The organism is Sphingopyxis selenitireducens (assembly GCF_051550705.1).
In the GTDB taxonomy this organism is placed as follows: Bacteria; Pseudomonadota; Alphaproteobacteria; order Sphingomonadales; family Sphingomonadaceae; genus Sphingopyxis.
Genome location: NZ_JBPULG010000007.1, coordinates 1 through 57,671 on the forward strand (window position 1 = coordinate 1; position 57,671 = coordinate 57,671).

At 62.8% G+C, this 57,671-nt stretch carries 36 protein-coding genes and 1 tRNA gene (1 of these 37 running past the window's edge); 21 read left to right on the forward strand and 16 right to left on the reverse strand.

Annotation, left to right across the window (positions count from 1 at the left end; translation table 11 throughout):
* Window positions 1-49 precede the first annotated feature (49 nt).
* The 6 genes from ACSYDV_RS21005 to ACSYDV_RS21030 all read left to right on the forward strand — a co-directional run bounded on the left by ACSYDV_RS21005 (window position 50) and on the right by ACSYDV_RS21030 (window position 13,275).
* The gene (locus ACSYDV_RS21005) at window positions 50-6,553 is read left to right on the forward strand and encodes a DUF5801 repeats-in-toxin domain-containing protein (protein ID WP_438326015.1); all 6,504 of its coding nucleotides are present in this window, start codon (window positions 50-52) and stop codon (window positions 6,551-6,553) included.
* A gap of 50 nt (window positions 6,554-6,603) precedes the next feature.
* Window positions 6,604-7,332: an OmpA family protein gene (locus ACSYDV_RS21010; RefSeq protein ID WP_438326016.1), complete on the forward strand. Its 729-nt coding sequence runs from the start codon at window positions 6,604-6,606 to the stop codon at window positions 7,330-7,332.
* Entirely contained in the window at window positions 7,332-8,726 is a 1,395-nt protein-coding gene (locus tag ACSYDV_RS21015) for a TolC family protein (protein WP_438326017.1), read from the forward strand. Before ACSYDV_RS21010 ends, ACSYDV_RS21015 begins: the two co-directional genes overlap by 1 nt.
* A gap of 83 nt (window positions 8,727-8,809) precedes the next feature.
* The gene (locus tag ACSYDV_RS21020; RefSeq protein ID WP_438326019.1) at window positions 8,810-10,915 is read left to right on the forward strand and encodes a type I secretion system permease/ATPase; all 2,106 of its coding nucleotides are present in this window, start codon (window positions 8,810-8,812) and stop codon (window positions 10,913-10,915) included.
* Window positions 10,912-12,009: a cell wall hydrolase gene (locus ACSYDV_RS21025; protein WP_438326020.1), complete on the forward strand. Its 1,098-nt coding sequence runs from the start codon at window positions 10,912-10,914 to the stop codon at window positions 12,007-12,009. The genes ACSYDV_RS21020 and ACSYDV_RS21025 overlap by 4 nt, the downstream gene beginning before the upstream one ends.
* Window positions 12,010-12,021: 12 nt before the next feature.
* The gene (locus tag ACSYDV_RS21030; RefSeq protein WP_438326021.1) at window positions 12,022-13,275 is read left to right on the forward strand and encodes an HlyD family type I secretion periplasmic adaptor subunit; all 1,254 of its coding nucleotides are present in this window, start codon (window positions 12,022-12,024) and stop codon (window positions 13,273-13,275) included.
* Window positions 13,276-13,285: 10 nt separating this feature from the next.
* Here ACSYDV_RS21030 and ACSYDV_RS21035 read toward each other — a convergent pair whose 3' ends face one another.
* Window positions 13,286-14,152 (reverse strand): transglutaminase-like cysteine peptidase, encoded by an 867-nt coding sequence (locus ACSYDV_RS21035; protein WP_438326022.1) that lies wholly within the window; start codon window positions 14,150-14,152, stop codon window positions 13,286-13,288.
* Between the two features lie 490 nt (window positions 14,153-14,642).
* Between ACSYDV_RS21035 and ACSYDV_RS21040 the strand changes: the two genes are divergently transcribed.
* A complete protein-coding gene (locus ACSYDV_RS21040; protein WP_438326023.1) occupies window positions 14,643-15,881 on the forward strand; it encodes an MFS transporter in 1,239 nt (412 codons plus the stop codon).
* 537 nt (window positions 15,882-16,418) lie between these two features.
* Window positions 16,419-16,724 carry a hypothetical protein gene (locus ACSYDV_RS21045; RefSeq protein WP_438326025.1) on the forward strand — a complete coding sequence of 102 codons (306 nt, stop codon included), beginning with the start codon at window positions 16,419-16,421 and terminating at the stop codon, window positions 16,722-16,724.
* Between the two features lie 325 nt (window positions 16,725-17,049).
* On the opposite strand, the gene ACSYDV_RS21050 is transcribed toward ACSYDV_RS21045, so the two are convergent.
* The 3 genes from ACSYDV_RS21050 to ACSYDV_RS21060 all read right to left on the reverse strand — a co-directional run bounded on the left by ACSYDV_RS21050 (window position 17,050) and on the right by ACSYDV_RS21060 (window position 21,959).
* Window positions 17,050-18,858: a flavin-containing monooxygenase gene (locus tag ACSYDV_RS21050; protein ID WP_438326027.1), complete on the reverse strand. Its 1,809-nt coding sequence runs from the start codon at window positions 18,856-18,858 to the stop codon at window positions 17,050-17,052.
* Between the two features lie 87 nt (window positions 18,859-18,945).
* Window positions 18,946-20,214: an MFS transporter gene (locus ACSYDV_RS21055; RefSeq protein ID WP_438326028.1), complete on the reverse strand. Its 1,269-nt coding sequence runs from the start codon at window positions 20,212-20,214 to the stop codon at window positions 18,946-18,948.
* On the reverse strand, window positions 20,211-21,959 hold the full coding sequence (locus ACSYDV_RS21060; protein ID WP_438326029.1) for a class I adenylate-forming enzyme family protein: 1,749 nt from the start codon (window positions 21,957-21,959) through the stop codon (window positions 20,211-20,213). The genes ACSYDV_RS21055 and ACSYDV_RS21060 overlap by 4 nt, the downstream gene beginning before the upstream one ends.
* A 105-nt stretch (window positions 21,960-22,064) precedes the next feature.
* Between ACSYDV_RS21060 and ACSYDV_RS21065 the strand changes: the two genes are divergently transcribed.
* Window positions 22,065-23,258, forward strand: a complete 1,194-nt coding sequence (locus ACSYDV_RS21065) for a serine hydrolase domain-containing protein (protein ID WP_438326031.1) — start codon at window positions 22,065-22,067, stop codon at window positions 23,256-23,258.
* 81 nt (window positions 23,259-23,339) lie between these two features.
* On the opposite strand, the gene ACSYDV_RS21070 is transcribed toward ACSYDV_RS21065, so the two are convergent.
* Window positions 23,340-24,164 (reverse strand): SDR family NAD(P)-dependent oxidoreductase, encoded by an 825-nt coding sequence (locus ACSYDV_RS21070; RefSeq protein ID WP_438326032.1) that lies wholly within the window; start codon window positions 24,162-24,164, stop codon window positions 23,340-23,342.
* 122 nt (window positions 24,165-24,286) lie between these two features.
* On the opposite strand from ACSYDV_RS21070, the gene ACSYDV_RS21075 reads away from it, so the two are divergent.
* Complete coding sequence (locus ACSYDV_RS21075) at window positions 24,287-25,528, forward strand: TetR/AcrR family transcriptional regulator (protein ID WP_438326033.1); 1,242 nt, start codon at window positions 24,287-24,289, stop codon at window positions 25,526-25,528.
* Between the two features lie 9 nt (window positions 25,529-25,537).
* Here the strand turns inward: ACSYDV_RS21075 and ACSYDV_RS21080 are convergent, their stop codons facing one another.
* Entirely contained in the window at window positions 25,538-28,480 is a 2,943-nt protein-coding gene (locus tag ACSYDV_RS21080; protein WP_438326035.1) for a TonB-dependent receptor plug domain-containing protein, read from the reverse strand.
* A gap of 81 nt (window positions 28,481-28,561) precedes the next feature.
* Window positions 28,562-30,067 (reverse strand): MFS transporter, encoded by a 1,506-nt coding sequence (locus ACSYDV_RS21085; RefSeq protein WP_438326037.1) that lies wholly within the window; start codon window positions 30,065-30,067, stop codon window positions 28,562-28,564.
* 644 nt (window positions 30,068-30,711) lie between these two features.
* Here ACSYDV_RS21085 and ACSYDV_RS21090 point away from each other — a divergent pair.
* From ACSYDV_RS21090 to ACSYDV_RS21105, 4 genes are all read left to right on the forward strand, one after another.
* Window positions 30,712-31,212: an RNA polymerase sigma factor gene (locus ACSYDV_RS21090; RefSeq protein WP_438326038.1), complete on the forward strand. Its 501-nt coding sequence runs from the start codon at window positions 30,712-30,714 to the stop codon at window positions 31,210-31,212.
* Window positions 31,209-32,156 carry a FecR family protein gene (locus ACSYDV_RS21095; RefSeq protein WP_438326039.1) on the forward strand — a complete coding sequence of 316 codons (948 nt, stop codon included), beginning with the start codon at window positions 31,209-31,211 and terminating at the stop codon, window positions 32,154-32,156. Before ACSYDV_RS21090 ends, ACSYDV_RS21095 begins: the two co-directional genes overlap by 4 nt.
* A gap of 152 nt (window positions 32,157-32,308) precedes the next feature.
* A complete protein-coding gene (locus tag ACSYDV_RS21100; protein WP_438326041.1) occupies window positions 32,309-35,416 on the forward strand; it encodes a TonB-dependent receptor in 3,108 nt (1,035 codons plus the stop codon).
* Between the two features lie 77 nt (window positions 35,417-35,493).
* The gene (locus ACSYDV_RS21105; protein ID WP_438326042.1) at window positions 35,494-38,358 is read left to right on the forward strand and encodes a M16 family metallopeptidase; all 2,865 of its coding nucleotides are present in this window, start codon (window positions 35,494-35,496) and stop codon (window positions 38,356-38,358) included.
* A 189-nt stretch (window positions 38,359-38,547) separates the two neighbouring features.
* Here the strand turns inward: ACSYDV_RS21105 and ACSYDV_RS21110 are convergent, their stop codons facing one another.
* From ACSYDV_RS21110 to ACSYDV_RS21140, 7 genes are all read right to left on the reverse strand, one after another.
* Window positions 38,548-39,675: a PepSY-associated TM helix domain-containing protein gene (locus ACSYDV_RS21110; RefSeq protein WP_438326043.1), complete on the reverse strand. Its 1,128-nt coding sequence runs from the start codon at window positions 39,673-39,675 to the stop codon at window positions 38,548-38,550.
* Window positions 39,675-41,735, reverse strand: coding sequence for a TonB-dependent receptor domain-containing protein (locus tag ACSYDV_RS21115; RefSeq protein WP_438326044.1), 2,061 nt, complete (start codon window positions 41,733-41,735; stop codon window positions 39,675-39,677). Before ACSYDV_RS21115 ends, ACSYDV_RS21110 begins: the two co-directional genes overlap by 1 nt.
* Window positions 41,736-42,067: 332 nt before the next feature.
* Window positions 42,068-42,739: a TonB family protein gene (locus tag ACSYDV_RS21120; RefSeq protein ID WP_438326045.1), complete on the reverse strand. Its 672-nt coding sequence runs from the start codon at window positions 42,737-42,739 to the stop codon at window positions 42,068-42,070.
* Window positions 42,740-42,850: 111 nt separating this feature from the next.
* On the reverse strand, window positions 42,851-43,456 hold the full coding sequence (locus tag ACSYDV_RS21125) for a biliverdin-producing heme oxygenase (RefSeq protein ID WP_438326046.1): 606 nt from the start codon (window positions 43,454-43,456) through the stop codon (window positions 42,851-42,853).
* 34 nt (window positions 43,457-43,490) lie between these two features.
* Entirely contained in the window at window positions 43,491-47,081 is a 3,591-nt protein-coding gene (locus tag ACSYDV_RS21130) for a TonB-dependent receptor domain-containing protein (RefSeq protein ID WP_438326048.1), read from the reverse strand.
* Between the two features lie 116 nt (window positions 47,082-47,197).
* Complete coding sequence (locus tag ACSYDV_RS21135; protein WP_438326050.1) at window positions 47,198-48,205, reverse strand: FecR domain-containing protein; 1,008 nt, start codon at window positions 48,203-48,205, stop codon at window positions 47,198-47,200.
* A 103-nt stretch (window positions 48,206-48,308) separates the two neighbouring features.
* On the reverse strand, window positions 48,309-48,824 hold the full coding sequence (locus ACSYDV_RS21140) for an RNA polymerase sigma factor (protein WP_438326052.1): 516 nt from the start codon (window positions 48,822-48,824) through the stop codon (window positions 48,309-48,311).
* 317 nt (window positions 48,825-49,141) lie between these two features.
* Between ACSYDV_RS21140 and ACSYDV_RS21145 the strand changes: the two genes are divergently transcribed.
* The 5 genes from ACSYDV_RS21145 (at window position 49,142) to ACSYDV_RS21165 (ending at window position 53,074) form a co-directional block, all read left to right on the forward strand.
* A complete protein-coding gene (locus tag ACSYDV_RS21145) occupies window positions 49,142-50,377 on the forward strand; it encodes a glycosyltransferase family 4 protein (protein WP_438326054.1) in 1,236 nt (411 codons plus the stop codon).
* Window positions 50,374-50,916 (forward strand): sigma-70 family RNA polymerase sigma factor, encoded by a 543-nt coding sequence (locus tag ACSYDV_RS21150; protein ID WP_438326056.1) that lies wholly within the window; start codon window positions 50,374-50,376, stop codon window positions 50,914-50,916. Before ACSYDV_RS21145 ends, ACSYDV_RS21150 begins: the two co-directional genes overlap by 4 nt.
* Window positions 50,897-51,616, forward strand: a complete 720-nt coding sequence (locus ACSYDV_RS21155) for an anti-sigma factor family protein (RefSeq protein WP_438326058.1) — start codon at window positions 50,897-50,899, stop codon at window positions 51,614-51,616. The genes ACSYDV_RS21150 and ACSYDV_RS21155 overlap by 20 nt, the downstream gene beginning before the upstream one ends.
* A gap of 61 nt (window positions 51,617-51,677) precedes the next feature.
* Entirely contained in the window at window positions 51,678-52,175 is a 498-nt protein-coding gene (gene pal, locus ACSYDV_RS21160) for a peptidoglycan-associated lipoprotein Pal (protein WP_438326203.1), read from the forward strand.
* Window positions 52,176-52,279: 104 nt separating this feature from the next.
* Window positions 52,280-53,074, forward strand: a complete 795-nt coding sequence (locus tag ACSYDV_RS21165; RefSeq protein WP_438326204.1) for a sulfite exporter TauE/SafE family protein — start codon at window positions 52,280-52,282, stop codon at window positions 53,072-53,074.
* 193 nt (window positions 53,075-53,267) lie between these two features.
* Here ACSYDV_RS21165 and ACSYDV_RS21170 read toward each other — a convergent pair whose 3' ends face one another.
* Entirely contained in the window at window positions 53,268-54,155 is an 888-nt protein-coding gene (locus ACSYDV_RS21170; protein WP_438326059.1) for a LysR family transcriptional regulator, read from the reverse strand.
* Between the two features lie 150 nt (window positions 54,156-54,305).
* Here ACSYDV_RS21170 and ACSYDV_RS21175 point away from each other — a divergent pair, with 150 nt between their 5' ends.
* Window positions 54,306-55,505 carry an MFS transporter gene (locus tag ACSYDV_RS21175; RefSeq protein ID WP_438326060.1) on the forward strand — a complete coding sequence of 400 codons (1,200 nt, stop codon included), beginning with the start codon at window positions 54,306-54,308 and terminating at the stop codon, window positions 55,503-55,505.
* A gap of 235 nt (window positions 55,506-55,740) precedes the next feature.
* On the opposite strand, the gene ACSYDV_RS21180 is transcribed toward ACSYDV_RS21175, so the two are convergent.
* Window positions 55,741-55,827 (reverse strand) — tRNA-Leu (locus ACSYDV_RS21180).
* Between the two features lie 307 nt (window positions 55,828-56,134).
* Here ACSYDV_RS21180 and ACSYDV_RS21185 point away from each other — a divergent pair.
* Window positions 56,135-57,671: the 5' portion of a beta-helix domain-containing protein gene (locus ACSYDV_RS21185; RefSeq protein ID WP_438326061.1), read on the forward strand. The gene runs 26 nt beyond the window's last position; only the first 1,537 of its 1,563 coding nucleotides appear in the window; the start codon lies at window positions 56,135-56,137; its stop codon lies off the right edge, out of view.

The following is a 57,671-nucleotide window of genomic DNA, read 5'->3' on the forward strand; positions in this document are numbered from 1 at the left end:
GGACACCGATACGGTCAGCGGCGGCGGCGGATCAACGGCGACAGGCAACGTGATCACCGACGCGGCGCCCGGCGATCTCGGCGATGGCGACAATGGCGCCGATACGCCCGGGGCTGACGGGGCGGCGGTTTCGGCGATTGCCAGCGTCAACCTGCCCGCCAACACGGATAGCGATGCCGACGGAACCGGGAATTTCCAGGTCAATGGCCAATATGGCGTGCTGACCATCAACACGGATGGCAGTTACACCTATGTCCGCAATGCCGGTACGCCGGGAGGCGTCACCGATACATTCCGTTACACGCTGACCGATGGTGACGGCGACACTGCGACGACGACGCTGGCGATCAGCATCGGCAATTCGACGCCTGTCGTGGCGGCGAACGCCACCGTTCTGCTCGACGACGACGCGCTGGCCGGGGGTAACCCCAATGGTGTCGGCGATGATGTGAATTCGGCGAACACCCCGGGTACGCTCAGCGGTTCGGGCGGCGACGGTGTGCTGACCTTTGCGCTTCTGGCCACGGGGACCCCTCCGACGGGCTTTACCTATGAGCTGTCGGGCGGCAATCTTCTCGTGAAGCAGGGCGCCACCACCGTGCTGACCGTAACGCTGACCAACCCCGCGACGGGTGACTATACCGTCACGCAAAATGCACCGATTGTGCATGCAGCGGGCAACGACGAAAATAACCAGCTGTTCACGCTGAACTATACGGTCACCGACGTCGATGGGGATGGTGCGAACGGAACGCTCAGCATCAACGTTGATGACGATACGCCGACCGTGGTCGCTAACGCGATCCAGCCGATGCTGACCGTCGATGAATCCGATTTCGCGGGTAATGCCAGCACGAGCTTCGGTTCGGTGTTCACCACGTCGTTCGGCGCCGATGGTGCGGCGACAGCCAATGCGACCACCTATGCGCTGGGCATCAATCCTGGTTCGACGGGCCTTGTCGATACGGCGACCGGTCAGGCGGTCGTCCTCAGCCTCAACGGGGGCATCGTCGAAGGACGCACCGCGGGCTCCAACGCGCTGGTCTTTACGGTCAGCGTCGCGGCGAACGGCACCGTCACGCTCGATCAGAGCCGCGCAGTGGTGCACACTCCGAACGCCGGTCCCAATGATACCACGTCGCTTTCGGCCGACAATCTGGTCACGCTGACCGCGACGGTCACCGACCGCGATGGCGACAGTGCGACCGCAACGGCCAATATCGGCCAGAATCTCGTGTTCACCGACGATGCACCGACGGTGACGGCCACGGCCGCCGGTGCGGCCATTGCGCTGAACGACGAAACCGCGACGACCAGCCAGACGTCGACCATCGACACCGGCGCGATCGCCAAGGGCGACGACCTGAATGTCGGTGGTACAGGCGCGATCAGCGTGGCGTCGTCGGGATCGGCGGTCGTGACGGCTGCCCCCGTTTATGGTGCGGACGGTGCAGCTACCGTCAATCCGCTGACCTATGCGCTGACCGTGACGAACGCGGCCTCAGGCCTGACGGTGACCGATGGTTCGGCGATCAACCTCGTCCTTGTGGGCAATGTGATTGTCGGCCAGGTGAGCGGCGGCGCCTTCAATAATCAGGCCGCATTCGCGATCGAAATCAATCCCCTGACGGGTGTCGTCCGGGTCGAACAATATCTGTCGCTGAACCATCCGGTCACGACGAACCCCGATGATACGGTTTCGCTTCTGGCCGGCCGCCTTGGCGTCATCGTTACGGCAACCGACCGCGACGGCGATACCGCGACTTCGGGCACCGTCGATATCTCGGCGCAGATCCGTTTCGACGATGATGGCCCGTCGGTTAATCTTGTCGCAACCGACACGGACAACGTCCTGCTGACCACCCGCGACGCTGCAACGATCGGCGCGGCTTCCGATACAGCAACTTCGACCGTGAATTTCGGCGGTGTGTTCACTCACACGTCTGCACCGGGATCGGACGGCGCGGGCGCCGTGACCCTCAACTATGCGCTCAGCCTGATCGCAGCGCCCGGGACCGACTCCGGCCTCGACAGCAACGGCCTCTCGATATTCCTGTACACCGGGGCCGGCGGCACGATCGTCGGTTCGACCTCCGCCACATCGGCGGGCGTGAGCGCCGCGAACACGATTTTCTCGCTTGGCGTCAACGCCGGGACGGGCGCTGTCACGCTGACCCAGCATGCTGAAATCGATCACGCGCCGAATGCCGATATCGCTCCTCCCTATGACGACCAGTTTGCGCTTCTCGCGAACAATCTGGTCCGTCTGACCGGGACGGCGACGATTGTCGACGCGGATGGCGACAGCCAGAGTTCCACGGCCTCCATCGATCTCGGCAACAATATCCGTTTCGCCGATGACGGCCCGTCGATCACGGTCGGCGCCCCGCTGCCTACCTTGACGGTCGATGAATCGGACCTTGGAACCAATGCGGTCAGCGCGGCGGTATTCACGCCCAATTTTGGCGCCGATGGCCCGGGAACCGTGACCTATGCGCTGGGCATCAACACCGGTTCGACCGGCCTTGTCGACAGCGCGACCGGTCAGGCCGTGGTGCTCAGCATCTCGGGCGGCCAGGTGGTCGGCCGCGCCGGCACTGGCGCTGGCGACCCCATCGTCTTCACAATCTCGGTCGATGCGGGCGGTACGATCACGCTCGACCAGCAGCGTGCGATCATGCACGCGAATGGCGGCGCAGCGCACGATGACGCCAAGTCGCTGGCGGCGGCCAATCTGGTCACGCTGACCGCGACGGTCACCGACGGTGACGGCGACAGCGCCAAGGCGACGATCAACCTCGGCGACCGGCTGAGCTTCGAGGATGATGGTCCGACGGTGACGGCGGATTCGGGCACGACGACCGAAACGACGCTCGATTTCAACGCGGCTTTCGTGCTCGACTTCTCGGGCAGCCTCAACACCACCGAGTTGAACGCGATGCTCAACGCCGTGCGCGACGCCGGGCTGGCGCTGTTCGGCAGTTCGAGCGGCGACGTGTCGATCCGGCTGGTGGGCTTCGCATCGTCTGCCATAAGCTGGGGACCTTTCACCGACCCCGTCAGCTTCATTCAGCAACTTGACGCGCTCAACCCGTCGCAGGGTGGGAGCCGTCCCCTTGATTCCAATACGAATTTCTCTGTTGCTATCAATGAGTTGCTCAGTGTCTACACAGCCAATCCAACCGCCAACAATCAGGTGTTTTTCCTGAGCGACGGGAATCCGAACGAAGGAACAGGTTCGAACAACGCGCTGAATTCGGCCACGGCGACCGCCTGGAATAATTTTGTGAACAACAATGGTGTCAATGTTACGGCGATCGGCGTCGGCGACGGCATCAGCAACGGTCCGCTGCAGAATATCGATGTCGACGGCCAGGGCACAGTCCTTCGTGCCGATGATTTCGACGCTCTTGTGCAGACGTTGCTCGACGCCGTTGTGGCATTGCCGGTCAGCGGCGACCTGGATGCCAACGACAATTTCGGCGCCGACGGTGGCCGGATCCTGTCGATCACCATCAGCGGGACGACCTATACTTGGGATGGTAACAACACGATCACCCGGTCGGGCGCGCTTACGGGCAATGTGACGGGCAGCAGCATCTCGGCGACCACGCCGCAAGGTGCCATGCTGACGCTGAACTTCGTGACGGGAATCTGGTCCTATGCTCCCGACTCCACCCCCACTGCCGCAACCGAGGTCTTCAATTACTCGGTGATCGACCGCGACGGCGACACGGCAGGTTCGACGCTGTCGGTGACGGTGGTCGAAGGTGGCGGCCCCGGAAGCGGCAATATCGCGGCCGCAGACATCGTCATCACCAACGCCAGCGGCTCGGGTGCGGCGATTCAGATCGCGGAGGCAGCCCTGCTTGCCAATGATCAGGCTGGGACGACGATCACCGGGGGAGCGACCAGCGTTACCGACGCGACCGGCGTGACGCGCGGGGGCGGCAATTTCACCTTCACCGACAATGACACGGATGGCGGCGGCTTCTTCTATTCGACCACGCCGACGGATACGGCGCGGGTTACGGTCAACCGTGCGCAGGCGGGCAACGGCACGCTCAACGGCACCAGCGCGAACGACATTCTCGTCGGCCGAGACGGGGCCGACGATACGCTCGTCGGCAAGAACGGCAGTGACTATATGTATGGTCTGGGCGGCAACGACACGTTCAACCTCGCCAACGGTAATTTCGGCGCGGGCGAATACATCGACGGCGGCGCCGGTACCGATGCGATCGTTCTGACCAACCAGACCACGGTCAACTTCACAACCGGCACGATCGTCAGTGTCGAAACACTGACCGGTAGCAGCAGCAGCGACACGGTGACGATGTCGGCGCAGCAGTGGGCGGGGTTCAACACGATCAACCTCGCCGGCGGTAACAACGACGTGCTGACGGTCAACGTCAGTGGATCGGTCAATATCTCGGGCTTCGCGATCACGACGGTCAGCAACACCGAAACGGGCAGTCTGTCCGGTAGCAGCGGCGCAGATGCTCTCACCCTCACGGGTGCCCAGCTGAATGCTATCCTGATCGGCTCGGGCACGATCAATCTGGGCGGAGGCACCGACACGATCGTCCTTACCTCTACATCGACCGATCTGAACGGGCTGAACGATGCCAGCTTGTCCGATGTCGAAGTGATTTCGGCGGCGGGCGCAACGTCCGGCGTGACGATCAGCTTGGGCAATCAGGCCGAAGCGATCACGATCATTGGTTCGGCGAACGACGATGCGATCACTGCGAGTAACGGAAACGGTAGCATCGTCAATGCTGGCGCGGGAGCTGATCGGGTTACCATCAACGTTGGCAATCTCTCTTCGCGCAATTGGACGGTCGATCTCGGCAGCGACACCGCGGCTGACAAGATTATCTTCAACCACAACGATGTTCTTCCCGGCGACAACACGGTTGCGATCGTCAACAACTTCAATGTGGCTCAGGACAAGATTGCGATCGCAGTCGATGGGACAAGCGAGACCGACGGGACGTTCCTGACCGTGACCGGAACTCAGACCAACATCGGGAGCGGGATCGAAGTCATCGAACTGGTCAACAATGCGTGGGTTACTGCTTCGCTCGGCGACGACGGAAACGGATCGACGATCGAAGGCTTTATCCAGGCCGCGACCAATACTATTCCCACCGGAACATATACTTTCATCGTCTATTCCGACACATCGGGCACGGCCAATGCCGGTATCTATTCGGTGACGATCAGTAGCTCGAATAATCCTGGCAACAGTGGCATGGTCGTCGAGCATATCATGACGATCAATGACGTCGGCTATGGCAGCCTCTCGGCCGCCAACTTTGTCGGCGCCGGCGATCCGATCATCCTCGATCTCAATGGCGACGGCTATTCCTTCGGTCCGACGGCGGCGTTCGATCTCAATGCTGACGGTGCAGCCGACAATGTGACGTGGAATTCGTCCAACGACGGTATCCTTGCAGTCGATCTTGACGGGAATGGCATGATCGACAACGGAACCGAGATCTTCACCCCGGACTTCGCGGGCGGCAAGTTCGCCAACGGCGTCGCGGCGCTGGCTTCGCTCGACGACAATGGCGATGGTGTGATTGACGCAAATGATGCGGCTTTCGCTAAGTTGCTGGTGTGGCAGGATGCCAATGCCAACGGCGTGAGCGAGGAGGGCGAGCTTTCGAGCCTCACCGATCAGGGCATTGCGTCGATCGCGACGGGTGCGACCTCGACCGACGAGACGATCGACGGCCAGGCGGTGACCGCTCACGGCAGCTTTACCCGCAACGACGGCAGCACGGGCGGCTATATCGAGGTTCAGCTCGACACCCAGCTGGGCGCGCGTGGTGCCGATCGTGAGGCCGAGCATGCTCAGCGCGCTTCGGGCAACCAGGCGCTGACGGCATCGCTGGTTGCCGCATCGCTGGTCGCCATAGCGCAAGGCGCGCAGGCCCAGACCGATACGGAAGAGAAGCCCGTCGTTCAGGATGCTCCGACGCCGGTTCCGGCCGATGATGCCGCGGCGCAAGGCGCTTCGGTTGCACCGGTCGAAACGACGCCGATTGGCGGCGCCGAAGACCTGTCGGCTACGCAGGAAGCGGCTCCGGCCAGCACCAGCACCCTGTCGCATTCCGATGATGAGAGCGCTTCGTCGGCTTCGATCGACGACGCGCAGAGCAATGTCTCCAGTGACGACCAGGGTTCGGCCGATACGGACACATCGGACGCCTTGTTCGACATGGTGTCGGTGCATGCGGACTCGCCGATGGACGGGCTGCTCACGCTGGGTCTTGCCGCGGCGGAACAAGCCGCGGCGGCGGTCGCCGACGCGGCCGCCAAGGGGCCCGCGGCGGAAGCAGTGCTCGCCGAGGTTCTCAAGGACGGCGGACTCGACCATCTCCTCGACGCGGTCGTGGGCAACGAAAGCCAGCACGCCGCGAACGACGATGCGCCGGCGATCGACCTGGCGCAGTTCCTGAGCTCGAGCGTGCCGGGCGATATGGGGGCGCTTGTTCACCAGTCGGTCGAACAGGACCTGCACCAGATCGCAACGCAGGTGTGATCGCAGCGAAATCAATAACCAGTGGATCAATAAAAGTAGGGGGCTAGAACATGGCACATCATAAGGCAAAATGGATGGCGGGGGCGGTAGCCGCGCTGGCGTTTGCCCAGCCTGGCAGCGCTTTTGCCCAGGCACTCGCGGACCTTCCGGTTCGCGAACTGCGCGGCGAAGTGCAAAAACGCTATGACGCGGGCGTGGCGGCGTCGACCGACCCGGCGATCGTGTCGGCGAACACCAACGCCTACACCTGGGCGTCCGAGACGAAGGTTCAGTGCGGCATCGCAAAGGGCTTTCTGAAAGAAAGCATCAAGGACGGCGAAAGCCTGCGGCGTTGCGATTTCGCCTATGGCATGCTGACCCGCGGTCCGCAGCCGACGACGGATGTGCCGATTGCACCGCCGCCGCCACTGCCGCCCACCGAAAATTGCCCGCCGGAGGTGGCATCGACCTTCTTCTTCGATTGGGATTCGATCGTCGCGCCGGCCGACGCCGGCCAGTCGGTCGCGTTCATGGCCGATAATCGCGCTCGCTGCGGCTGGACTGCCTTCACCGTCGTCGGACACACCGACCGGTCGGGGTCCGATGCCTATAATGACAAGCTGTCGGTCGCGCGTGCCCGCGTGATCGCCGACATGATGGGCGCGGCGGGTATCCCCGCCGGGACGATCGCCGTGTCGGGGCGCGGTGAAAAGGACCTTCGGGTCGAGACGCTGGACGGTGAACGGACGCCGGCAAACCGGCGCGTCGAAGTCCGAGTGAATGGAATGGGGGAACGTTGATGAAACCGCAGCTCAAATGGACCGGCCTTGCTTCGGCGATCGCAATGTCCCTTTTCGCCGGTTCGGCTTTTGCCGAGCCCATCTCCATGCAGAATGTCATGGCGGTCGCGATTGATTCCAATCCGCAGATCAACCAGGCCGAAATGAACAAGCAGGCGATCGAGTTCGAACTCGAACAGGCCAAGGGCCTGTATCTGCCGCGCGTCACGCTCGAAATGTCGGCGGGTATTCGCCGGCTTGAAAATGCGACCCGCCGCAATCTGGGTATCGCCGATGACGAGCTGTATCCGGTCGAAATGTCGATGCGCGCCGAACAGACGCTGATCGATTTCGGTCGCCGGCGCGGCGAGAAATTGCGTCAGGCTGCGCGCGTCGATGGCGCCGCCCTGCGCGTTGTGGAACGGTCGGAATTTATCGCGCTGCAAACCGCGCGGCAATATCTCGACGTCCTGTTGCAACAGCGCGTCGTCGCGGCTGCCGAAGACAATATGACCTTCCACAACAGCCTGGTTTCGGACCTGTCGAGCGGCGTCACCGCCGGGTCGATCAGCGTCGCCGACCTTCAGCAGGCACAGGAGCGCGCCAAGGCGGCGAGCGTGCGCGTCGCTGAAGCGAAGGAAGCGCTGACCAATGCAAAGATCGAACTGCTCGCGCTGAGCGGCCTCGAAGTCAATGAAGTGCAGATGCCGTCGGCGATGACCGAAAAGCTTCCGACCAGCCTCAGCGAAGCCGTAGGCCTGACCCGGACGAAGCATCCGAAGGTGCTGGAGGCGCAGGCCGATGTCGACGCGTCCAACGCGGAGGCCAAGAAGGCGAAGGGCGATTTTTTCCCGACCATCGGCCTCGAACTGTCGGGCCGCGTCGGTGACGATATCGACGCTTTCCGCGGCGAGACCAACGATCTGCTCGGGCGCGTCGTGATGCGCTGGGACCTGTTCGATGGCGGGATCAATCGCGCCAAATATCAGGAGATGGTCCGCCGCGCGAGCGAGAGCCGGTTCCGCCTGCATGAAACCGAACGCAATGCGGAAGCCGACACCCGCCGTGCGTGGAACAGCCGCGAGACCCAGACTGCGGTGTTCCGCGATCTGGTCGATCAGAGCAAATCGACCGACGAACTGCTGGTCTCCTATCGGGAGCAATTCTCGGTCGGTCGCCGTTCGTTGCTCGACGTTCTCGATGCGCAGAACACGCGCTTCAACGTCCAGGTACGGGCTGAAACCGCGCGTTTCTCCGAGATATTTGCGGCCTATCAGGTGCTGGCTTCGACCAACAGCTTCCTCGAGGCATTCAACCTGACCGCACCGGAATCGCGCCGCGTTTATGCACGCGAAAAGGTGAATTATGGGCCGCCGGCACCCGCTGAGACCCAGCGCCGCCGTTATCCTCAATAATTTATTCACAGGTTTGATTCTAAAAAGAAATTATCAAGATGACCGGGAATCAATCCTCTGTGGCATATATAGGCAAAGGGAATATGGACGATCCGCTGATCGCCTGTATTCTCTTTGTCGCACAACATTTTGGTCAGAATTTCCAGCGCGGGGCGCTGTCGGCACTTGCGCGTGACGAGAGGGGCTTTCTGCCCTTTCATCAGGCCGAAGCGGCACTGGACCTGTGCTTCATCAACAATGAACGGCTGCGGGCGCGCAAGATAAGGAATCTGGCGCGCGACCTGCCGGTGATCATCCGCCAGCAGGACAGGCGCTGTGCGGTTCTGCTCGAAACGCAGGGCGATCAATATCTTGTCTGGGAACCGGGCTCCGATGCGCCGGTCTGGACCGACGAGGCTGCGCTCGAGGAAAAATATGCGGGGCAGGCGATAGCCGTCACCGCCGATCCCACCGCTATTCGCGCCGAAGAGCGCCCGTGGGATGAAGCGTCGAAGCGCCACTGGTTCTGGAGCGAAATCCGGCGGATGCGCCGTTCCTTCTATCCGGTGCTCGGCGCGGCGCTAATGATCAACCTGCTGGGCTTTGCCCTGCCGTTGTTCACGATGAATGTTTATGATCGCGTGATCCCCAACAAGGCGGTTTCCAGCCTTTGGGTTCTCGCCGTGGGGGCGTTGCTCGCCTTTGGCGTCGAATTTGCGCTGCGCCTCGCGCGGGCCACATTGCTCGATGATCTTGGCCGCGAGCTCGACGTCAAATTGTCGGAGAAAATCTTCTCGAAGGTGCTGAACATGCCGCTGGCGGATCGTCGCGGCAGTACCGGGATGCTCGCGCGGCGCGTGTCCGAATTCGAATCCGTTCGCGATTTCTTCGCCTCGACGACGATCGTCCTTCTGGTCGATGTCGTCTTCCTGTTCCTGTTCCTGATCATGATTGCCGTCCTTGCGGGATGGCTGTCGCTTGTCCCCCTGTCGATCATATTGGTGATGGGGGTCGCCGGCTATTTCCTGCAGCGGCAGATGGTGCAGGCCTCGCTCGACAATCAGGCCGATTCCAGCATCCAGCATGCGATGCTGGTCGAATCGATCGGCGGCACCGAAACGATCAAGAGCTGCGCGGCCGAAGGTCAGATTCTGGGCCAGTGGCGCCGGATGGTCGATACGAGCGCGCGGACGCAGGCCAGCCTGCGCCGGACCGGCGCCGCCGCGATCAACCTCGCGACGCTGGCGCAGCAGTTTTCCAGCCTCGCCCTCGTTGTCGGTGGTTTTTATCTCTTTGATTCGGGCAAGATTTCGATGGGCGCGATCATTGCCATCGTCATGCTGGCCGGCCGATCGATGGCCCCCATCGGGCAACTCGCCTTCCTGATGACGCGCGGGCGTCAGGCGTGGACGACGATGGCCAGCATCCAGCAGATGATCGAGGCCGAAGACGAACGCCGTATGGGTAGCAGCGCGCTGAACCTGACGATCGACAAGGGACATACTGTGGTCGAAGGCGTGTCCTTCACCTATCCCGGCGCGTCGGCGCCGTCCTTGTCGGATATCAACCTGAATATCGATGCCGGAGAGAGGATCGCGATCGTCGGCCGGGTCGCGTCGGGCAAGTCGACGCTGGGGCGCCTGCTGTGCGGACTCTATGCTCCCGAAGCCGGAAATATCTTCATCGACGGCCTCGACAGCCGCCAATATTCGCCCATCTATCTGCGCTCGCAATTTCGTTTCGTCGGGCAGGACGCGGTGCTGTTCAGCGGCTCGATCAAACAGAATATGCAATATTGCGCTCCGTCGGCGTCCGACGCCGACCTGATGGCGACGCTGCAGTCGATCGGTGCCGACCGGTTCATGGGCCGCGACGAGACAGGGCTCGACCGCGGAACCGGTGAGCGCGGAAGCCAGCTGTCGGGCGGCCAACGCGGTTTCCTCACCATCGCTCGCGCGCTGGCTTCGCCCTCGCGCTTGTTGTTTCTCGACGAGCCGACGGGCGCGATGGACACGCAAAGCGAGCGGTTGTTCATCGCCGCGCTCAAGGATGCTGTCTCGCCGTCGCAGACCGTGGTGATCGCGACCCATCGCGAGGCGATCTTGCAGATGTGCGATCGCATCATCGTTATCGATGGCGGACGCATCGTTGCCGACGGTCCGCGCGCAGAAATTCTTGCGCGATCGACGGTCAAGGAACCGGTCACATGATCGCGGAGCTCAACATAGCGGATGACCGCGCCGCCGCGACCGAAGCGCCCTGGTCGGATCCCGACGCACTGCCGCCGCGGTCGTCGAAGAAGCTGGTGCTGGTTTTGCTGGCTCTCGCGCTTGCTGCCGCGATGCTCATTTTCGCCTCGACCAATGACCGGTTGGGGCGCGTGTTCGAAAATCTGGTCGCCAGCTGGACCGCAGATCCTGCCGTGAAGGCCAAGGCCGCCAAGCAAAAGGCGATTGCGAAACTGATCACCGAAACCGAGACGGATTCGGTCGTCCCGACCGCCGAGGGGGCCGACGCCGTTGCCGGCAATGCCTTGCTTCCGATTTCGACCCTGCCGGTCGAAGCCGCCCGGCCCTTCATGATGCCGACAATCTCGCTGACCCAGGCGACAAATGCCCAGCGCTGCCTGACTCAGGCGATCTATTATGAAGCCGCCACGGAATCCGACGCCGGAAAGGCTGCGGTCGCGCAGGTCATCCTCAACCGGATGCGGCACCCCGCCTATCCCAACACCGTTTGCGGCGTCATCTATCAGGGCAGCTCGCGCCCCGGCTGCCAGTTCAGCTTTGCATGCGACGGCGCGATGAAACGCCCGCCGGTTCCGGCGCTGTGGCGCCGCGCGGCAGAAATCGCGCGCGCCGCGCTGAGCGGTCATGTCGAAACGAGCGTCGGCATGGCAACGCATTATCACGCCAATTATGTCCTGCCGCGCTGGGCACCCAAATTGACCAAGATCGAGCAGATCGGCGCGCATATCTTCTATCGCTGGCCGGGATCGTGGGGGAAACCCCGGGCATTTTCGGATGCTTATGCCGGCGCAGAATGGATTCCGGCGTTCAGCCAGCTTTATCAGGGCGGCGCGGCAACCGCAGACCTGCCGGGCGAAGTCGTCGCGCTCGATGCCATTGCCCCGGTTCGCGATCCGACCGATCGCCGCACCGATACCGACGTCGGCGGCCGTGTCGATGTGACCAAGGGCTGGGTTCCCAATATTCCCGATCCGACGCAGAGCAAATCGCGGTTCGACAGCTTGACGACCCAGCAGGGTGCGCCGACGGTATCCGAACCCCCAAGTGACAAATAAAGGCGCGTGTCCATGTTGAAATTCTGGCAGCGTTTGCGCGGCAGCGAACAGATTATGGTGGCGGCCGCCGCCGGCTTTGTTCTGTTTCTTTTGTGGGCGAGCATCGCTCGCGTCGATGAAGTCACGCGCGGGCAGGGCCGCGTGATCCCGTCGTCGAAGGTCCAGATCATCCAGTCGGCCGAACCGTCGACGATCCGTGAAATACTGGTTCGTTCGGGGCAGACGGTGAAGAAGGGGCAGTTGCTCGTCCGGCTCGACAATACCTCGTCGCAGTCCGAGCTTGGCCAGCTCGAAACCGAAAATGAACGACTGGGCCAGCGCGCCGCGCGTCTCGCCAGCGAAGGCGGTGGCGGAGCCGGGTGTACGGGCGAAAGCTGCGGCGATGAAATGCGGCTGGCTCAGGTGCGCCGCTCGTCGCTGCAAAGCCAGCTCGCCGCGCTGTCTGCGGGGGTCGAGCAGCGCCGCCGCGACATGGGCGAAGCGCAGGCCACCGCTTCCTCGCTCGAGAGCAGCCTTCGCCTCGCGCGCCAACAGGTGACGATGCTCGAGCCGCTCGCGGCAAAGGGCGTCGTGCCGCAGACCGAGCTTCTTACCGCGCAGCGCGAAGTTGTCGATATCCAGGGCCGCCTCGCTGCCGCGCGTCAGGCGATTTCACGTTCGCAGGCGGCTGTTCAGGAGGCGGGCGCGGAAGTGGCGCGCGCGCGGTTCGATTTCCAGCAGGAAGCATTGAACGAGCGCAGCCAGCTGACGACCAAGATGGCGGTCAATCAGGAAACGATCCGCGGTGCCGAAGGGCGGCTCGCCCGCTCCGAAATCCGTTCGCCGACGCGCGGCGTCGTGAACGACCTGCTGGTCAACACGGTCGGCGGATATGTGAATGCCGGCGAACAGATCATGCAGGTCGTGCCACTGGGCGACAAATTGCTGATCGAAACGCGCGTCACGCCGCGCGACATCGCTTTCATCAAGGTTGGCGATCCCGCGAACGTCAAGGTCACCGCCTATGACTTCTCCATCTATGGCGGGTTGAAGGGCCGGGTTGTTCGGGTCTCGGCCGACAGCATTTATGACGAGGTCGAACGGCAGGCCTATTTCACCGTCGTCGTCGAGACGAGCAATAGCTATCTGACGTCCAACGGCCGGCGCCTTCCGATCACGCCCGGCATGCTCTGCGACGTCGAAATCGTGACAGGGAAGAAGTCCGTGCTCAGCTATCTGCTGAAGCCCGTTCTGAAGGTCAGCGGTTCGGCATTGACCGAACGCTAGGGTAAGGACCCTAGTCGTTCAGTGCCAGCGCGACGGGTTTCGGCGATGCTGGCAGCGAAACCATGTTCGGCGACGGCTGCGATCCGCGATAGGCATGCACCCAGCGCCGATTTTCGCTGAACGACAGGACCGGCCGCACCGAATTGGGATGGCTGCCATCATAGACGCGGTCGGTCATATTATCGAGAACGACCTTCCCGTCCGCCGTCTGGACGAGCAGGAAAGCATGGTCGCTGTTGGCGGCAAGGTCGCGTAGCAGGACGAGCTTCATCCGGTCGGCATCGACGCCCGCGGCGCGCAGCAAATGCATTTTCAGGATCGCATAGTCCTCGCAGTCGCCGCTACCGCGCGCAATCGTCTGTTCGGCGGTCGCCCAGAAATCGCTCTGACGGTAATTGCGGTCGTCGTTGACATAGGCGATCTGCTGATTGACCCACTGATTGACGCGCGCGAGCAGATCCCGCTCGCTCAAACCTTCTGAGACATTGGCGCGGCGCAACTGCGCCTGCATCAGCCCTGCGGGCGCGGCGCGGCGGACCCGGTCCCAGCGGTCGTCAAAACGGGTCCGCTTGACCGGAATCGCCCGGGTGCCCAGCTCGGCATCGGGGTCATAGGCATCGCCGCTGCCCGGAGCATTGTCGAAGATCGACGGCTGATCGCGGTCTTCGGGGGGGCAGTTTGCGAAGGCCGGCGGCGTGAACGAGATCGGCGCGCGGCTCGCGGGCTCCAGCGTCATGCGGGCCGGGAAATCGCCCAGACCGGCGGTCACAAGCACAGGCATCCGGCGCGGAGCTGCTTCGCTAGCCGGGGCCTCCTGCTGCGTCTCGCGGATGCGATCCAGCGCGCTGGGCGCGCCGCCCAGAATGACGCGTGACACATCCGGCCGGGTCCAAGCCGCGCTGCTGGATACGGCGGTGCATGGGGCTCCGGATTCAGTGATAAACCCGGTTGGCGATGCCTGAGCGGTCGACGGCACGAGCAGTACGGCGACAAGCGCGATCGAGACGGGAAACCATCGCGATTCGCCAGCGACAAGATGGGCGGTCTTTCTCATGCTGCCGAATCTGCCGCGGCGGGATGAGGATTCGTTTCATGACGATAGTAAACACCGTCTTCAGTATGTTAAGATATTGGAAACAGGAGAGTGAATATCGGCGCATGGCGATGGGCCGATCGGAAATTGTTGATGCCCCGGCCGATTTTATGGCTTTTGAAGCGTTTCGACTTCCGTCGCGGATGAGTTCCCAACAGAATGACAGGCGCGTCGATCGACCGCGCTTCGCGCGCCGGCAAGATTTCGGTATCGCGCGGCATGAGGGCCATGCTTGCCCTTGCCGTTACTCAACGTCTCTACTAGCCCATATGGCGTGAGCACAGCCCCGCCTTCTTCTTCGTCACCGCTGTCTCCTTTCCAGTTTCCGGCGTTTCGTGCGATCTGGATCGCGAACCTTGCGTCGAACATGGGCTCGATGGTCCAGTCGGTTGCCGCGGCCTGGCTGATGACTGAACTCACAAGCTCGCACAGCCTGATCGCGCTCGTTCAGGCAAGCGCGACGATCCCGATCATGCTGCTCGGTGTCTTTGCCGGGGCGATCGCCGACAATTTCGATCGGCGGCGCGTCATGCTCGCGGCGCAGAGCGGGATGCTCCTCGTCTCCGCGGCGTTGACGATCACTACCTGGATGGGCGCGATCAGTCCCGCTCTTCTGTTGTTCTTCACGCTGGCAGTGGGCTGCGGCACCGCGCTCAACGGGCCGGCTTGGCAGGCATCGGTTCGTCTGCAAGTGGGGCCACGGCATTTGCCGCAGGCGATCGCGCTCAACACCGTCGCCTTCAATCTGGCGCGCAGCGTCGGTCCGGCGCTGGGCGGCCTGCTGATTTCGCTGACCGGCCCCACGCCCGCCTTCGCCCTGAACGCGTTCAGCTACATCCTCCTCATCGCGGTTCTGCTGCGCTGGCGCCCCCAGATCACGCCGCCGACGCGGGCGCCGATGCTCGCGGCAATCGCCGCTGGCATTCGCTTCTGCGCCAACTCCAGCCCCTTGCGGCGCGTGCTGACGCGCGGTTTTGTCTTTGGCCTGGGTGCCGCGGGGTTTCAGGCGCTCCTGCCGTCGCTGGTGCGCGATCGGCTGCATGGGACCGAGACCATCTATGGTCTTTGCCTTGGCGCATTCGGCGCGGGGTCGATCTTCGCCGCGCTGTGGATTTCTTCGGTCCGGCGAAAATTGGGCAGCGACCGGGTGATCAGCGGGGCCGGTTTGGTCTTTGCCGCCGCGCTGCTTCCCATCGCATTGACGACAAATCTTGCGCTGTTCCTGGGGGCGGCCTTTGTGAGCGGTGCAGCGTGGGTGTCGACGCTCACCACATTGAATGTCGCAATGCAGCTCCGGTCGCCCGAAGCGATTTTGGGTCGCTGCCTGTCGCTGTATCAGGCAGTGACTTTCGGTGCGATGGCGCTCGGCGCCTATGCGCTCGGCTCCGTCGCCGATCTGTGGACCTTGCCGGGCGCGATCCTCCTCGCGGCCGGCTGGCTGGCGCTATCTGCGGTCATTTTGCCTATCGTCGCGCCGATGCCGCGGCGTGACGAAGGCCGCATCCTTCCCTGAGCAAGGAATGGGGATTGGCAGTGCCATGGCCCGGCCTCGGACCTGTGTGGGCACGCAGATGGCAAAGAAAAGCGCGCCTTCCGGCGCAGCCTATCCCATATGCTGGTTATCGACGTCCCTCGGGTCAATGATGGTGCGGTCGAGAGGGAAAAATTTAGATCCCAACCTAGCGCAGCGCGTCTCACCGACCATCGAACTTACGCTCATATTTTGATATGCTTACCTCCAATATCACTCCGTCTCATCCAATCTTATGCATCGAGTTGGACTAGGAGGTGGCCCCAATTGCGCATGAACGCCCTTTTTGAAATTGGGTTCGCTTTCGCTCCCGCCCGGCAAGCATGCCGACGGCCAAGGGTTGTGGCTTGTGAAGCGAACACAGGGAACGGGTAAGTGGTTTCGAACCGCGGTAGTTCCAAGGGAACGGCGTCTTCAGCGCGACTTCGCAGCCGGCTTCTTCTCGGCCTATAGCGACCACACCGAGCCCTGTATGACTTGGCACTCAGCATCGAGAGGGCTATGAGCACGCGGAGCTGATTGGGTGTGACCATATCCGGATATCGTCAGACGGCGGGCGATCCTGGCTATTCGACCGTGTCCGGCGGCGTTTCATTGGTGGCTTGGCGGCACATCGGCAAGACGACGCTGGTCGCATCGATGGCAGCATATCGCCTCGTTGGGGACGAGCGCTTATTCCTCTTCGCCGATCGTCGTCGCGAGTGGCTATTGAAGGCCCTCGTGCGCGCCACATTCCGGCAGGTCACGATCGCGGGTTTCGCCCCGAAGGCTCGCCTCCTCATGGAACGCAATTATTCGACCGTGGGATTGTACGGTTATCGGTGAGCAGATGATCCCCCTTAGCTCCCGACGTCGTCTCCGCTCTTCCAACATTAGGCCCACAACATGCCGGACTTCCATCGGCCAGAACCGCCAATGTTGGAATGGCGCTCTGAAGCGATGCCAGGCGGGAACACCCGCGCTGGCTCTTGTTCTCCCGGCGTAACGCATTTCATTTCAATCCAGATCGGAACGGTTCGGCTCCCCGGTTTTTGATCGAGTCGACCGATGGTTGCGGGGTCTGGGGAGCCGCGGACCTGACAGGCGGACTGGCGCATCCAAATAGAAACGGTCGCGTCAGGCTGCCCATCTGAAATAGCTCACGGCCGGGTCAATGGAACTCGAGCCCTTCAAATGAGCCCGACGCGCGCCAGTCGTCGAGATACTTGAAATAGGCTGCGGGACCCGCAGGATATCCGACCGCAAGGCGCATCGCCGGGGTCGGGGCCTGGCCCTCATTATTATAATAGCCCGGTGTACAGTCCGGCGCGCGCGACATCCGGCCCGGTCCCTGCAGGAGCAGATCGACCCAAGCCTTCTGCGCAGCTTCGGTGACCTCGACTTCATGCACTCCCTTAGCCCGGGCATGTCCGATGACGGCGGCGATCGTGCGCGCCGTTTCGGTCAGATTATGCGGAATATTGGAGATGAGATTGGCGCCCTGGACCGGTTGCACGAAAAAGGCGTTAGGGAAGCCACGCGCGTAAACGCCATGCATCGTGCGCATACCGTCGGCCCACTCTTCCGAAATCCTGCGGCCGCCGCGACCGGTGAGGTCGAAGCCCGCACGCCGTTCATAGGCCGAGCCGACCTCGAAGCCCGAGGCATAGATGATGCAGTCGACCTCATACTCCTTGCCCGCGACAACGAAGCCGCGCTCGGTGATACGCTCGACACCCTTGCCGTCGGTATCGACAAGCTGCGTCGAAGGCGCATTGAAGGCCTGCAGATAGCTGTCGTGGAAACAGGGACGCTTGCACATCTGCCGGTACCAGGCCTTGAGCTTCTCCGCGGTATCCGGGTCGTCGACAATCGCGTCGACGCGCGCCCTTATCTCTTCCATCTTCTCGAAATCGCTGTCCTCATAGGCAGCCATGATTTCCTTCCACGACATCTTCTCGCGCGGCATGCCGGCGAGCTTCTCGCGAATGCGCGCCGAAATCTCGGTCCAGCCGTCCTTGACAAGGTCTTCGCCCGGATTGCCGCCCGCCTGGTTCTCGGTGAAATTCTCGAGCCAGCGCTGCTGCCAGCCGGGGGTTGCGATCTCTGCGAACCAGTCGCTGTCGATCGCGTGATTGTTGCGTGCGTCGATCGACGAGGGCGTCCGCTGGACAACATAGAGTTTTCCCGCCGCGCGGGCGAGATGCGGGACCGCCTGGACCGAGGTCGCACCCGTACCTATGATCGCGACCCGCTTGTCCGCAAGCTTCTCCATCAAGGCGCCGTCGGGACTGCCGCCGGTATAGTCATAGTCCCAGCGACTGGTGTGGAAACTGTGGCCTTTGAAGTTCTCGATTCCCGCTATGCCGGGAAGCTTCGGAATATGAAGGGGGCCGGTGCCGAGCCCGATATAGTCGGCGGTGAAACGGTCCCCGCGATTGGTCGTGATCGTCCAGCGTTTTGCATCATCATCCCACGCGGCGCCGGTCACCTCGGTTTGCAGCAGCGCCTTTTCATAGAGGCCGTACTGGTGCGCGATCCGTTGGCATTGCGCGAGGATTTCCGGGGCATGCGCATATTTTTCACTCGGCATATGCCCCGTCTCTTCGAGGAGCGGCATATAGATCATCGATGCCGTATCGCACTGGGCGCCCGGATAGCGGTTCCAGTACCAGGTGCCGCCGAAATCTCCACCCTTGTCGATGATGCGCACATCCTCGACGCCGATCTCGGCGAGGCGGGCGCCGGTAACGAGCCCGGCAAATCCGCCGCCTACGAACGCGAAGGTGACATGATCGGTGACCGGCTCGCGGACGATCGGCGTGCAATAGGGATCCTGCTTGTAATGGGCGAGATTCCCCTCGATCGGCAGATATTGCGCCGCACCGTCGGGCCGCAGGCGCTTGTCGCGTTCGGCGACATACTTCGCCAGCAGCGCGTCCTTGTCGATGATTGCCGTTCCGGCGGTATTGCTGGTCATGGGACCTTCCTCTCCGTTTCCATACCTGATTCTTTAAAAGCTACATATAGGCTCAAATTATAGCCATCAATACACATACTAAAAAAATCATAATCCGGTCGAACCGCGAGCGGGAATGCGCATTGCCGCGAGCGAGGCGAGCGCGAAGAGGAAAGCTGATGCGGTAAAGAGCCACTCGAAACCTGCGAGCCAGACGATCAGGCCGCCAATCAGCGGCCCCGTCGCAGCGAGCGCTCCCTCAAGCGATGTCGAGACGGCGAGGCGCAAGGGTACGTCCTCTGGTTCGCCGATCTCGAGCACGATCGTTGCCGCGCTCATCGTATAGGCCGAGGCCGCCGCTCCGAAGCCACAGAAGGCCAGGATGTTCCAGCTTGGCGGCGCCAGCAGGAGCACCGCGAGCGCCGCGGCCGAAAGGAGCGCGGATGTCGTCAGCGGACCGCGAAATCCGCGTTGATCGCCGACATATCCCCAGAGGAGGTTGGAGATTGTATCGGAGGCAAGATAGGCGAATGACAGGATGCCGATGAGTTCGCCGTCGAGGCCCTGAGTGCGGCTTGCGTAAAGGATATAGAAGGGCGCGCTCATACGTCCGGCGGCAATCAGCGCCTGCGATGTCAGAAAGGCCCGATAGCCGCGGTGCGACAGCAGCATCGGAACCGCCGCGAGCCTTTCCTTGAACCCGCGCGCTTTCCGGCCGGGCGCCTCGGGCTCGCGTATGCCAAGGCGCAGGACCAGGAGGCCGAGACTGGTAAGGAGGAAGGCAAGGAAGAATGTCGTCGCATAGCCATTCCCGAACATGTTCGGCGCCACGAGATAGATGCCCGCGCCGAGCGACAAACCGGCCGCCAGCGTTCCGCCCGCGAGATTGCGCCAGGCCTGAAGCCGGCCGCGCCGCGCCATGGGGATGACCTTCGCCATCAGGATCTGGAATGCGACACGTTGGGTGCCGGTATAGAAACCGAGCAGGAAGAGGAGGGTCATCGTCGCGGCGACAAGCCAGGCCCCCCCGAGAAACCATCCTGCGAGGGCGAGGCCGAGAATCTGGAGACGCATCAGCGACCCCGTTTTCGCCGCGTAGGGCAAAAGGCGCCGACGCTGCTCGATGTGCGAGGCACCGATTACGGGCGAAAGCGTGCCGCCCAGCTGCAGCAGGGTTTGGGCGAGGCCGACCAGCGCGCTCGATCCGGTGATGACCTGCATATAGGCGGGGAGCAGGGTCGGCGCGTAGAGCAAGCGAAAGCCCGTGTGCCCGAGGGCTCCGTGTACGAAATGCACCGCATAGTTGCGGCGGAGATTTTGCTCGATAAACGACTGCGGGTCCGGTTCCTCGCCGGCCGGTGCGGAAGCTTCGCTCATGATCCGGCCGGCACTGGCGCTTCGCCGGTCCCGAACATGGCGAGAAGCTCGCGCTTCAATATCTTCCCGTTGGCATTGCGCGGCAGGGTCGTGTCGGAGAAACGGATAACGACCGGGACCTTGAAGGCCGCAAGGCGCGAGCGGAGCCACGCCTGTATGCTCGTTTCCGATGCGACCGTCCCGGCGGCGAGATGTACGACCGCCGCGGGCACTTCGCCAAGAGCGGCGTCGGGAAGTCCGATCAGCGCCGCATCGGTGACTCCCGGGAAAGCGAAGAGCGCATTCTCGACTTCCGACGCATAGATATTCTCGCCGCCGCGGATCACGACATCCTTCGCCCGATCGACGATATAGCAAAAGCCATCCTCGTCGAGCCGGGCGATGTCGCCGGTGAGAACCCATCCGTCCCGGAATGTCGCTTCACTCTCTTCGGGGCGGTTCCAGTACCGGCGCACGACCATCGGTCCGCGGGCGCGCAGTTCTCCGACCGAACCCGGCGGCAGCGCAGTGCCATGCTCGTCGGTCACCATGAGGTCGGCGACCGCGACCGCGGGGCCGCAGCTGTCCGGGCGCGCGAGATAATCCTCGGCGCTATGATTGGTCACCGTCGCGCAAGTCTCGCTCATTCCCCATCCGAACCCCGGGGCCGCGCCAAATTCTTCGGCGATGCGCCGCGCAAGCTCGGGAGCGGCGGGCGCTCCGCCGTAGCTGACGAGTTCGAGCGAGCTGAGGTCGTAATTGCGCCGGGCGGGGTGTTCGAGCAATTGCCAGGCGATGGTGGGGACGCCGCCGGCGCTGTCCGCACGTTCGCGCTCGATCAGCCCGAAGGCTTCCTCGGCGTCCCATTTGCGCATGAGAATGAGGGTGTCGCCGTTGTAGATCGCGCCGAGGAGCCGCGCGCAAAATCCTGTGACATGAAAGAAGGGAATCACATGCAGCGCGATGCGCTGCCGTGGCGCGGGGAGGGGCGCACCCCGGCGGAGGATCCCGCGCGCGTTGGCGAATGCGGATGACAGGATGTTGCTGAGGAGGTTGCGGTGCGTTGCGACCGCGCCCTTCGGCGAACCCGTGGTCCCGCTGGTGTAGAAGATGGACACATCGTCGTCGGGGTGGAAATCATGCCGGAGCTTCGCGCGGTCCGCGAGCGCGGCATAATCGTCGGGGCGTCCCAAGAGCGTCTCGAGCCGTTCCGCCGGCGGTGCGAGCGGATCGCGCACGACAAGCAAATGCTCGATCCCGGGAATCCGCTGACGAAGGGGGGCGATGGCGGCGCGCCGCTCCGCATCGCAGAGGAGCGCGCGCGCGCCGCTGTCGCGCAGCGCATATTCCAGCTCGGGGCCGGTCCACCAGGCGTTGAGCGGCACGACGATCGCGCCGGTGGCGGCGGCAGCGAAATAGGCGACGGGCCATTCGGGCAGATTGCGCATTGCCAGGGCGACGCGGTCGCCGGCGCCGATGCCCAGATCCGAAAGATGCAACGCCAGCGATGCGACCGCCTTCACGAAACCGCGATAGCTCAATCGCTCCTTCTCGAAGACGATGAACGCGCGATCGGCATGGGCTTCGCAATGCGCGACCAGTGCGGCCATATCGGGAAGGGCATTCTTCCAGACGCGGGTCGATAGCCCTCGGACATCCACGGTCTCCATCTCGAATCGGGCGCCCTTTGCACAGAGTTCCGCTTCGACCTCGCATAGGGTCATTCGAGGCCATTCCGCCATCGCAGCATCGTCCGCACCGCTCATCCATATTCTCCTGCAAAGTCCGTTGCGCAATCGTTATTGAATAAATCGGTATGTCATGCAAACTTGTAATTCTAGGTATTTTTATATAGAAAAAAGGAAAATGGTATGCTCAATATGGATGTCGCTGCGGCGAGCGGGGAAATTCGGGTGGATATAGCGGCGCGCTACGTCGCGACGGGGAAGCTGCCGCACGCCCAGCTGCTCATCGCCCGCGACGGAGTCATCCTTCACCGCTCGACGCACGGCAGCGGCCGCAGCGACGGCGGTCCGCTCGCACAAAATGCGCTTTTTCGTATCGCGTCGATGACCAAACCCGTCACGGCGGTCGCCTTCATGACGCTCGTCGAGGAGGGAAGGGTATCGCTCGACGACCCGCTGGCGTCGGTCGTGCCCGAGCTCGGCTCGCTCGGCGTTGCGCTGCCGGACGGTGCCCGCGAGTTCGAGACGGCACCCGCGGGGGCGATCCGGATGATCGACCTTTTGCGGCATACGGCCGGGTTTACCTATGGTTTCCTGAACCGGACCCCTGTCGACGCGGCGTACCGCGCAGCCGGAATCCTCGCACCCGGCTCCACCCAGGATGCCGACGGCTTCGTCGCTGCGCTCGCTGCACTTCCTCTCGAGTTCGAACCCGGCCGCTTCTGGAACTATTCGGTTGCAACCGATGTTCTCGGCGTCGTCGTCGCGCGGCTGGCGGGCCGATCGCTCGGCGAGGTCTTCGCCGAGCGGATTTTCGGGCCGCTGGAAATGGTCGACACCGGCTTTACCTGTCCTCCGGAGAAGACGCACAGGCTGACCGACGCCTGGCTTCAGCATCCCGGGGGCCGGATGATCTTCGACCATGCCGAGACCAGCCGCTGGCTGACACCGCCGTCCTTCGAGTCGGGCGGTGGCGGCCTGCTCTCGACCATCGACGATTATCACCGCTTCTGCACGATGCTCGTACGAGGCGGCAGCGTTGGAGATGTCCGCATCCTGTCGCCCGGGACTCTCGATCTCATGACGCGCAACCAGCTGCCCGGAGGCCAGGACCTTGCCGCAATGGGCCGCTTTCCTTTCCCCGAGACCGGTGCAGCCGGCACGGGGTTCGGTCTCGGCTTTGCGGTCACGCTCGATCCGCAGGCGACGGGACTTCCCGGATCGCCGGGCGATTTCTACTGGAGCGGGATCTACTCGACGGCATTCTTCGTCGACCCGGTCGAGCGGCTTCATGGCATCTTCATGACGCAACTGATGCCGACCGGGACCGAACCCGTCCGTCGTGAGCTTCGGGAAGCAGCCTATCGGCTCCTTCGCTGAAAAATGCGGCCCCGCCTCGATGGCGGGGCCAGTTTTGCGCGGCAGCTAGCCATGGCCGCAGGGAGATACGCTCCGCTGCGTTCAAGCCGCGCTGCGAGCGGGAGTGACCGGGGCGGGTCGGGTCGACGTCGGGTGAAGCGCGGAGAGACCCCCATCCACGGCGATCGCCTGCCCGTTGACAAAGGTGGCAGCATCCGACGCCAGAAACAGGACCATTGCCGAGATGTCCTCTGGTTCTCCGCCGCGCTGGCTCGGTGCCGACAGGCCGATCTTGTCCTCATGCCCCATCGCTTTGGCAAGAGCATAGACCGGCTGTGTCATCGCCGTGCGGACAAGCCCCGGACAAATCGCGTTGATGCGAATGCCGCTGCCGCTCAGTTCGAGTGCGGCGGTCTTGACGAGATTGACGACGCCGGCCTTCGATGCCGAATAGGCGGCGGGTCCGGCGCCCGCCCGCAGCCCGGCAACCGAGGCGGTGCAGATGATCGCCCCGCCGCCGCGCTCGCGCATCGCCGCCGCGCCATGTTTGACCGCGAGGAAGGGGCCAACGAGATTGACCCTCAGAACCTCGAGCCAGTTCTCGGGTGTGCCGTCGGCATAGCTGACCCGGCCGCCGGTAATTCCGGCATTGGCAAAGAAGATGTCGAGGCCGCCGAACCGCGTCGCCGCAAGATCGACGGCTTCGCGTATATCGTCCTCGCGTCCCGCGTCGCCGACCAGCGCGATCGCGGTTCCCCCGGCCTGCACGATCGTCTGCACCGTCTCGTTGACCGTCTCGGTGATGTCCGAGGCGATGACGCTCGCCCCCGCGGCAGCGAAGTCGATCGCCGCCTGGCGGCCGATCCCCGATGCCGCGCCGGTGACGATCGCGACCTTGCCCGTAAAGTCCGGAAAATTCCTGTTCATTCTATTCTCCTGTGCTGGATAATGTGGCTATGTGACGAAAGCGGTATGCGCTCCGACGGCGCCGCGCCGGAGCGCTTGCGGCGAGTGATGACCTTGGGCGCACGAATTGCTAAGGAAGCGGAATGGCCAGCGTGAACCCTATCGACCTCGAACCCACCGACCGCTTTTCCGAGAAGCGCGACCGCATCATCGACGCGGCAAGTACGCTCATCAACGAGCGCGGTATCAAGGGCACGACCTTTGCGGAGGTCGCGAAGCTGGTCGATATGAACCAGAACAGCATTGCCTATTACTTCAAGCGCAAGGAACTGCTGGTCGCCGCGGCCTATGATTATTCGCTGGGCCGTATCGAGGCCCAGGTTGCCGAGGCCGCCTCGCAGCCCGACCCGCGGAGCCGGGTTGCGCGATACCTTGCGCGCACGATCGACTATCGTGTCGGTCTGCGAGAGGGGCGGCTCCGGCCGGTGACCGTGCTCTCCGAACTGCGCGCGCTCGACGAACCGCATCATGGCGAGTTGCTGGCGCGCTACCACGGGATATTCCGGACCGTTCGTGGCTATTTCGGCGAGGCCGACACCGCCGGGCCCCGAGGCCTCAACACCGTGCGCGCGCATTTCCTCCTGCAGAACGGCTTCTGGTTGCCGGCTTGGCAGAGCCTCTATTCGGCGCGCGAGTTTGCGCGTGTCGAGGCGCGAATGCTCGAAATCTTCGACCGCGGCATTGCACCGGAGGGCAGGACATTCGAACCTCGGGTCCTCGATATCGGCCTTGCCGCGAGGCCGGTCGACGGCGATGTCGACGGCGAAGCCTATCTGCGGGCGGCGACCCGGCTCATCAACGAACGCGGCTATCGCGGCGCTTCGGTGGAGCGCATCGCCTCCGAGCTCAACGTCACAAAGGGCAGCTTCTACCATCATCTCGACGCCAAGGACGATCTCGTCCTGCAATGTTTCCGGCGCAGTTACGGCACCGTATCGCGGGCGCAGCAAGCCGCGAGTGATCTCGAAGGCAGCTATTGGGACCGCATTTCGGCGGCGATTTCGACGCTGCTCGACGTGCAATTCTCCGACCTTGGCCCCTTGCTGCGCACGACAGCGCTCGCGACCCTGCCCGCCGAGCCGAGAAGCGATGTCGTTGCGCGGTCGAACCGCACGGCCCGGCGCTTCGCGGGCATGATGATCGACGGCATCACCGAGGGATCGATCCGGCCGATCGACCCGCTGATCGCAAGCCAGGTGGTCATGGCAATGCTCAACAGCGCGGTCGATCTCAAGTCTTGGGCCGACGAGTTCGAACGCGGGGAAGCGATCCGCCTCTATGCCTCGACGCTTGCCTACGGCCTGTTCGACGATCCCTCCGCCTGACGCCATCGTTCAGAACCGTTTCGTCAGCCCGACCTTGAACTGGCGGCCAAGGGCGCTGCCGGTAAACGGGTCGTAATTATAATCGAGACGCGCGAAGCTCGGCTCCTCGCCGGTGATGTTGATGACGGTGAGACTGAGGTCGGTCTCGAAGGGAAGCTTGATGCGCGCCGAAATGTCGGCGGTCAGATTGCTTCCGATCCGCTTGCCGTCGGAGATGACGGGGGTACCGGGCAGTTCGGCCCTCGGTGCGAATGGCGCAGTGCGCTGATCGACATAGCTGTCGACATAGTTGAGCGTGAGCCGGGCATCGACCGGACCGGAGCCATATTCGACATAGGCCTGACCGCGCCAGCGCGGCAGCGGATAGGCGGTCGTCTGATAGTTGAGCTTACCGACGGCATCGAAGGCCGGCTGGACGATGATACCCTCGACGGTCTCGTCTTCGACCTGATATTCGAGCACATAGGTGGCGGTGAGCCCCGCACCGAAGCGCCCGCCCAGCATGTCGTCGGACCGGTAGCTTGCAATGAAGTCGATCCCCGAATTGCTGACGCCGGCGCCATTTTTGTAGAAGGTGCGGAGACGGGCGACATTGTTGATGCCGCATGCCCCGTTGAAGCTGAAGCGGGCTTCGAGCGCGGCAAAGGCAGGATTGCCGCAGTTGGCCGATCCCGTTGCGCCGAAGAGCGCATTGGCCATGCCAGCAACGGGTTCGGCGATGATGAGATCGCTGATATCATAGCGGAAGTAGTCGGCGCTGAAGGTGAAGCCGCCGGTGCGGACGATCGCGCCCGCCGAGTAGCTTGTCGCGGTCTCCGGGCTGAGCGCGGGATTGCCGACAACCTCGACCGGACGCGAAGCGCTGCCGATGATCTGGAGCGAGGTTGAACTGCCATTGGTGATCGTTGTGAGCGGCGGTCCGCGGAAGGTCGTGCCAACCGACCCTCGCAGTGCCAGCCAATCGGTCGCCTGCCAGCGGAGCGTTGCCTTCGGATCGAAGGTCGAGCCGATCGCGCCGCCGTAATCCTCGTAGCGGGCGGCAAGCTGCAGATCGACGCTGTCGAACAGCGGCGCGCGGAGTTCGGCGAACAGCGCGTAGACATCGCCCGAAAGATCGGCCTCGCGATTGCTTCCGAGGAAGCCAAGAGGGCCGCTTTCGGGGCTGCAAATCCTGTTGCCGTTGATGGGGGTGTCGCGGCAGGGCATCGCGTCTAGATTGTTGAAGACGCCAAGACGGGTGCGATATTGGTCCTTGCGATACTGCCCGCCGATGGCGAACATCATGTCGCCGCCGGGAAGGGTGATGCCCGTTCGCCCGCTGACACTGGCCTCGCCGACGAAGAGGCCGGTGTAGGTGCGCGAGCGCGATTCGGCATAGAGCCAGGCTGCAAGGCCGGGTGCGTTTGCGACGGCCGGGTTATAGCCCGGATTCGCAGCTCCGGTCACCGCATTGCCCGCGAGCGCGTTGCTGAAGGGATTGATGTAAAGGCAGCCGCCGGTGCCCGGCGTTCCGCTTGTGCGTCCGCAGTCCGGGCCACCGTAGCCGCGCAGCGCAAGCTGGACGCGGTCGCCGATGAGATCGAAGCTGTTCAGCTGCCGAACATAATTGTGGTAGGTGAACGACACGTCGAAATCGAGCGCGTCGGTGAGCTTTCCGGCCAGCGAAGCGGTGAAGCGCATCGAATCCGATGCGCGCGATCCCGATGGATCGAACCCGTTGCTGCCTCCGAGAAAGAAGGGACGGAAGAGAAGATAGGGGAAGGTTGCGCCGGCGACCGGGATCCCGGAAACCGTCCCCGGGAGCGCCCCCGGGTTCGCGGCGAGATAGGCCTGATAGCCGGGATTGGTCGCGGGCACATACCAGCCCGGGATCGCGCTTGCGCCGAAGGCGGCGGGCAGGACGCTCGCGGACGGTCGCTGGAGCAGCAGATAGGAGGGCGATGTCCTGATGTGCGGGACCTCGGAGTGGCCAAACAGCACCGTGGCCTCAAACTCGATGTCGGGCGCAACCTCGATGCCGACCTCGACATAGGCCTGGAGGCGGCGCTCGGTGTCGGTGAGCGCATCGAACCCGATATATTGTCCGGCGCAGCGCTGGTTCGCCACGCCGTTGGCGGAGAGCAGGGTACCGCCAAGCGGTACGCAGCCGACATCGGCCCGCACGGTGCCTGCGGCAGCGCCGTTCCCGAATACCGGCAGGAAGACGCCCGGATTGCCGCCGGTGGAGAAGCCGTTCTCGGGATTGTCGAGATAGCTTCCGATGGCGAATGAGCGATCGGTCGCCATCAGCTCGGAGCGGCTCTGGTAGCCGAAGGATGCGAGGACCCGGAAGCCGTCCTGCCGGTGCCCGAACGCTGCGCTCAGCGTATAGTCGCCGTTCGAGCCTTCGACGAGTTTATAGTCGCCGCTGACCACGAGGCCCTCGAGGGCGCGATTGGTGATGAAGTTGGCAACGCCCGCGATTGCATCCGAACCATAGGTGGCCGCCGCGCCGTCCTTCAATATGTCGATGCGCCCGATCGCAGCCATCGGGATCATGTTGATATCGACCGTCGGCACGCCGTTCCCGGCGCGCACCATGCGGCGGCTGTTGAGAAGCACGAGGGTGCGCGAGGGACCAAGACCGCGAAGGTTGATGCTCGCGATGCCTTCGGAGCCCTGGCTCCGGCTGTCGAACTGGTTGGAATCGCCGAGCGTGCCATTGGCAATCGGCAGCGCCTTGAGCAACTCGACGGCGCTCGGAGACCCTTGCCTGACCAGATCCTGGGCGGATATAACGTCGATGGGGGCGGCGCCATCCTCCCGTTCCCCGCGGATGAGCGAGCCGGTGACGATGATTTCGGCGTTGCCCGCATCGTCGACTTCCTCCGCCCGGGCACCGACGGCACAAAGTCCAATTGCCATCAGCGCGGCATGGCCGCTCGCAGCGGCGAAGCGCAGTTTTCCTCTCATGATTTTCCCTCTCCATCACGGCGCGGCTCGAGCCCGCTCATTGTCGATTGCTGATTTGGCCCGGGTCGGGCGCGGATCCCCTCAGGGGGAAGTGGCTGGTCGCTGGTTCAGCGCGTAATCGGCTTCGATAGGGTCGGTCTCGTCCTGCAGCGGGCCGGCCAGTTCGAGCCGGGCCAGATTGGCCTCGTGCGCCGCCCGGTCGATCCGGTAGAAGGTGAGAAAGCCGACTCCGATGAACCAGAGCAGGGCGGCTGTCGGCAGATATATCCCGATCAGCGTGTCGATCGTCTCCTGAGGCACCTCGCCGGGTTTGGCGCCGGCAGGGAATGCGGCGACATTGAGTACGACCCCTGCGGCAAGAACGCCGAACCCTGCCGTGCAGGTCTGCATGAAGGACGAGGCGGCGAAGAAGACGCCGGACGAATGCCGGCCGGTCTTGATCAGGCTGTCCTCGACGACATCGGCAATCATCGCGCTGGTCATGATCTGCGACGTCGCGGTGGCGGCGCCGTAGAAAGAGGCGAAGGCGAACAGAACCGCGACGAGCGTCGCTTCGGGCTCATTCGGCAGGAACAGGCCGAAGTGCCGCAGCCCGAGCGGGACGAGGCTGATCGTTACGCCAGCGATCGCGAGCGTCATGGCGACGGGCTTTTTGCCGAAGCGCCGTGACAGGCGCGGTGCGATGACGAGGGCGATGGTCGCCGCGACGACGCCGTCGAACGTCAGCAGGCCCATGCTCGTCGGCGAAAGCTCCCAGACGAAGGTTCCGAAATAGACCGCCATCGCTGCGTACATTCCCGCGGCCGTATATTTCATGATGCCGAAGGCGAGGAGTGCCAGAAAGCCGCGGTGCGAAAGGGTCTGGACGAGTTCCCTGAAATGCGCCGTCAGCGGGCGGGGGAGGCGCTCTTCAGCTTGCCGGGCAAAGGCAATCCGGTCATGCGTTCCAAGCGCGCACGCCATGATCGAGACGAAGATCAGAACGCCGCCGACGACGCCGAGTTGATGATAGCCCTCGGGGTTGAGCTGGCCGACGGGATAGTCCGGTGTCGGCTGCAAAAGCTTGAAGAAGAGGAGGGTGCCGATTCCGAGGCCGCCGACATATCCAAAGAAGTAGCGCCACGTCATGAGAGCAGTGCGCTCGTCATAATCGTTCGTCAGCTCGGGGGTGAGTGCAGCGGACGGCAGTTCATAGAAGTTGATCGCGATGCGGCCGAGCATCGAGACGATGAGAATGTACCAGAACATCCCGCTGTTGCCGAGGTCGGCCGGCGGATTGAACATCGCCCAGAACAGAAGCGCCGTGGGGGCGGCCGCCAGATACATATAAGGGTGGCGTCGTCCCCATCGTGAGCGCGTGTTGTCGCTGATCTGCCCGAGGATCGGATTGCTGATCGCGTCGATCACAAGTGAGATGAGGAGGGCGGTCGAAACGAGCGATGCCGGTACACCCATCACCTGATTGTAGAAGATCAGCAGATACGCGCTGTAGGCCACTGTCTTCGCGCCCTGCGCGAGCGACCCGATCCCGAAGAAGAATTTGGTTTTGAATCCTACCGCGGGGAGCGGTGCAGAAGGCTGCGACATTCTAGGCTCCTCTTGCCCTGTTCGAGGAGGAGTCTCTCGTGGCGCCCTCTCTCGATCGAGAACATACCCGAGTCTTTAATATTCGCAAGAGGCTTTGTCAGAGTAGGGATTATAGCTCAATTTAATAGGAGTAATCTAGGGATTTCGCTGCAGCATGGAGCAAACCGTATTCTTCATATTGCTGAATGTCAGGGTCTGTCGGAGTGCGTCCCCCTGTCCCGTCGGCGGCTTCCCAAGGCCGGTGCGCGCAAGTCAGCGCGGCGGGCTGATCGAGGCTCGTTCCGCAGAGTTCGGTGCTGGCAACTCAGGGATCCCGCCCCTGCAAGCGCCGGACGTATGCGTAACATTGGCGGGATCGGACGGCCCCATATATAGCCGCGATTCAGATCGCCGCCCGAAAGCGGACTGTCTCCGACCGGCCACTGGCAGATATTAAACGTCGTCCTGAAGGGCAGGCGGCGCTTAAAAAATCGTGATGTGAGCGAAGGATTCTTGCTAGCCGGGTCTCTTGTGTCTCAGGGAGAGCGTATCGGTTTCTCGTCTGCAAATCTGGAGAGGGTGCCACGGGCGATACGAAGGAGTTTCAGCGGCGGGTCCGCATCTCGCAGTGGGTGGCGTGTTCAGTCATTCCCCACGAGCCGGCGGTGCGTGCCTGGCTTTCCCGGGCGCGCGTGTCGCCCGAGGATATCGACGAGCTGATTCAGGAGGCTTATTGTCGCCTCGCGATGCTGGAGTCGGTCGATCATATCGACCGCGCCGACGCCTATTTCTTCTCGATCGCGCGTAACCTGCTGCTCCGCAATGTGAAGCGGGCGCGTATCGTTCCGATCGACCGCGTCGCGGAGATCGAGGCCTGGTCTGCCGACGATGCGCCGTCGCCCGAGCGGCAAGCCGGGGGGCGGCTGGAATATGAAAGAGTGCTGGGATTGATCGCCAAACTTCCAGAAAGGTGCCGCGAGATCGTGCGGATGCGGCGGATCGAGGGTCTGTCGCAGAAGGAAATTGCCGCGCGCATGGGCGTGACCGAGAAGGTTGTGGAAAAGCAGGTGTGGCAAGGCGTCCGGGCGATACAGGCGGCGCTGGCTGCCGGTGACGTGACAGCGTCGCCGGCATCGGCGGTGCCGAAGAAAGGAGCGTCGCGATGAACGCGACGGGCAGGGCCGAACAGGCTGCGCTCTGGGTGGCGCGTATGGACAGAGGCGACTGGTCTTCTGACGACGAAGCCAGGCTGCAGCGCTGGATCTCGGAGGACGCGCTCAATGCCGGGGCGCTGCTGCAGGCGCAGGCGGCGTGGGCGGCCACCGATGTTTCGCTCATGTCAGCGGCCGCAGACGATGCCCCCGCTCCACGCTCTGGTTTTTCGCGGCGTCAATTTGCCGCTTTCGGCGGGGGCGCAATCGCTGCGTCGTTGGTCGGCGCCTTCCTGTGGGCCGGATTGCCGACGAGCTACACGACCGGGGTCGGTGAAATAAGACGGGTTCCGCTTGCCGACGGATCGATCGCAACGATCAATACCGCCAGCAAGGTGGAGGTGAACATCGCTGAGGCGTCGCGCGCAATTCGTCTCGACGAAGGTGAGGCTTGGTTTCAGGTGGTCAAGGACACTTCGCGACCCTTTGTCGTCGAAGCGGGGCGGGTGCGGGTGCGCGCGGTGGGCACAGCCTTTTCGGTGCGCCGCCGGGACAATGGCGCCGACATATTGGTGACCGAAGGGGTGGTGGAGACTTGGGTCGAGGGTGCCGAAGGCCACCGGATACGCCTCGAAGCCGGGGCGCGTGCCTTCGTAACGGATAATGCTGCGATCTCGCGCGAGCCAGCCGGGCCTTCGTCGGTCGACCGGGCGCTCGCTTGGCGAGCGGGCAAGATCGACCTGCTCGGCGACCGCCTGGATCACGCGGTCGCCGAGTTCAATCGCTACAATCGGCGTCAGATTGTCATCGTCGATCCGGCGCTGGCGGCAGAGCGGTTCGATGGCGTCTTCGGTACCGACGATCCGGCGGGCTTCGCCAAGGCTCTCGGAAGCAGCCTCGACGTGCCCGTAGACATGTCAGAGGCCACCGAAATCCGGATCGGTCAGCCACGAAAGTGAAATAATTCTGCCATCGGGGTGAAGGATATCGATTGGCCAAGTCTCTTATCGTGCAGGCAGGCAAAAAAAGGGGAATGCCTGTCGTCCGACAAGGGGGCTCGATATCGATGGCTTGCAATAGATTGATGATCACTGCCGCAGCAGTGTGCGCCGTGACCGCGGCGCCGGCCTTGGCGCAAACCAAGTCCTTCAATATTCCCGCTCAGGCGGCGCAATCGGCAGTGACGGCGCTGGGGCGACAGGGCGATATTCAGATCATCGCGGCGCGACGCATCACGCAAGATAAACGGGCGAATGCGGTGAAGGGTGACATGACCGTCCAGCAAGCGCTCGACAGATTATTGAAAGGCACGGGGCTGGAATATCGGCAGACCGGGCCCCGAACCTATACTGTTGTCCGCTCGCGGAGCGCAGTTGACGCGGGAAACGAAGCTGGTGAGGGCATCGATTATGGCGCGCGGCCCGAGATTCTGGTTGTCGGAGAGCGCAACTGGTCGCTGAACACCGACATCAAGCGGACCCGCGACGATGCGCAGCCCTACATCATCTTCGATTCCGAGCAGATCAAAAGATCGGGCTCGAGCAATCTCGAGGATTTCTTTCGCGATTTCCTGAATGCCAGCGCAAATCCGTCGATTAATGAGAATAATCGAACGACCCACCAGGCCGGGACGATCAATTTGCGCGGCCTCGGCGCGGGAGAGACGCTGATCCTGGTCGATGGGCGTCGGATCGCGCCGATCAACGCCAACAATGGCGAGGGGCGCATTGAGCAGCCGCTGCTGAGCGGCATTCCGCTCAACTCGATCGAACGGATCGAGGTTCTGGCTTCGTCGGCCTCAGGCATCTACGGCGGCAGTGCGACGGGCGGCGTCATCAACATCGTCTTGAAGCGCGATTATCGGGGTTTCGAGATCTCGGCCAATTATGGCGGTGGCTACGATGGCGGCGGCACCAAGCGGCGGATCGATGCGTCGGGCGGTTTCACGCCGTGGGGCGGCGCGAATGTCTCGGTGTCGGGAAGCTGGGAAAAGAGCGGTCCGCTGGTTTTCGGGCAGCGCGATTATCTGGTCGATTATGGCCGCCGTTACGCGACGCTCGCCCCGGCAAGCAACGCGGTTCTGTTGGGGACGACCCCAAATATCCGAAGCGCCAACGGGTCGGTATTGACCTTCGATGCGTGCAGCGCCGCCAACACTCCAGCTTGGTGCGGCCAATCGCTGGGGTCGAGTTTCACTCATGTGCCCGAAGGGTATCGGGGGATCGCGCTCGACGGAGCGGCGGGATTGATCGCGAACGCCGGAACCTACAACACCGACATCGCGGATACGACGCAGACATCTATCGCCGGCGTATGGGGCCGACGCGCCCAGATCGTCAATGCGACTGAAAATCTGTCGGGGATGGTCGCGATCCGGCAGGAAATTTCTCCGGCACTCAAGGTATTTGCGGAGTTCGCCGCCAACCGTAACGAGGGGACGCGCGCCGTGCACGCTGCCGCCAGCAGCATTCAGCTCGCGGCCAACGCGCCAAACAACCCGTTTCAGCAAGCTGTGTATGTCTCGCTTTTGGAAACCGGTGAACCGCGCTATTCAAGCTACCGTAGCGTCGGCTTGCGCGCGACCGGCGGCGTGATCGTCAACCTGCCATTCGATTGGCAGGGCTCGGCAGATTACAGCTGGAACCGTACCAATACGCGCAACGAGGCCCCCGCCAATCTGACGGGAGCCTTTCAGACGGCGCTTGCCGCAACAGCGAATGTGATCCGCGATCAAGCGGCCATCCCTTGGGACTTTGATTATCTCGATATCCCCCAAGGCTCTCGCGATCGCAAATCGACGACCACGACGGCGTCGCTGCGGCTGGCCGGACCTCTGCCGATTCAGCTGCCAGGCGGCAAACCGACCATATCGGCGCATCTCCAGCGAACCGAAACCTCACTGCCCGGTGCAGTTTCCTACACGTCGAGCAACATCTCCTCTCAGATCATCTATAGCGTCCCGCGCAATGTCCGGAATGACGCAGCTTATTTCGAGGGACGTATCCCGCTGGTATCTCCGACGAACAACATACCCTTCGTGCATTCGCTCGAACTGTCGGTGGCCGGTCGCTATGAAAAATATCGCCTCGATGGGGCAGATCCTCTGTTCGGCTGCCTCAATGTTTTGCGGCCGCTCGACAACAGCGATCTCGATATCGAATGCCCCCCGGAAGGCACCGTCATCCCGCGCGGGGTGGCGTCGCGCTCGTCCTTCAACCCGACTTATAGCCTGAAATGGCAACCAGCGCCCGATCTGACGCTGCGCGCATCTTATGCGACCGGCTATCGTCCGCAGGACGCATCGCAGCTCGTGTCGCGGTCCACGACCTCATTCACCTTGCTGACCGATCCACTGCGCGGCAACCAGCCGATCGGGCGGGGGTTATTCTTGCAAATCCCCGTTATCAACAACGGGAATGCGACGCTGCGGCCGGAACGCTCGAAAAGTTATACCGCGGGGTTCATCCTCCAGCCGCAGCAAATCAAGACCCTGCGGCTGTCGGTCGACTGGACACGGATTGAAAAACGCGACAATTTCTATCAGCCCGGCCTCCTCGTGCTGGGGGGAAGCGATTTTCAGCAGATCTTCAATGATTTCATCGCCGCCAATCCTGATCGCGTTACGCGCAATACCGACCCCGCGAGCTTTGGTGGCTTCTCCGTCGGTCCGGTCACCCAGCTCGATCTGTCGCTGGTCAATCTGTGGGGTTCAAAGGTCAGCGCGTTCGATTTTGCGGCCGATTACAGCACCGCCGCGTTCGGCGGCAAGCTCGATTTCTCGCTGAGTGCCACCTGGGCCTATCAGTTCGAAGTCCAGATCAGCGACAGCAGCCCCGCGCGCGACTATTCCGGGACAGGTTCGATCTCGTTCCTCGACACCGGGGGCGGTCAGGGCGGGCCCGAATGGCGGGGCCATGCGACGATCCGCTATAGCAACGACCGTTGGGGAATCGGCGTCCGCGCGCGGTCCACGTCAGGCTACCATCTGACCGCGACGCGGCAGTTCGTCGCAGCGCAGGGCGCGGCAGATGTTCCCTCGCAGGCCTATTTCGATCTGTTTGGCAATGTCCGGCTGTTCGAGAATACAGAACTCGCCGCGGGTGCCCGCAACGTCTTCAACAAGGCGCCGCCCTATGATTCCGGCAACGCGCTTCGGATCAGCCCGTACGGCGATGTCCGGGGCGGCACCTATTATGTGACCCTGACCCAGCGATTTTGAAGAAGCGTCTAGCGGCGTGCCGGCGGTCTTCCGGGGCTGCCGTCGGCACGGCGTGCGCAAACAAGAGGAAAGCCGACATGATGAAGCCGATCCGTGGCGGGCTGTTGCTCGCCGCCCTTGTTACGACATGCCTGACCAGCCCCGTGTCCGCCAGGATCCATGCGCCCGTCGCTGCCGCAGCAGCCACTTCGCAGGGCGTGGCTGGCATCGATATCCCGCACGAGGAATTTACGCTGCCTAACGGGTTGCGGGTGATCGTTCAGACCGACCACACCGTCCCAGTCGTCGCGGTGAACATCTGGTATCATGTGGGGAGCCGCAACGAGGATCCCGGCCGCACCGGCTTTGCGCATCTGTTCGAACACCTGATGTTCCAGGGCAGCGAAAACCACCGCGACGAATATTTCCGCCCATTCGAACAAGTGGGGGTGACCGACCGCAATGGGACGACCAGTTTCGATCGCACCAACTATTATCAGACCGTCCCGACGCCTGCGCTCGACATGGCATTGTGGATGGAGTCGGACCGCATGGGCCACTTCCTCGGGGCCGTGACGCAGGAGATGCTCGACGAGCAGCGCGGCGTCGTTCACAATGAAAAGAAACAGCGGGACGGACAGCCCTATGGGCTGGTGATGGATGAACTGCTGAGCGGCATTTTTCAGGCTCCGCATCCGTACAGCCACATGCCGATCGGATCGTCGGCGGACCTCGATGCCGCCAATCTCGAAGATGTGCAGGCCTGGTTCAAAAGCTGGTACGGGCCCAACAATGCTGTGCTGGTACTCGTCGGCGACGTCACCCTTGCCGATGCAAAAAAGAAGGCAAAACGTTACTTCGGGCATATCGCACCGAGCGCCAGCGTGCCGAAGGACGTGCCCGACACGCCACGCCTGACCGAAAGTACGCGGGCGATCTTTCCCGACCGTGTGCCGCATGTCGCAATCTATCGCGCATGGCCGGCCCCCCACAGCGAGGCCGACGACGCCGCCGCGCTGCAGGTGCTGGGCAGCATCCTGGGGGGTGGCGGCTCATCGCGCCTGCGCGACCGGCTGATCCAGCGCGAGCGCGTCTCGACCGCCGTTAGCGCCGGCTATTCGGGTCTCGAAATCGCGGGGGTGTTCAGCGTCACCGCGCGGGTGAACGACGGTGTTGAGGCCGCGCGCGTCGAAGCCCTGCTCGATGAAGAGGTTCGGCGCATGATCGCTGAAGGGCCCACGCAGGCCGAACTCGACCGCGTGCGTTTTGCGATCCGCGCAGCCCTTGTGAAGGGCCTCCCCAAGGTGTCGATGCGCGCCGAAATCCTGAATCAATGTGCCACGCTGAACGGGCGCGCCGACTGTTGGCGCGAGGGAATCGAACGTCTGATGGCGCTGACGCCTGATCGCGTCCGCCAAGCAGCCAAGCGCTGGCTCGACGCGCCGTCGCACACGGTCGAAGTACAGAAGAGTGAAGTGGCGGCCGGTTCGCTGCCCGAGCCGGCGGCGCCTGATATCGTGAGGGCGCCTGCCGTCGTACCGCCGCCCGATCCGAAGTTCCGCGCGGTCGGCAAAGGGATCGATCGCAGTCGCGGGGTGCCTCAGGTGACCGAATTTCCTGAGCTCGAACTCCCTCCGTTCCAATATGCCACCCTTTCGAACGGGATCGACGTGACCGTCGTCGAACGCAGCGACGCGCCACTGTTGACGCTTGCGATCACCCTTCCGGGCGGGGTCCTTGCAGACCGGCGCGACGGCGGAAAGCCATTGCGTGCCAGCCTCACGGGATCGATGCTGTCTCGCGGCGCCGGCAATTATGACGCGCTCGAATTTGCGGCGCGTGCCGAGGAAATCGGCGCGCAGGTGGGCGGCAGCGTCAGCAACGATTTCACCAGTTTCACGATGCAGGGCGTGAAAGAAAAGCTGGGCGAATCGCTCGACCTTTTGAACGATCTGATGTTCCGCCCTCAATTCGACGCGACCGAAATCGAACGCACGAAGGAACAGGCGGCGGCCAGCCTGGCCAGCGCACGGTCGCAGCCGGCCGGCGCTGTGCGGCGTATCGTGCCCCATCTTCTGTACGGCCCTGATCACCTGTCGGGCGAGCTGGTAACGGAGGAAGTGATCAACGCGGTAACGCGCGAAGACATGGTCGCCTTTCACAAGGATCGCATGCGCGCCGACGGTGCTCAGATCGTTGTCGTCGGCGATACGACCATGGCGGAGATCATGCCGATTTTGGAAGCCAGATTTGGCTCATGGAAAAAATCGGGCGCGGTCGAACCCGCGCAAAACGTCGAGGCTGCGCTGCCGGCAAAGCCGCGCGTGTTTCTGATCGACCAACCGGGTGCCCCGCAATCGATGGTCGCGGTCGCGCAATTAATCCCGGGGCAGGAAAATGATGCCGCGACCGACGCGATCGATATGGCGACCGGCGTGCTGGGGGGCGGCTTCGTATCGCGGCTGAACATGAACCTGCGCGAGGACAAGAGTTGGTCCTATGGCGCGGGGGCAAGTTCGGGCGGCGGCAAGGATCAGCGGGCGTGGTCGGCGAGCGCAATGGTCCAGGCCGATCGAACCGCAGATTCGATGCGCGAAATAAGGGACGAGATCGCGCGCTTTGTCTCGCGAGAGACGCCGGCGACGAAGGCGGAAATCGATCGGCAGAAAGCGACCCTCTACGCCCTTCCCGGCGGGCTCGCGAGCAATGATATGGTGGCCATGGTGCTGTTGAACGCCAGGAGTTCGGGCTGGCCCGACGACTATATCGAACAATATGCGGCGCGGGTTCGCGCCATGACACCCGAACAGGTTACCGATGCTTTCGCGCGCACTATTCGGCCGGATGCGCTCACTTGGGTGGTGATGGGGCCGCTCGATCAGATCGAGGAGCAGGTGCGGGCGCTTGATCTGGGTACAGTGACGGTGATCGATAGTGAGGGAAAAATCGTGAAAGGGCGCTGATTGTCAGATGGCGACGGTCCTGCAGGTTGCTGCAGGACCGTCGCCTTGGTCCGCTGTATCTCACGCCCGTTGTCAATTCGCTCCAGTCGCACAGCGCGTGACGCACGGGAATGAAATGTCAGCTTGGCAAGGGGAGCGCTTGAGAGCTGACAGACTGAAATCGGCCAAACGCGCGTTGCAATACTCCAGTCAGGCTAGTTGCCGTCCGCGGCGCCACCACAATTTGAGGCCGCTGAGGCACATCCACAGCGTCACGACGCCGCCGGCAAGGATCAGCAGGCGGCCGGTGAGGCCAAAGGCCTTTCCCGAATGGAGCGGATATTGCCAAGCGAAGAACTGGTCTCCCGTGGTCACGCCATTATCATGGCGCGTGCCGACGATGCTTCCGTCATCCATCGCAACATAAGTCCAGAGCCGCCCCTGATCATCGCGGTCGCGCGCGTCAAAGGTGCGGACGGCATAAACGCCGTGATCGGGGAAGATGCGGACGCTGTGCACGGGATTGCCGCTGTTGCCGAGGACTCGTCTGATGGCTGCATCGACGTCGATCGCTGGCGCAGTTTCCGGGATATCGGCCATGCTTTCATGCAGGCGCCCGGTGATTGGCGAGACGAGGGCGACGGCTTCTCGGCTGTCATCAGGCCAGGCGAGCGTGACGCCGGTTACGGCAAGGACGAGCGTGACCGGCAGGAACCACATCCCCCAGGCGCGGTGCGAATCGAACAGGCGTTTAAGGCTGCCACGGCGCCCGCCGGTGCGGAACGCACCCAACCAATGCATGCCTTTGGGGAAGGACAGGGCGATCGCGACGCCATGGTCGATCACCCAGAACAGCGAGACGAGCCCGAAGAGCCACATCATCCACGGCCCAGCCAGCAGATCGATGTGCAGGCCATAGAGTATATCCATCGCGTGGCGCCGGTCGAATTGGATCGCACCGATTTCGCGCCATCCAAGGATCGATCCGTCGCGCGGATCGGCAAAGACCTGCACTGTGCGCGGCGCGCTATCGATCGGCGCGCGGCCCATCATCCACAGGCTGTCGCCACGATGACCGGGAAGCTCAATCATGTTTGGCGCGAAGCCGGGCAGCTTGCGCTCGGCCGCTTTGATGGCGATGTCGATGGGCGCGACCTTGGTTGATACGGGGACCGTCCGCCAGTCGGCGTTCAGCGCGCTATCAAGCTCGTCGTAAAAACTGATCGCGATGCCCGTCGCGGCTAGCAATGCCAGCCACAGGCAGGCGAGAAGCCCGAACCAGCGGTGCCAGAGCTTGAGGGCGTGGCGCGGCCGCCGACGGACGGCCGCGCCAGCCATCAGAATCGAATGGACGCGGTCAGGCGGACGTTGCGGCCCGGCTCGGGAAGACCTGACACAATGGCATAGTCGGGCAGGCCGAGCTGGCCGTAATCGGCGACGCTGGCATGCGCGATATAGCGTTTATCGAACAGATTATAGACCGCCGCTTGCAGTTCTAGGCGGTCGGTGCCGAACGGGCGCCAACTGCCGAACAGATCGACCGTCGTGTAACCGGGTTTGTTGATGAACTGCGTTTCCGAAATATCATCCGGGTAAAGCTGCACTTCGCGGAACAACACTTCGATATTGTTCAGATCTTCGACGCGTGTCAGACTGGCGCGGAAGTTGAAATAGTCGCTGGGCTGGAAACCTGCGGTCACCGCCCAATTGTCGCCCATCGAATTACCGAGCGCAATATGCTCATAGCCTTCGATCCGGTTGCCGTTTAGGCGCGAATCATAGTGGTTATAATAGGCTTCGAGGCTGAATGGACCCGTGCGATAGCCTGCGCGCAGTTCGACACCCTTTGATTTGAATTTGCCGACATTCTCATAATAAACCGCGTCCTGGATCGACTGCGAGGCATCGCGTCCGAGCTGGTCGAGGATGACATCCTTGATCGTCATCTCATAATAGACAGCCGACGCGGTGAAGCCGCCAAGCTCATATTTCACACCGCCTTCGAGGTTGTCGACACGCTCGGGACGCAAGGTAGGCGACAGGGCGAGACGACCGGGGCGTTTTTCGAGCGTGAACGCGTCGCCGATTTCCTTGCCACGGAACGCTTCGGCAAAACCGGCATTGAGGCTGAGGCCGGGGACGATTTCAAATTCGGCGCCGATGTTGAAGCTGACGCCGTCGCTTTGCGTGCCGGTGCGATAGGTTCTCTGGTCGAGGTCATACGCGTCATAACGCGCGCCAAAGCTGATCAGCAACGGGTCGGCGACGCGCCAATGGTCCTGGACATAGACACCCATCAGCGAACCCTTTTCGGTAAAGCTGCCGATGTTGGGATCCCACGCCCAGTCTTGCCACATTGCGGGAGCGCCCAGATATTCGCTCGTCACGCGGTCGCGGCGATGTTCGGCGCCGACGGTGATGTCGTGGTTTGCGATGGCGAGCTTCGCACGGACGTCGAAGCCATAAGTCTCGATCTCGGCGCCATAAAGGCCCCAGCGGTCAAAGCGGTCCTGCGTGAAGTTGGTGCGCGTCCAGTAGCCGGTCGCTTCAACGCCGACGCCGCTCTCGCCCTGAAACCCATAGTTTAATATGGCGGTCTGGCGCTTGCCCTTGGCTTCGAAAAGGCGGTCGCCAGCGAGGACCGGCCAGTTTGGGCGCTGGCCGAAACGACCGCTTTCGCGGCGCTGCTCATAGCTTGCGGTAAACCGGTGCCCGCCGCCGAGCTCGCCGCCGATCTTGACGAAGCCGAGATTCTGTTCCGCGCCCGTCGCCAATTGGCGCACGCCGTCGCCATCCTTGTACGGATCGCGGTTTACGTGGACGTAGGAGGCGAGAATGCCGATGTCACCTGCAACGCGTCCATAAAGGGTGCCGCTTAGCTTGTAGCCGTCGTTGCTGAACCAGCCGGCCTTGGCGATGCCGCCGATGTCCCGGCCGTCCTGCAGCATGTCGACCGCGTTGCGCGTGCGAAACCGGATCGCGCCGCCGACCGCGCCGAAACCTGCCGTCGCCTCGCCCGGCCCTGCCTGGACGTCAACGGATTCGAGGATTTCCGGTTCGATCGTCACGCGGCCGATATGGTGGAACAAGGTACCACGCTGCGGCGCGCCGTCGATCGTCACATTGAGCAAGGAATCCTCAAGCCCGCGGACATAGATTTTCTGTGCAAGGCCGACGCCGCCGCCAACCGATACCGACGGCACGCCGCGGAAGAGGTCGGTCAGGTCATTGGCCTGAATGACTTCGATCTCTTCGCGGTCAATCGCGACGTTGGTAAGGGCGCCGACCACAACGATGTCGGTCGCACCTTCCACTTCGCCCTCCTGAGCGTGCGCGATATGGCCGGAAAGTGCGAACGCTGCGGCGCAGCTTGTCAGATAAATGGTACGTAATGTCATCATCGGCCCCCTCAAGCTCATGTTCGGAGGTGCACTAATCGCTATTGCGAACTAATGTCAATTAACGTGCGCTATAATCATCATTTTGATGGCTGTTCATTCGGTAGGCACCGAGACCGGAATTCCCCCTCGGCGCGGCTCAATGAAGCTAATGTCTGTTTTGCCACCGCGTTATCTGAAAGCCGCCCGACGGAAATCGGCCGTGATGATCCCAAAATGGGTAGCTCTCAATCTCGCCGAACAGACCCAAGGAGGGCGGAAAAGAAGGAATGCGGCGGCGCGCGCCCATTGAACGGGGAATGTGAGTCCGTGTTCTGCAGCGCAATGAACGATCATTGCCGAAGGAAAAACTCAACTGGAACGGTCAATTCCAGGAGATCCGGCCGCCCGTTCGGGATAGCGGGTAGCGGCTGTGCCCGGCGGATCGTGTCGAGCGCCGCGCGGTCGAGGACCGCCGAGCCGGAGGATCTCAAAACAGAGACGCTCAGCACTTGTCCCTGACGGTTCATCGTGAATCGGACATGAGCAACACCTTGGTCGCGCCGTGCGCGGGCCGCAGACGGATAGCGGCGATGCTTTTCCAGATGGGCGAGGAGCAGCGCCTCCCACGTCGCCTCGGCATCGCTGGACGCGCGGTTCGCGGGCGGCGCGGGCAGCGATTTCGGTGCGGTCGTCTTCGGGACCGGATCGGTCAACTGTGCAGGTTCGGCCGGCGGAGGCGAGGGGGACATCGGCGACGACAGGCGGGCGATAAGCGGATCTGGCGGATCGGGACGCTCGGGCTGCTTCGGGACCTGCTTCTTCTGTTCGACCTGCTGCGGCCCTTCGGGTACCTCCTGGATCGGCTCGAGCGGTGCGGCGAGCGGTTGGAGGGTTACGGCCATGGGCGCGGGCGGGGCGACCTGCGGCTGGGCGATGCGCCAGGTGAAAAGCATGACAACGGCGATGACCAGACACACGCCGGTTGTTCCCCCAATTCCGGCCATGCGCGTGGTCCAGTCCATAGGTCGGTCGCCATAGCGGGATGACCTGTAGAGTGGCGTCGGCGCGTGCAAGGCTGAACACCCCGCACGAACGACATCATGCTTCATGGCCGCTGCTCCGGGGCGAGGCGTTCAGCCGAGACGGACATCAGCAATCGCCTGCACCCGTGCGAAGGCCGCCCTGGCTCCGGCAAGGACGCGCTCTTCCTCGGCATCGTCCAGATCGACTGCGTCGAGCGCTGCCGTAAAGACGCGCCAGTGCGCGGCCGGGCCCTCCGACGTGGAGGCCAGATGCCGCGCGCCATGGCTGTCGGACAGACCGATCTTCGCAGCTTCCTTGCGGAGCAGCGCTGCCCCGAGGTTCGAGCCTTCGGCTACATAGAGCCAGCCGAGTGCGGTCGGCACATCCGCAGCAGGGCCCGCTGCGAATACAGGCACCGTTTCGGCCTCGGGCATACTCCGACCCAAATGCGCGAGGTCGGCCGCCATCAGGCCCAGCCGGCTTCGCGCGGCCAGCGGTAACAGTGCTCGCAGGCCGCTATCGGAATAGAGCGCCTCGATCTCGCGGTGGAACAGATATTGGACTTCGACGAAGCGTCCGTACGCCGAGACATCGGCAAAGCTCGCCGCTCGCATGATCGACTGATCGAGGTTTTCGTGCACCGCATGTGTTTCGGTGCGCAGCCGCTTCGATCGGGACGATCGGCCGCTTTGGTCGATCGTGACAGTATCCATCATATTGTGGTCTCCTGGCTTTCGCGCGTCGGGGGTATCAGAACCGGAAATTCACGCCGATCGTGATGATGTGGAGATCAAGACTGTTGGATGCCCTGCGGCCGTTCGTGATGTTGGACGCACCGGTGTGCGTTGTCCGCTGGATGATTTCCTGCTGGCTGGGTTCGCAAAGGGATGGTGCGACCGCGCAAAACTCGTGGCCCGGCTCAAAAAATGGCGGCACTTCCTCATAACCGATGACCTGGCGCGTCGTCCAATCGACCCCGGTGCCAGACCGTGCGCCGTTGAACAGGAAGTTTTTGTTACCGAAATGGCTGTAACCATAATCGAGCTTGATCGAAAAGCGCTTGTTGAACGCATATTCCGCGCCGGCACCAAGCGTATAGCCGAGCCGCGTGCCCGACGCTTTTTCGACGAAAAACGGTTTTGTCGTCGCGATGTCCTCGAATTCGAAGCGATATTGATCGCGCGACAAGCGTTCATCCGTCAACGCCGCGCCGCCCGTGCCATAAATTAGCCAATGCTTGTCGAGCGCAAAGCCGACGCGGGCGCGGAGCGTCGCCATCCAGTCGATGTCATGATGCGCCTGCGATTGGACGCCGACTGCATCATTAATGACATATTCCTCGGGGTTTTGAACCTGGATCAGGCTCGTGTCGGTCAGCGCATCCTGCACCGCGCGCGATCGGATCTTGGTGGCATCAGCTTCGACGCCAAGGACAAGCCCGCCGGGCAGATGCCAGTTATAACCTGCCTGGAACCCGATGGCGGCGCTCCCAAAGCCGGTGTCGGCGCCTTCCGCAGCTGCGATGCTGTCCGCCGTCAGGGTTCCGGGCACCAACACGGTCGAGCGGCCCTTGAAATGTCCGTCCGCATAGCCTGCGTGAAGGCCCGCATATAGCCCGCTCCAGTCGTCGCGGCCACCGCCTTGCAGGAAGGACGGTGCGCCACCTCCACCCTTGCGGCCACCGCCGAACGTGCCCGTCAGGCTGGCGCGGAACGTGCGGCCCGGCCCCGGTTGCGTGATCAAACCGAGCGGATCGATATAGAAAATGTCGAACAGATTTTCGGCATGGACCGCTGCGGTGACACCATCGATCACGCGGACTTCGGCGAAGGCGTCGACCAAAGTGTGCGGCTTCCAGCGGACGAGCGAGATATATTGCGACGCGCCTTGTCCGGTTACGTCGCCATGACCGATCGCGCGCGGCCCGACGTGATTGGCGCGGCCGCCGAGGGTCAGTCGCTCGCCGAACAGCTTCTGCGCCAGCGACAGGCTGATCGTATATTCCGGCTGCACATGATTGGTCGCATAGTCGCTATAGATCGACTTGGACTCGCAGGTCGTCTTGGTGCGGCAGAACTCGACGTTCAGGAAGTAATTCGCGGACAGGTCCGCTGAAAAACCGCCGATGCCGTAATGGCCGGACAACTCCAGCCCTTCGAAACGAGCGTGCGGAATGTTGATCGTCTCGAGAATGCGTCCGGGATTATATGGGATCGAGGTGACGCGCGAGATGTAGTTTTTGACGTCCCAGTTGAAATAGCCAAGCTTGAGGCGCGCCTCATCCTCGGCGCCCAGCAGTCCGTCGGCGGTCAGGTTTGCGCCGAGTTCCCAGTTCCGTGATCGTTCGGGGATCAAATCTTCCTGGCCGAAGGCGCTGTTGAATGCATTGGCCGACTCAAAGATGCTGGGTGCGCGCAGCATGCTGGAATAATTGACATAGAGTTGCACGCCATCGAGCGGTTCGACGGCGATGCCTGCCGACGGGCTGAACGCGCCCGAACTCTTCTTGATGCCCACGGGCCGGAAATTGGCCTGCGATGCTTCATAGGGATCATAGCGATCCTTCGACCAATAATGGGAATAGCGCAGGCCCGCATTCAGCGTCAGCCAGCCAAGGCTGCTCGGCATATAACTTGCCTTGACGAAGCCCGCTACTTCATGGCGGATGGCATCGCGCGGGACGTTCCATGCCTCCAGCGGTCCCGTGTAGCGGCTGCCGCGCGTGTCCTCTGCCCGATAGGCGATGCCTGAGGTCAGCTCGACGCCACCGCCCAGTCGCGAGAGGTTGGTGACATCCAGACCCCACATATCCGTGTTCGATCCGGCCCGGAAATCGGGCGACAGATTAAGATTTTCCGGCTTCAGTCCACGGCCGCCACGAATGGGGTTGCGCAGCTCAAGATAGGTCCAATAGGCGTTGGCCGTCAGATCGAGCAGGTCATTGTCGGTCGGGTTCCACCGATAACGCGCTGTCGCGGTGTCGAGCCGGGTTCCTGCCGTCTGCCGCGCCTGCGAGGCTCGCGCGGTGGCGCCTGACAGCCGTGAGGCGAGCAAATCGCCGCCTTCGCTACGAAATCCCGTATATCCGAGGCGCAAACTATGCTCTTCATCGAACTGCGCGGTTGCCTTGAACAGCCAGGATTGCGTTTCCAACTGCGTGTTCAGGACTTCTTCGCCCGGCCGGTAATTGGAATAGCCCTCGTTCCTGTAGCGGCCGTTGGTGCCCAGAACCGGGTCGACCCACAGGCCGTCGCCGTCTTTCGTTCCGGCATGATAATTTCCACGTTTGCGCCAGGCGTAGCCCGCGACGATGTCCAGCCCTTCCAGCCGCAAGCCGCCGACGATGCTGGCGGAACCCGCCGTCGGGTCCAGGAACGACGGGCGATCAAGCCCGGTTGCGGAAGGCGTCAGCGTCGTGAGATTGAGGCCATAGCCTGCCAGATTTCCGGTTACGGGCTTTGACGTATTCCCCGCGATGCTGCCCTTCAGCCGGATGCCCCATGTTTCGCCTGGTTCGACCACGTCGCTGGCCCCGAGGGTGCGCATGGCCACCGAACCGGCATTGCCCCAATTGGCGGCGTCCGCTCCTTTGGTGATGTCGATCCCGCCGATGAAGTCGGGATCGACGAAAGTCCGGTTCGAAACCCCCTGATAGCCCTGATAGACGGTGACGGAATTTTCGGCGCCATCGACCGTGGTCGCGACACGGCCGAAGCCTTGCATGCCGCGAATGTTCACGTCGATTGAGCTGCCGGAATTGCGAGCTTCACCGGACATGACACCGGCCGTGCCGCGCAGGATGTCGGCCGGGCTGGACCCGCGATAGCGGTCGATCGTCTCGGCCGAGATATGCGCGGTGGGCGCGGCCGTGAAATAGGGCGTTTCTGCTGTCCCGCCGCCGCCGCCGTCGCCGGCGCTGCCGCCGCCCTGACCCGACGCGCCTTCGACGCGCAAAGTGCCGAGCTGGACGGTATCGGCCGACGCCCGGGGCGCAGGCTCGAGGGTGAAGCCGCCCGATCCGGTCGGCCGATAGGTCAGTCCGGTCCCGGTCAGGATGCGGGACAATCCCTCGGGGACACCGAAGCGGCCGTTTAGCCCATTGCTCCTGATGCCGCCTGTCAGGCTCGCATTATAGGTGATAGCCACACCGGACTGGCGGGCGAACTGGTTGATGACATCGGTCAGATCCCCGGCGCCGATGGCATAGGGGCGCGCTTCCTGCGCAGCGGCGGGCGCCGCGACGATCGCCAATGTACTGATGGTGGTCGATGCCATCAACAGCGATGTCGCGAATCCCCGCGAGGCGCGGCGCGCCCGCTTACCTGTGCTGATCCTGTTCACTTATTCTTCCCCTTTGGAACGGTCCGTGGCTGGTGTCGCAATAAATGCTAATGCGAATCCATTTCAATTAGGACGTTCGGGTGGGGTGAAATGAGAGGTCGACACGCGATCTTTTTTTATTGTGCGATGGTGATTACCAAACCGGCATAGCTGGTAACGCGCAGGTCGAGCGAACGGCGCAGCTGCTCGATCGCCGCATCCGGGTCATCGATACGAAACACGCCGCTGACGCGAAGCGCGCGTACCGGGCCGCTGACGCGCAAATAGCCCTTGTGATATCGGCCGATCTCGGACACCACTTCGCCGAGCGGGCGGTCCTTAAAAACCAGCATGTCGTCGGTCCAGGCGATGGCGTCATCGGCCCGGACGGCGCTGACCGTACCGACTCCGTCCTCGCCATAGCGTATGGCCTGCCCCTCGTGAACGATGGGGGCGGGACCGCTCGCGCCGCTCGCGCGCACCTCGACCTTATGCTCTGTCACGACGACGCGCGTTGTTTCATCATCGCGCCGCACGAGAAATTGGGTGCCGAGTGCGGTTGTCGATCCGCCGCCGGCATCGACCCGAAAAGGGCGATACGTATCGGCCGCGACTGTGAACACCGCCTCGCCTTTCAGCAGGCGGATCGCGCGCTGGTCGGGGGAATAGTCGTAGGCGACGGCGCTGTTGGTGCCGAGTTGGATGCGCGACCCGTCGGGCAGCGTCACGATCCGTGTTTCGCCCGTGCTTGTCATGGCATCGGCCTGCCACCGCGTTGGCCAGTCTTGGACCACGCCGAAGCTGATGAGGGCAGCACACGCCGCGACGGTGGCGGCGGCGATCCGCTTGCGTTCGACGCGGCGGGGCGAGGTGCTGCCCGATTTCCGCCGTGCGAAGCGGCGCCAACGGCCTTGTGGCCGCGGCCTTCTGGCGCGCACGGCAGGGCTTTCGGGAAGCGCGCCGATGTGGCGCCAGATATCCTGCATTTCTTCATGCGCCCGTGCGTGTCGGGGATCGGCTTTCAGCCAAGCGTCAAACCGCGCCTGCTCGGCCGGCGACAGCGCGCGCCCTTCCATGTCGGCCACCCAGTAGGACGCCTCGTCTAGGATAGCGGCGGGTATGTTCATTCTTGCCGGATTGATCATTCCGGACTCTCCACCTGTGGCTTGCCGGTGTTCCGGCGGTTTATGCGCCTAATGTAAGGACGTATGGCGATCGGCAAATGAGAGGTCGTGCATGCGAATATTTTCATGCGTCCGCCGCGCCATATACGGCGGCATGGGCCAGGACGAGCGCATGGCGGATATGTTTTCGCACCATATCTTCGCTGATCCCCAATTCTGCCGCCGTTTCCGGGATGCTCCGTTCGTCGACCTTGATCAGCATAAAAACCTGGCGGCATCGCATCGGCATGGTCGCGACCGCGGCGTCCAGCAGGCGCAGCTTTTCCATGTCGAGCAGCCGTGTTTCAGCGTCGGGTTCCTGCGCGGCAATTGTGGCGGCCGTCCCGTCGTCGATGAACAGCGTATTTCTTCGCCGCTCCATACGCAGATGATCAATGGCGAGATTGGATGCGAGGCGAAACAGGAAGGAACGCTTGTTGACGATCGGGGGGTCGTCCTCGACGCGCTGGATCTTCAGCCAAAGCGCCTGCGCAACATCCTCCGCCGCCGGCTCGCTTCCGACGATGCTCACCATGCGGCGCAGCAGCGACGGCCGTTCTGCGATCAGCAGGCGTGTCAGGGCAAGGGTGTTGGTGGGCATCAAGACAGACAGACCATTGGGGTGGCAGGTATCGCGAACGATTCGCAATAAAGCGCATAAGGGGCTTAGTCGAGCGCCTTGAAAACTTCTGCCGTATGTCCGCTTTCCTCCTGACGCTAACGATAGCCGCCATTACGCTATCGGCCAGGCAGGTCGTGAGCAGCCCAACGCCAGCGCGGTTGCGCGAAGCCTGCCAGCCGTGGGCGGCCAGCAGCGTGGTATTCACGATCCACACCGGTCTCTACCAGATAGAATTGAATGGGGGCGCTGCCTCAAGCCCGAGGGAATAATCGTCGCGCGGCAAGCGTAAGCGCGACATGTCAAAGGCATTTTCCACCTATTCTTCTTTTAATCCTCCGCTGCGTTCGCGGGTCAGCCCGCTGCGCGTCGCTGTTTTTTCCGGTAATTACGACTGCGTCCGTGACGGCGCGAACCGCGCGCTCAACCGTCTCGTCGCCTATCTGCTCGAACAGGCGGGAGCCGAGGTGCGTGTCTATTCACCCGTCGCACCACAAAAGGCATTTGCTTCGGTCGGCGATATCTTCCCGGTCCGGTCCGCCTGCATTCCGGGACGCCCCGAATACAGGCTCGCACTGGGATTTACCCGCGCCGCGTGCGACGATCTGGAAGCGTTCGCGCCCGATATCGTTCACCTGTCGGCCCCCGACATCCTCGGTCGGCAGGCGCAGAATTATGCGCGCGCTGCGGGTATCCCTGTGGTGGCGAGCCTCCACACGCGTTTCGAGACCTATCTCGACTATTATCGTCTCGGCCTGCTGCGCGGTCCGGTCGATCGCTATCTTGCGCGCTTTTACGGCGATGCCGACCATATCCTCGCGCCGACCCCCCCGATCCGGGACGATCTTGCCGCGCAATTCGGGGCCAGCAAGGTGTCGATATGGTCGCGCGGGATCGACTCTGCGATGTTCGGGCCGGCGCGGCGCAGTCAGGCTTTCCGGCAGCATCTGGGCTATGCGCCGGACGATATGGTTCCGCTCTTCTTCGGCCGTCTCGTCCTCGAAAAGGGGCTTGGTGTCTTTGCCGAGACGATCGCCCGGGTACGCGAACGGGGACATATGGTTCGCCCTGTGGTCGTGGGCGAGGGGCCCGCTCGCGACTGGCTCGCGCGGCGGCTTCCCAATGTCACCTTTCTTGGATTCCTCGACGGTGCGGCGCTTGGTGAAGCCATCGCAAGCGCCGATATCCTGATCAATCCCAGCGTCACCGAGGCATTCGGAAACGTCAATCTGGAGGCCATGGCATCGGGGCTCGCAGTCGTGTCGGCCGATGTCGACAGCGCTTCGGCGCTCATCGAGCATGGCCGCACGGGCCTGCTCGTGTCGCCGCGCGACCCCGGGGCTTATGCCGCCGCCGCGGCGTCGCTGATCGAACAGCCCGCGCGCCGCTACCTGCTGGGAAAGACTGCGGCAGAGGCCGCGGACCACTATCGCTGGGATGCGATTCTGGCCGATGTGGTTCGCGTCTATGAGCGGCTCGCCGGGCGCGATGAAACCTTGCATTATGCGGCGCCTGACCGACAATGCGCGGCATGAAGATCCGTTGGGGAAAATCCAGCGGCTTTGCCGCCGACGTGGTGGCGATGCAGCGCTACGCGCGGTCGCTGACGCGCGATCGCGATGATGCCGACGACGTGGTGCAGGATGCGCTGGTTCGTGCGATCGAGCGTCAGACAACCTATCAGGAGGGGCGCGACCGGCGTCGCTGGCTGCTTGCGATCGTCCACAATGTCTTCATTTCGGGAACACGGCGCGAGGCCGCCGAGGCCCGACGCAACGACCGCTTTGCCGAGACGCAGGTCGCGCATTCGGACGCCTCGCAGGAACATCATGCGCGGCTTGGCGAAATCGCGCGGAGTTTTGCCGCGCTGTCCGAACATCATCGCGCCGTGCTGCACCTGACGGCGATTGAGGGTCTGAGTTATCAGGAATGCGCCGATGTGCTCGGCGTGCCAGTAGGAACGATCATGTCGCGAATAGCGCGGGCGCGCGCGGCACTGAGGCAACAGGACGAGCAGCAAGCCGAACCGGCGCTGCGTATCGTGGGAGGACGGGATGGCAGTCGCACCGATTGATCAGGAGATCGACGCCTATGTTGACGGGCAGCTCGATACCGAGGGGAGGTTCGCCGTCGAGGATTATCTGCGCCAGAATCCCGATCTCGCTGCGCGCGTGATGGGCGATCTTGGTAAGCGGAGCGCGCTGCAACTGCTTGCGGGCAAAAGTGAACCGCTGCCCGTGCGGTTGCGCGAAGCCATGCAGAGCGGGACGCCCGCGGCGGGCTTACGCTGGCGGCGTTGGGCGCCGGCTGCGGGCCTGTCAGCAACCGGGATCGCGGCGGCGCTGCTGGTGATATTCCAGGGGCCACCCGGCTATGTCGAAGACGCGCTGACATCGCATATGGTCGCGGGGATGCGCGCCGATATGGCCTCGCAGCTCGAAGCGCCGAAGTTCGATGCGCGCGAAATCCGGCGCACGACGCGAATTTCGCTCCCGCAGGTTCCGGCCGACTGGAAGGTGACCGACGTCCAGCTGTTCCCGACCGAGCGGGGGCCGGCGCTGGTCATGGCGCTGAGGACGCAGGAGGGCGATCATCTGTCGCTGTTTGCCAAGCGCGGGCGCGAAGGGGCGCCCGAGCAGCCCGACGCGGTTCGCGACGGCGAGCATTCGGTCGCCTATTGGCGTCGCGGCGACATGTCCTACGCGCTGGTCGGCGATAGCGGCACTGCGGCGATCGACGCCCGCGCCGAAACGCTGGCGCGGACACGGTCCTGACCAATTGAATTTTTACGGAGCCGCCGGGGGCGGGTTCTTCACCATAAGGGGGAAAAATATGATGAAAAATGCAATGTTGGCAGGTGCCGTGGCCGCAATGCTGATTGTCGGCGGCTGCGCGAAGAAGGCGCCGAAGGATTTGCCGCCGCCGCCGACCTGCTGCGGCCCCGAAGACAGCCATCGCGTCATTCCTGGGTCTCAGCGGGATTTCGTCGCCAATGTCTCCGCCGATCGCATCTACTTCGACTTTGACCAGTATAATGTCGATGCTGAGGATATGGCCGTGCTGCAAAGCCAAGCTGGCTGGCTGGCGCGCAATCCCGGTGTCCGCGTGACCCTCGAAGGCCATGCCGACGAGCGCGGTACACGCGATTATAATATCGGGCTTGGTGAGCGCCGCGCGAACTCGGCAAAAAATTATCTCGCGACGCTCGGCGTCGATCCCGGCCGCATCTCCGTCATCAGCTATGGTAAGGAGCGCCCGGCGGCGATGGGATCGGACGAGGCGGCTTATGCGAAAAACCGCCGCGCCGTAACCGTGGTCATCGAACGCCCGTAAAAGGTGTAGCCGGCGAGCGTCTGCGACGCCCGTCGGTCTTTGGCCGATCGCCAATCTTCGTGTGGAATGGCCGCTGACGACATGGCGCGAGCGAGGTGGATATAATGTTCCAGGATTTGCTCGGCCATTTCGACGGGATGCATGTCGCCGCAGGCCTGCTCGTCGGGGTGATGGTGGGGCTGACGGGTGTCGGCGGCGGGTCGCTGATGACGCCGCTGCTGGTGCTGGTGTTCGGGGTCAATGCGAAGACGGCGGTCGGGACCGACCTGCTCTTTGCCGCGATCACCAAGACGGTGGGCAGCACCGTGCACGGGTGGCGCGACACCATCGACTGGCGCATTTTCCGACGCCTCGCCGCAGGGTCTATTCCTGCTGCTCTCTTGTCAGTGGCGGCGCTGCAAGGGTTGGGAGAGATCGGCGCGAAGGCCGAGCATGTAATCATCGTCTTTCTGGGTTTCATGCTCATTTTGACGGCCTTTGCGGCGCTTTTTCAGAAGCGGCTCATGCGGCTTGCACGGCGGGGCGGGGGACGTCGCGACCGGCGTGCGCTCCTGCCGACGGTGCTGCTCGGGGCCTTCATCGGCGCCGCAGTCTCCATCTCGTCGGTTGGGGCAGGGGCGATCGGTGTAACCGCGCTGCTGATGCTCTATCCGACGCTGCCGGTGTCGCGGATCGTCGGCACCGACATCGTGCACGCCGTCCCGCTGGCGCTGGTCGCGGGGTCGGGGCACTGGCTTTATGGCGATGTTGATCCCGTGCTTCTCATCAGCCTGCTCATGGGCTCGATCCCCGGCGTGATCGTCGGTAGCTTGCTGTCCAGTCGCGCGCCCGACCATCTCCTGCGCCCGGCGCTTGCCGCCGTACTGCTGTTCTCGGGTCTGAAGCTGCTCACCAGCTGACGATCGATTGTCGAACCCGCTGCGAATAGCGAAGCGCGGGATCATCCACACACTGTTCATCTCATTCTTATGTTTGATATTATCGGAGAGTTGAAGTGGCACAGAGGCAATGAGCTTCGCGATTCCTGCCGGCACGGTCCCCTGTTAAGCCGGCGCCCGTTCTCAGTTGTAGCCGGCTGCTTCTTCGTCGGCGTCAATGTGGAAAAAGATCATGCGCCGCGAAGTCGACGAAGGCGCGCAGTTTAGGAGATGCATGTCTGCTCGTGGGCCACATCACGCTGAGCTTGGTCTGAGTTTCCATATAGCTGTCGAGGACACGCACGAGTAGGCCCCGTTTGAGCTGTCCGGTGACAGACACGTCAGGGACGCAGGAAATGCCAAGGCCGTTCTCCGCCAATCCGATCTGCGCTTCGAGCGCATTTGTCACGACGCTGATCGGCATATCAATCTGGACCGGATGGCCTTTTCTGGTCAACGGCCATTGATCGAGCTTCCCCGTTGAGGCGTAGCGGTAGACGAGGCACGCATGGTCGGCCAGGTCCTCGGGTGTTTGCGGAATACCCATCAGGCGGAAATAGTCGGGCGATCCGACAATCGCCCGGCGAAAATGGCCGAGAGTGCGGGTCATGAGGCGCGAATCACTATGTTCGCCGGTACGTATCACCGCATCGAAGCCTTCGGCGATGACGTCCACGACTCTGTCGGTGGCATCGAGTTCCAGCTCGATGAGCGGATAAAGCCGCTTAAAAGCGGCGAGCTTCGGGATCGACACCATGTTCATCGAAGGCAAGCTGATGCGTAGTCGGCCTTGTGGGACCGACTGGACCTGCGCCAGCTCCAGTTCGGCAGCTTCATATTCGCAAATTATGCGCCGACACCGCTCGAGAAACATCGAACCCTCGGGCGTCAGCGTGATGCTGCGCGTCGAGCGATGGAACAGGCGAGCACCAAGCCGGTCTTCAAGCCGCGCGACGGCTTTGCTGATCGCTGACGCCGACAGGCCAAGCTTTCGACCGGCTTCCGTAAAACCCCCGGCATCAGCCGCCTGCACAAATGCGTGAAGTGCCCCCAGGCTGTCCATGGTGAAATCTAACATTGCCCGACAAATAGTCCAAAGTGTTTTGCACTAACGCCCATTTTTCGCTCGTTACGAGCTGTCTATTTCCAACGTGCAAGCGGGGGCGGTGATGTCGTCGCGAATTTTCCCTAATTTCTGGAAAGCGTTGAGCCCATGACATCCACGACGATCACATCTGTCCGCGGTTCGACCGGCGACAAACTGCCGTTCGGCGGTTTGCTGGCAATTGCCATGGCAGCTTTCATTACGCTTCTGACCGAAATCCTGCCTTCGGGGCTGCTCCCGCAGATGGCGAAGAGCCTTGGAAAATCCGAGGCGTTAATCGGTCAACTCGTCACGATCTACGCTATCGGCTCGCTCGTCGCAGCTATTCCCCTGACGATTGCGACCCAGAATTGGCGGCGACGCACCCTGCTGTTAATCGCCATTGGCGGTTTCGCCGTGGTCAACACGGTGACGTCTATCTCCGATAGCTATGTTGTTACGCTGGTGGCGCGTTTCTTCGCCGGGGTAAGCGCGGGGCTGCTTTGGGCTTTGGCGGCGGGATACGCCGCGCGGATGGTGCCCGAACATCTGCAGGGCCGTGCAATTGCCGTTGCCATGGTCGGCGCACCGCTTGCCCTTTCTCTCGGAATTCCTGCAGGCACACTGCTTGGTACAATGTTCGGCTGGCGCTGGACCTTTGGCTTGATGAGCGGCCTGACAGTCATTCTGGTGTTCTGGGTCATGAAAAAGGTACCCGATTTTCCAGGGCAGACTCACGGGCAGGAATTCTCACTCAAGACGGTGTTCACTTTGCCCGGAATTCGTCCGGTGTTGTTTGTCATTTTCACTTATGTGTTCGCGCACAATATTCTCTACACCTATATCGCGCCTTTTCTCGCGCGGGCGGGCCTTACGGACAGGGTCGACGTCGTTTTGCTGGTGTTCGGCGTGGCATCGCTATTCAGTATCTGGATAGTCGGTGCCTTGATCGATCGCTGGCTGCGTGAACTGGTCCTTGTCAGCGTCCTATTATTTGGTCTGGCAGCGCTGAGCCTCGGTATAGCTGGCAAAGTACCGGCGGTAATCTACACGGCGATTGCCATCTGGGGATTGGCCTTCGGCGGCGCCGCGACACTGTTCCAGACCGCGTCTGCCAAGGCGGCTGGCGCGGCGGCTGACGTTGCGCAATCGATGCTCGTTACCACTTGGAACCTTGCTATCGCTGGCGGCGGCATAGTCGGTGGACTGCTGCTGGAAACTGCGGGAGCCGGTGCCTTCCCGTTTACGTTGCTCGCCCTGCTCGCGGCGACACTCTTTGTTGCTTGGGCTGCGCGCGCGCACGGCTTCCCGGTTGCTGAGCGTGGATGATACGGCGCCAACCGTCTGCATCTGGAAATTATTCACCAAGCTGCCTGACCGCAATCGGCCAATTGCGGTCTTGTCGTTTCACAAGCTCAGCCAAATAGCAGCAATTTAAATGGGATGTGGTCCTTGCATCAAGCCGAAGTCCGGAAGACCAACGCCGATAGGCAATCATTAAGGTGGGCTGGTAATAGCTTGAATACACCTAAATAATTGAAAATACGCCATATTCTGGCGATGATGGTGCGGTCGAGAAGACTCGAACTTCCACGGCCTTTCGGCCACAACGACCTCAACGTTGCGCGTCTACCAGTTCCGCCACGACCGCACATCATGATGGTCCGGATCGGGTCCGGCACCAGGTAGGAGCGGGCGCCTAGCAAAGCTTTTCGGGCGATGCAAGCGAGCTTCGCCGCTTTTCTTTTTTATCGAGGGAAAGACGCAGCCCGCGGCGGGATGGGCTGTCACCAAATCGACTCCAAAGAGTCACTCAACTGTCATGGCTCTGGCGTCAGACCGTCATCGAATCACCCTAGTGGCGTCCTCACCGGGGGCGAGGTGACGATGATCCTCTCTCGTTCGCCGGTGGTATTTCAGCAGCGCCTCGGGGGCGCACACCGGGAACGGAGAATTTCATGGCGGCTTTCGCACGCATTCGTTTGGTCATGCTCAGCGGCGTGGCCTGTTCCATCCTTGCGGCCTGTGGCGCCGACGGCGTCGCATCGCCGGGGGAAGGCGTCATTGTCATCCCGACGCCGACCCCCACGCCGACTCCCACCCCCACTCCGACCCCGACCCCGGGTGTTGTCACCCCGGCGGCGAACTGCCCAGACATTGCTGGCGGCGACAAACTCACCGACCGCGGCACCATCAGCGGCCCGCAGGGAACGTGGCGCAACTGCGAATTCCCGGCACGCTTTAACTCGTCGACGGCAATCGCCAAGGTTCCGGGCGTCATCTATTCGCTTGGCGGCCGCGTCGATGTCGGCACCGATCAGGGTGCAGCGAGCACGAACACCGTTGCCACGCTGACGATCGACCCCGGCGTCACCATCTTCGGCGCGACCGGCGTGTCGTGGCTTGCGGTCAATCGCGGCAACCAGATCAACGCTGTCGGCACCGCGACCCAGCCGATCATCTTCACTGGCCGCGGCAATGTCGTCGGTACGGCCGATGATCAGACCTCGCAGCTGTGGGGCGGCGTCGTCCTGCTCGGCCGCGCGCCGGTCACCGACTGCGCCGCATCGGGCGCCGTTGAAGGCACCGTCGATTGTCAGCGCGAGACCGAAGGCGCCACGGGCGCGATGTACGGCGGCGCGCAGGTCGCCGACAGTTCGGGCCGTATGTCCTATGTCCAGATTCGCTACTCGGGCTTCACCTTGGCGCCGGACAAGGAATTGCAGGGCCTGACCCCGTCGGGCACCGGCACGGGCACCCAGCTCGACCATATCCAGATCCACAACAGCTCAGATGACGGCATCGAAGTGTTCGGCGGCCGCGTGAATATGAAGCATCTGGTGATCACCGGCGCTGAGGACGACAGCCTCGACACCGACGTGGGTTACAAGGGCAACATCCAGTATCTGATCGCCGTGCAGCGCGCCGGCGGCACGGTTGGCGATTCGATCCTTGAGGTCGATTCGAACGGCAATGAAAATGCCGCTCCGCGCCAGTTCGTCCAGCTTTCGAACTTCACCTTCATCCAGCGCAACACGGCGGCGGGCAACACCGCGGCGATGCTGATCCGCGGCGGCGCCGACTATACGATGGCCAATGGTCTTGTCGTATCGCCCGGCATCGGCTGTCTGCGCCTCAACAGCACGACGACGACGCAGACCGCAGGCACCGACGAGCAGGGACCGCCGAAATTCTTCTCGGTCTCGATGCAGTGCGGTCCGACGCCGTTCGTCGGCTCCGGCGGCGTGAGCGCTGCCGAAGTTCAGGCGATCTTCGGCGGTGGCACCAACAACAGCGCAGCCTACACCCCCAGCCTGACGAACCTGTTCGTCAACGGGGCGACTGAGACCGCGCTGACGCCCTATAATGCGAAACTGCTGAACGCCTTCTTCGACACCACCGCCTATGTCGGTGCCGTCCGCGACGCCAGCGACACCTGGTATCAGGGCTGGACCTGCAATTCGGCGACCGCATCGTTCGGCTCGACCAGCGGCA

Bases quoted from the DNA above. Each gene is read 5' to 3' on its own strand.
- ACSYDV_RS21010 (WP_438326016.1), top strand. From the start codon at position 6,604: ATGGCACATCATAAGGCAAAATGGATGGCGGGGGCGGTAGCCGCGCTG.
- ACSYDV_RS21015 (WP_438326017.1), top strand. From the start codon at position 7,332: ATGAAACCGCAGCTCAAATGGACCGGCCTTGCTTCGGCGATCGCAATG.
- ACSYDV_RS21020 (WP_438326019.1), top strand. From the start codon at position 8,810: ATGGACGATCCGCTGATCGCCTGTATTCTCTTTGTCGCACAACATTTT.
- ACSYDV_RS21025 (WP_438326020.1), top strand. From the start codon at position 10,912: ATGATCGCGGAGCTCAACATAGCGGATGACCGCGCCGCCGCGACCGAA.
- ACSYDV_RS21030 (WP_438326021.1), top strand. From the start codon at position 12,022: ATGTTGAAATTCTGGCAGCGTTTGCGCGGCAGCGAACAGATTATGGTG.
- ACSYDV_RS21050 (WP_438326027.1), bottom strand. From the start codon at position 18,858: ATGACCAGCAATACCGCCGGAACGGCAATCATCGACAAGGACGCGCTG.
- ACSYDV_RS21055 (WP_438326028.1), bottom strand. From the start codon at position 20,214: ATGAGCGAAGCTTCCGCACCGGCCGGCGAGGAACCGGACCCGCAGTCG.
- ACSYDV_RS21060 (WP_438326029.1), bottom strand. From the start codon at position 21,959: ATGAGCGGTGCGGACGATGCTGCGATGGCGGAATGGCCTCGAATGACC.
- ACSYDV_RS21065 (WP_438326031.1), top strand. From the start codon at position 22,065: ATGCTCAATATGGATGTCGCTGCGGCGAGCGGGGAAATTCGGGTGGAT.
- ACSYDV_RS21070 (WP_438326032.1), bottom strand. From the start codon at position 24,164: ATGAACAGGAATTTTCCGGACTTTACGGGCAAGGTCGCGATCGTCACC.
- ACSYDV_RS21075 (WP_438326033.1), top strand. From the start codon at position 24,287: ATGGCCAGCGTGAACCCTATCGACCTCGAACCCACCGACCGCTTTTCC.
- ACSYDV_RS21080 (WP_438326035.1), bottom strand. From the start codon at position 28,480: ATGAGAGGAAAACTGCGCTTCGCCGCTGCGAGCGGCCATGCCGCGCTG.
- ACSYDV_RS21085 (WP_438326037.1), bottom strand. From the start codon at position 30,067: ATGTCGCAGCCTTCTGCACCGCTCCCCGCGGTAGGATTCAAAACCAAA.
- ACSYDV_RS21095 (WP_438326039.1), top strand. From the start codon at position 31,209: ATGAACGCGACGGGCAGGGCCGAACAGGCTGCGCTCTGGGTGGCGCGT.
- ACSYDV_RS21105 (WP_438326042.1), top strand. From the start codon at position 35,494: ATGATGAAGCCGATCCGTGGCGGGCTGTTGCTCGCCGCCCTTGTTACG.
- ACSYDV_RS21110 (WP_438326043.1), bottom strand. From the start codon at position 39,675: ATGGCTGGCGCGGCCGTCCGTCGGCGGCCGCGCCACGCCCTCAAGCTC.
- ACSYDV_RS21115 (WP_438326044.1), bottom strand. From the start codon at position 41,735: ATGACATTACGTACCATTTATCTGACAAGCTGCGCCGCAGCGTTCGCA.
- ACSYDV_RS21120 (WP_438326045.1), bottom strand. From the start codon at position 42,739: ATGGACTGGACCACGCGCATGGCCGGAATTGGGGGAACAACCGGCGTG.
- ACSYDV_RS21125 (WP_438326046.1), bottom strand. From the start codon at position 43,456: ATGATGGATACTGTCACGATCGACCAAAGCGGCCGATCGTCCCGATCG.
- ACSYDV_RS21135 (WP_438326050.1), bottom strand. From the start codon at position 48,205: ATGATCAATCCGGCAAGAATGAACATACCCGCCGCTATCCTAGACGAG.
- ACSYDV_RS21140 (WP_438326052.1), bottom strand. From the start codon at position 48,824: ATGCCCACCAACACCCTTGCCCTGACACGCCTGCTGATCGCAGAACGG.
- ACSYDV_RS21145 (WP_438326054.1), top strand. From the start codon at position 49,142: ATGTCAAAGGCATTTTCCACCTATTCTTCTTTTAATCCTCCGCTGCGT.
- ACSYDV_RS21150 (WP_438326056.1), top strand. From the start codon at position 50,374: ATGAAGATCCGTTGGGGAAAATCCAGCGGCTTTGCCGCCGACGTGGTG.
- ACSYDV_RS21155 (WP_438326058.1), top strand. From the start codon at position 50,897: ATGGCAGTCGCACCGATTGATCAGGAGATCGACGCCTATGTTGACGGG.
- pal (WP_438326203.1), top strand. From the start codon at position 51,678: ATGAAAAATGCAATGTTGGCAGGTGCCGTGGCCGCAATGCTGATTGTC.
- ACSYDV_RS21165 (WP_438326204.1), top strand. From the start codon at position 52,280: ATGTTCCAGGATTTGCTCGGCCATTTCGACGGGATGCATGTCGCCGCA.
- ACSYDV_RS21170 (WP_438326059.1), bottom strand. From the start codon at position 54,155: ATGGACAGCCTGGGGGCACTTCACGCATTTGTGCAGGCGGCTGATGCC.
- ACSYDV_RS21175 (WP_438326060.1), top strand. From the start codon at position 54,306: ATGACATCCACGACGATCACATCTGTCCGCGGTTCGACCGGCGACAAA.